This is a genomic window from Bacteroides difficilis (genome assembly GCF_048319815.1).
Taxonomy (GTDB): Bacteria; Bacteroidota; Bacteroidia; order Bacteroidales; family Bacteroidaceae; genus Bacteroides; species Bacteroides zhangwenhongii.
In genome coordinates this window covers 4,147,973-4,205,643 of record NZ_CP182814.1, presented here as the reverse complement: position 1 = coordinate 4,205,643, position 57,671 = coordinate 4,147,973, and the positions used below count along the sequence as shown (strand labels likewise).

At 42.5% G+C, this 57,671-nt stretch carries 54 protein-coding genes, 1 tRNA gene and 1 pseudogene (2 of these 56 running past the window's edge); 30 read left to right on the top strand and 26 right to left on the bottom strand.

Features of this window, described 5'->3' with window-relative positions; all coding sequences use genetic code 11:
* The 10 genes and pseudogenes from nqrE to ACNOGP_RS16530 form a co-directional block, all read left to right on the top strand.
* Positions 1 to 476, top strand: the 3' portion of a protein-coding gene (gene nqrE, locus ACNOGP_RS16575; protein WP_007753211.1) for an NADH:ubiquinone reductase (Na(+)-transporting) subunit E. The gene continues 151 nt to the left of window position 1, outside the view; 476 of the gene's 627 nt are visible here — the last part of the coding sequence; its start codon lies off the left edge, out of view; it ends in the stop codon at positions 474 to 476.
* A 19-nt stretch (positions 477 to 495) separates the two neighbouring features.
* On the top strand, positions 496 to 1,770 hold the full coding sequence (gene nqrF / locus ACNOGP_RS16570) for an NADH:ubiquinone reductase (Na(+)-transporting) subunit F (protein WP_007759870.1): 1,275 nt from the start codon (positions 496 to 498) through the stop codon (positions 1,768 to 1,770).
* Between the two features lie 122 nt (positions 1,771 to 1,892).
* On the top strand, positions 1,893 to 3,227 hold the full coding sequence (locus ACNOGP_RS16565) for a DEAD/DEAH box helicase (RefSeq protein ID WP_418213243.1): 1,335 nt from the start codon (positions 1,893 to 1,895) through the stop codon (positions 3,225 to 3,227).
* A gap of 186 nt (positions 3,228 to 3,413) precedes the next feature.
* Positions 3,414 to 4,481 (top strand): 3-phosphoserine/phosphohydroxythreonine transaminase, encoded by a 1,068-nt coding sequence (gene serC, locus ACNOGP_RS16560; RefSeq protein ID WP_007753195.1) that lies wholly within the window; start codon positions 3,414 to 3,416, stop codon positions 4,479 to 4,481.
* A 109-nt stretch (positions 4,482 to 4,590) separates the two neighbouring features.
* Positions 4,591 to 5,511, top strand: coding sequence for an NAD(P)-dependent oxidoreductase (locus tag ACNOGP_RS16555; protein WP_418213242.1), 921 nt, complete (start codon positions 4,591 to 4,593; stop codon positions 5,509 to 5,511).
* Between the two features lie 162 nt (positions 5,512 to 5,673).
* Positions 5,674 to 6,921, top strand: a complete 1,248-nt coding sequence (locus ACNOGP_RS16550; RefSeq protein WP_418213241.1) for a DUF1015 domain-containing protein — start codon at positions 5,674 to 5,676, stop codon at positions 6,919 to 6,921.
* Positions 6,922 to 7,155: 234 nt separating this feature from the next.
* Complete coding sequence (locus ACNOGP_RS16545; protein ID WP_007753183.1) at positions 7,156 to 7,773, top strand: IMPACT family protein; 618 nt, start codon at positions 7,156 to 7,158, stop codon at positions 7,771 to 7,773.
* Between the two features lie 79 nt (positions 7,774 to 7,852).
* Positions 7,853 to 8,631, top strand: a pseudogene (locus tag ACNOGP_RS16540) (C39 family peptidase).
* 104 nt (positions 8,632 to 8,735) lie between these two features.
* Positions 8,736 to 9,821 (top strand): HpaII family restriction endonuclease, encoded by a 1,086-nt coding sequence (locus ACNOGP_RS16535; RefSeq protein ID WP_418213240.1) that lies wholly within the window; start codon positions 8,736 to 8,738, stop codon positions 9,819 to 9,821.
* A 71-nt stretch (positions 9,822 to 9,892) separates the two neighbouring features.
* Positions 9,893 to 10,462, top strand: coding sequence for a nitroreductase family protein (locus tag ACNOGP_RS16530; protein WP_418213239.1), 570 nt, complete (start codon positions 9,893 to 9,895; stop codon positions 10,460 to 10,462).
* Between the two features lie 150 nt (positions 10,463 to 10,612).
* Here the strand turns inward: ACNOGP_RS16530 and gcvP are convergent, their stop codons facing one another.
* The 6 genes from gcvP to ACNOGP_RS16500 form a co-directional block, all read right to left on the bottom strand.
* On the bottom strand, positions 10,613 to 13,462 hold the full coding sequence (gene gcvP, locus ACNOGP_RS16525) for an aminomethyl-transferring glycine dehydrogenase (RefSeq protein WP_195628522.1): 2,850 nt from the start codon (positions 13,460 to 13,462) through the stop codon (positions 10,613 to 10,615).
* Positions 13,463 to 13,482: 20 nt separating this feature from the next.
* Positions 13,483 to 14,121 carry an MBL fold metallo-hydrolase gene (locus tag ACNOGP_RS16520; protein ID WP_055279521.1) on the bottom strand — a complete coding sequence of 213 codons (639 nt, stop codon included), beginning with the start codon at positions 14,119 to 14,121 and terminating at the stop codon, positions 13,483 to 13,485.
* Positions 14,122 to 14,161: 40 nt separating this feature from the next.
* Entirely contained in the window at positions 14,162 to 14,782 is a 621-nt protein-coding gene (gene rsmG, locus ACNOGP_RS16515) for a 16S rRNA (guanine(527)-N(7))-methyltransferase RsmG (RefSeq protein WP_007753169.1), read from the bottom strand.
* Between the two features lie 23 nt (positions 14,783 to 14,805).
* Positions 14,806 to 15,657: a DUF3298 domain-containing protein gene (locus ACNOGP_RS16510; RefSeq protein ID WP_418213238.1), complete on the bottom strand. Its 852-nt coding sequence runs from the start codon at positions 15,655 to 15,657 to the stop codon at positions 14,806 to 14,808.
* A gap of 152 nt (positions 15,658 to 15,809) precedes the next feature.
* Complete coding sequence (locus ACNOGP_RS16505; RefSeq protein ID WP_143869336.1) at positions 15,810 to 16,043, bottom strand: YecH family metal-binding protein; 234 nt, start codon at positions 16,041 to 16,043, stop codon at positions 15,810 to 15,812.
* Between the two features lie 75 nt (positions 16,044 to 16,118).
* Positions 16,119 to 17,204, bottom strand: coding sequence for a metallophosphoesterase (locus tag ACNOGP_RS16500; RefSeq protein WP_186967525.1), 1,086 nt, complete (start codon positions 17,202 to 17,204; stop codon positions 16,119 to 16,121).
* 197 nt (positions 17,205 to 17,401) lie between these two features.
* On the opposite strand from ACNOGP_RS16500, the gene ACNOGP_RS16495 reads away from it, so the two are divergent.
* From ACNOGP_RS16495 to ACNOGP_RS16480, 4 genes are all read left to right on the top strand, one after another.
* Positions 17,402 to 17,800, top strand: coding sequence for a hypothetical protein (locus tag ACNOGP_RS16495; protein ID WP_143869332.1), 399 nt, complete (start codon positions 17,402 to 17,404; stop codon positions 17,798 to 17,800).
* A 124-nt stretch (positions 17,801 to 17,924) separates the two neighbouring features.
* Positions 17,925 to 20,147, top strand: a complete 2,223-nt coding sequence (locus ACNOGP_RS16490) for a TonB-dependent receptor (RefSeq protein WP_418213237.1) — start codon at positions 17,925 to 17,927, stop codon at positions 20,145 to 20,147.
* Between the two features lie 72 nt (positions 20,148 to 20,219).
* Positions 20,220 to 20,543, top strand: coding sequence for a heavy-metal-associated domain-containing protein (locus ACNOGP_RS16485; RefSeq protein WP_186967528.1), 324 nt, complete (start codon positions 20,220 to 20,222; stop codon positions 20,541 to 20,543).
* A gap of 96 nt (positions 20,544 to 20,639) precedes the next feature.
* Entirely contained in the window at positions 20,640 to 22,850 is a 2,211-nt protein-coding gene (locus ACNOGP_RS16480; protein WP_418213236.1) for a heavy metal translocating P-type ATPase, read from the top strand.
* A gap of 133 nt (positions 22,851 to 22,983) precedes the next feature.
* Here ACNOGP_RS16480 and ACNOGP_RS16475 read toward each other — a convergent pair whose 3' ends face one another.
* Positions 22,984 to 23,823, bottom strand: coding sequence for a helix-turn-helix domain-containing protein (locus tag ACNOGP_RS16475; RefSeq protein WP_143869262.1), 840 nt, complete (start codon positions 23,821 to 23,823; stop codon positions 22,984 to 22,986).
* Positions 23,824 to 23,889: 66 nt separating this feature from the next.
* Here ACNOGP_RS16475 and lipB point away from each other — a divergent pair, with 66 nt between their 5' ends.
* Positions 23,890 to 24,573, top strand: coding sequence for a lipoyl(octanoyl) transferase LipB (lipB, locus tag ACNOGP_RS16470; protein ID WP_418213235.1), 684 nt, complete (start codon positions 23,890 to 23,892; stop codon positions 24,571 to 24,573).
* Here lipB and ACNOGP_RS16465 read toward each other — a convergent pair.
* The 7 genes from ACNOGP_RS16465 to ACNOGP_RS16435 all read right to left on the bottom strand — a co-directional run bounded on the left by ACNOGP_RS16465 (position 24,530) and on the right by ACNOGP_RS16435 (position 31,479).
* The gene (locus ACNOGP_RS16465; protein WP_186967530.1) at positions 24,530 to 25,447 is read right to left on the bottom strand and encodes a PorV/PorQ family protein; all 918 of its coding nucleotides are present in this window, start codon (positions 25,445 to 25,447) and stop codon (positions 24,530 to 24,532) included. The two genes, lipB and ACNOGP_RS16465, sit on opposite strands and share 44 nt — an antisense overlap.
* A gap of 14 nt (positions 25,448 to 25,461) precedes the next feature.
* Entirely contained in the window at positions 25,462 to 26,232 is a 771-nt protein-coding gene (locus ACNOGP_RS16460) for an N-acetylmuramoyl-L-alanine amidase-like domain-containing protein (RefSeq protein WP_418213234.1), read from the bottom strand.
* A 6-nt stretch (positions 26,233 to 26,238) separates the two neighbouring features.
* Positions 26,239 to 28,227: an OPT family oligopeptide transporter gene (locus ACNOGP_RS16455; RefSeq protein ID WP_007759912.1), complete on the bottom strand. Its 1,989-nt coding sequence runs from the start codon at positions 28,225 to 28,227 to the stop codon at positions 26,239 to 26,241.
* 104 nt (positions 28,228 to 28,331) lie between these two features.
* A complete protein-coding gene (locus ACNOGP_RS16450; protein WP_418213233.1) occupies positions 28,332 to 28,727 on the bottom strand; it encodes a DUF1573 domain-containing protein in 396 nt (131 codons plus the stop codon).
* A gap of 99 nt (positions 28,728 to 28,826) precedes the next feature.
* Positions 28,827 to 29,432: a DUF4923 family protein gene (locus tag ACNOGP_RS16445; protein ID WP_418213232.1), complete on the bottom strand. Its 606-nt coding sequence runs from the start codon at positions 29,430 to 29,432 to the stop codon at positions 28,827 to 28,829.
* Complete coding sequence (yihA, locus tag ACNOGP_RS16440; protein WP_418213231.1) at positions 29,429 to 30,034, bottom strand: ribosome biogenesis GTP-binding protein YihA/YsxC; 606 nt, start codon at positions 30,032 to 30,034, stop codon at positions 29,429 to 29,431. Before yihA ends, ACNOGP_RS16445 begins: the two co-directional genes overlap by 4 nt.
* Positions 30,025 to 31,479: a sodium:solute symporter gene (locus tag ACNOGP_RS16435; RefSeq protein WP_418213230.1), complete on the bottom strand. Its 1,455-nt coding sequence runs from the start codon at positions 31,477 to 31,479 to the stop codon at positions 30,025 to 30,027. The genes yihA and ACNOGP_RS16435 overlap by 10 nt, the downstream gene beginning before the upstream one ends.
* 90 nt (positions 31,480 to 31,569) lie before the next feature.
* On the opposite strand from ACNOGP_RS16435, the gene recR reads away from it, so the two are divergent.
* From recR to ACNOGP_RS16420, 3 genes are read left to right on the top strand one after another with little or no spacing between them, the layout of a single operon-like run.
* Entirely contained in the window at positions 31,570 to 32,187 is a 618-nt protein-coding gene (gene recR / locus ACNOGP_RS16430) for a recombination mediator RecR (RefSeq protein WP_007759921.1), read from the top strand.
* A gap of 27 nt (positions 32,188 to 32,214) precedes the next feature.
* Positions 32,215 to 32,664: a hypothetical protein gene (locus tag ACNOGP_RS16425; RefSeq protein WP_418213229.1), complete on the top strand. Its 450-nt coding sequence runs from the start codon at positions 32,215 to 32,217 to the stop codon at positions 32,662 to 32,664.
* Positions 32,665 to 32,669: 5 nt separating this feature from the next.
* Complete coding sequence (locus ACNOGP_RS16420) at positions 32,670 to 33,206, top strand: GNAT family N-acetyltransferase (RefSeq protein ID WP_007759923.1); 537 nt, start codon at positions 32,670 to 32,672, stop codon at positions 33,204 to 33,206.
* A gap of 37 nt (positions 33,207 to 33,243) precedes the next feature.
* Here the strand turns inward: ACNOGP_RS16420 and ACNOGP_RS16415 are convergent, their stop codons facing one another.
* Both ACNOGP_RS16415 and ACNOGP_RS16410 read right to left on the bottom strand, forming a co-directional pair.
* A complete protein-coding gene (locus ACNOGP_RS16415) occupies positions 33,244 to 33,834 on the bottom strand; it encodes a YqgE/AlgH family protein (protein WP_143869273.1) in 591 nt (196 codons plus the stop codon).
* A gap of 94 nt (positions 33,835 to 33,928) precedes the next feature.
* A complete protein-coding gene (locus ACNOGP_RS16410) occupies positions 33,929 to 35,245 on the bottom strand; it encodes an aminotransferase class I/II-fold pyridoxal phosphate-dependent enzyme (protein ID WP_418213228.1) in 1,317 nt (438 codons plus the stop codon).
* 156 nt (positions 35,246 to 35,401) lie between these two features.
* Between ACNOGP_RS16410 and ACNOGP_RS16405 the strand changes: the two genes are divergently transcribed.
* Positions 35,402 to 35,475 (top strand) — tRNA-Asp (locus tag ACNOGP_RS16405).
* Positions 35,476 to 35,601: 126 nt separating this feature from the next.
* On the opposite strand, the gene ACNOGP_RS16400 is transcribed toward ACNOGP_RS16405, so the two are convergent.
* The 10 genes from ACNOGP_RS16400 to ACNOGP_RS16355 form a co-directional block, all read right to left on the bottom strand.
* Entirely contained in the window at positions 35,602 to 36,162 is a 561-nt protein-coding gene (locus ACNOGP_RS16400; RefSeq protein ID WP_234394186.1) for a hypothetical protein, read from the bottom strand.
* A gap of 30 nt (positions 36,163 to 36,192) precedes the next feature.
* Complete coding sequence (locus tag ACNOGP_RS16395) at positions 36,193 to 37,542, bottom strand: tetratricopeptide repeat protein (RefSeq protein WP_117720663.1); 1,350 nt, start codon at positions 37,540 to 37,542, stop codon at positions 36,193 to 36,195.
* 56 nt (positions 37,543 to 37,598) lie between these two features.
* Positions 37,599 to 37,892, bottom strand: coding sequence for a hypothetical protein (locus ACNOGP_RS16390; RefSeq protein ID WP_133303490.1), 294 nt, complete (start codon positions 37,890 to 37,892; stop codon positions 37,599 to 37,601).
* A 335-nt stretch (positions 37,893 to 38,227) separates the two neighbouring features.
* Positions 38,228 to 39,574 carry a MobV family relaxase gene (mobV, locus tag ACNOGP_RS16385; RefSeq protein WP_118023793.1) on the bottom strand — a complete coding sequence of 449 codons (1,347 nt, stop codon included), beginning with the start codon at positions 39,572 to 39,574 and terminating at the stop codon, positions 38,228 to 38,230.
* Positions 39,575 to 39,757: 183 nt separating this feature from the next.
* Entirely contained in the window at positions 39,758 to 40,726 is a 969-nt protein-coding gene (locus ACNOGP_RS16380) for a toprim domain-containing protein (RefSeq protein ID WP_120002701.1), read from the bottom strand.
* A 206-nt stretch (positions 40,727 to 40,932) separates the two neighbouring features.
* A complete protein-coding gene (locus tag ACNOGP_RS16375; protein WP_118023770.1) occupies positions 40,933 to 42,003 on the bottom strand; it encodes an AAA family ATPase in 1,071 nt (356 codons plus the stop codon).
* Between the two features lie 11 nt (positions 42,004 to 42,014).
* Positions 42,015 to 42,323 carry a DUF3853 family protein gene (locus ACNOGP_RS16370; RefSeq protein WP_118023769.1) on the bottom strand — a complete coding sequence of 103 codons (309 nt, stop codon included), beginning with the start codon at positions 42,321 to 42,323 and terminating at the stop codon, positions 42,015 to 42,017.
* A 221-nt stretch (positions 42,324 to 42,544) separates the two neighbouring features.
* The gene (locus ACNOGP_RS16365; RefSeq protein ID WP_118023768.1) at positions 42,545 to 43,573 is read right to left on the bottom strand and encodes a hypothetical protein; all 1,029 of its coding nucleotides are present in this window, start codon (positions 43,571 to 43,573) and stop codon (positions 42,545 to 42,547) included.
* A 13-nt stretch (positions 43,574 to 43,586) separates the two neighbouring features.
* The gene (locus tag ACNOGP_RS16360) at positions 43,587 to 44,873 is read right to left on the bottom strand and encodes a site-specific integrase (protein WP_117720650.1); all 1,287 of its coding nucleotides are present in this window, start codon (positions 44,871 to 44,873) and stop codon (positions 43,587 to 43,589) included.
* A 245-nt stretch (positions 44,874 to 45,118) separates the two neighbouring features.
* The gene (locus ACNOGP_RS16355; RefSeq protein ID WP_418213227.1) at positions 45,119 to 46,123 is read right to left on the bottom strand and encodes a beta-ketoacyl-ACP synthase III; all 1,005 of its coding nucleotides are present in this window, start codon (positions 46,121 to 46,123) and stop codon (positions 45,119 to 45,121) included.
* Positions 46,124 to 46,447: 324 nt separating this feature from the next.
* Between ACNOGP_RS16355 and ACNOGP_RS16350 the strand changes: the two genes are divergently transcribed.
* The 11 genes from ACNOGP_RS16350 to ACNOGP_RS16300 all read left to right on the top strand — a co-directional run.
* Positions 46,448 to 47,023 (top strand): UpxY family transcription antiterminator, encoded by a 576-nt coding sequence (locus ACNOGP_RS16350; protein WP_418213226.1) that lies wholly within the window; start codon positions 46,448 to 46,450, stop codon positions 47,021 to 47,023.
* Positions 47,024 to 47,114: 91 nt separating this feature from the next.
* Positions 47,115 to 48,251, top strand: a complete 1,137-nt coding sequence (locus tag ACNOGP_RS16345) for an MraY family glycosyltransferase (protein ID WP_418213225.1) — start codon at positions 47,115 to 47,117, stop codon at positions 48,249 to 48,251.
* A gap of 34 nt (positions 48,252 to 48,285) precedes the next feature.
* Positions 48,286 to 49,083 (top strand): polysaccharide biosynthesis/export family protein, encoded by a 798-nt coding sequence (locus tag ACNOGP_RS16340; protein WP_418213224.1) that lies wholly within the window; start codon positions 48,286 to 48,288, stop codon positions 49,081 to 49,083.
* A gap of 10 nt (positions 49,084 to 49,093) precedes the next feature.
* Positions 49,094 to 51,481, top strand: coding sequence for a GumC family protein (locus ACNOGP_RS16335; RefSeq protein WP_418213223.1), 2,388 nt, complete (start codon positions 49,094 to 49,096; stop codon positions 51,479 to 51,481).
* Between the two features lie 63 nt (positions 51,482 to 51,544).
* On the top strand, positions 51,545 to 52,609 hold the full coding sequence (locus ACNOGP_RS16330; protein ID WP_186967538.1) for an ATP-binding protein: 1,065 nt from the start codon (positions 51,545 to 51,547) through the stop codon (positions 52,607 to 52,609).
* Positions 52,602 to 53,336 (top strand): hypothetical protein, encoded by a 735-nt coding sequence (locus tag ACNOGP_RS16325; RefSeq protein WP_186967539.1) that lies wholly within the window; start codon positions 52,602 to 52,604, stop codon positions 53,334 to 53,336. The genes ACNOGP_RS16330 and ACNOGP_RS16325 overlap by 8 nt, the downstream gene beginning before the upstream one ends.
* Before the next feature lie 29 nt (positions 53,337 to 53,365).
* Positions 53,366 to 54,880, top strand: coding sequence for a lipopolysaccharide biosynthesis protein (locus ACNOGP_RS16320; RefSeq protein WP_418213222.1), 1,515 nt, complete (start codon positions 53,366 to 53,368; stop codon positions 54,878 to 54,880).
* A gap of 2 nt (positions 54,881 to 54,882) precedes the next feature.
* Complete coding sequence (locus ACNOGP_RS16315; RefSeq protein ID WP_272720837.1) at positions 54,883 to 56,046, top strand: glycosyltransferase family 4 protein; 1,164 nt, start codon at positions 54,883 to 54,885, stop codon at positions 56,044 to 56,046.
* Positions 56,046 to 56,918, top strand: coding sequence for a glycosyltransferase (locus ACNOGP_RS16310; RefSeq protein WP_418213221.1), 873 nt, complete (start codon positions 56,046 to 56,048; stop codon positions 56,916 to 56,918). Before ACNOGP_RS16315 ends, ACNOGP_RS16310 begins: the two co-directional genes overlap by 1 nt.
* Positions 56,888 to 57,598: an acyltransferase gene (locus ACNOGP_RS16305; RefSeq protein ID WP_272720835.1), complete on the top strand. Its 711-nt coding sequence runs from the start codon at positions 56,888 to 56,890 to the stop codon at positions 57,596 to 57,598. The genes ACNOGP_RS16310 and ACNOGP_RS16305 overlap by 31 nt, the downstream gene beginning before the upstream one ends.
* Positions 57,599 to 57,613: 15 nt before the next feature.
* On the top strand, positions 57,614 to 57,671 hold the 5' end (the start) of the coding sequence (locus ACNOGP_RS16300) for an acyltransferase family protein (protein WP_272720834.1). 533 nt of this gene lie beyond the right edge of the window; 58 of the gene's 591 nt are visible here — the first part of the coding sequence; the start codon lies at positions 57,614 to 57,616; its stop codon lies off the right edge, out of view.

The following is a 57,671-nucleotide window of genomic DNA, read 5'->3' as shown; positions in this document are numbered from 1 at the left end:
TGACGCTCCCGGTCAACTATCTGTTGCAGACTAAGGTGCTGGCTGCCAACGCTATCATCGAAGGTGTCGACCTTAGTTTCTTGAGTTTTATTCTTTTCATTGCCGTTATTGCCGGTATCGTGCAATTGGTGGAGATGGTGGTGGAACGTTTCAGCCCTTCGCTGTACGCTTCATTGGGTATCTTCCTTCCGCTGATTGCCGTTAACTGTGCTATCATGGGTGCTTCTCTGTTTATGCAACAACGTATCAACCTAGGTCCGAGCGATCCGAAATATATCGGTGACATCTGGGATGCTATCTCATACGCGTTGGGTTCGGGTATCGGTTGGTTGCTGGCTATCGTTGGTCTGGCTGCTATCCGTGAGAAGATGGCTTACTCTGACGTGCCTGCTCCGTTGAAGGGCTTGGGTATCACATTTATCACAGTAGGTCTGATGGCAATCGCATTTATGTGTTTCTCTGGTTTGAACATCTAATAAAGAAAGGAATAAGACAATGGATATGAATTTAATATTAGCGAGCATTGGGGTATTCCTTGTGGTTATTCTCTTGCTTGTGGTTATCCTGTTGGTTGCCAAGAACTTCCTGGTGCCGTCAGGTGACGTGAAACTGACAATTAATGGCGAAAAGGAACTGGAAGTGGCTTCCGGCTCTACTTTGCTGAATACGCTGTCTGTGAATGGTATATTCCTGTCATCCGCTTGTGGTGGTAAGGGTTCTTGCGGACAGTGCAAATGCCAGGTGCTCGAAGGTGGTGGCGAGATCCTTCCTTCGGAAATTCCTCACTTCAGCCGCAAACAGCAGCAAGATCATTGGCGTCTGGGCTGCCAGGTGAAAGTGAAAGGGGATATGTCTATCAAGATTGATGAGTCTATACTTGGCGTAAAAGAGTGGGAGTGCGAGGTTATCTCCAACAAGAACGTGGCTACATTTATCAAAGAGTTTATCGTTGCTTTGCCTAAGGGCGAACACATGGACTTTATTCCGGGTTCTTACGCGCAGATCAAGATTCCTAAATTCTCAATGGACTATGACAAGGATATTGATAAGAGTCTGATCGGTGACGAATACTTGCCTGCATGGGAGAAATTCGGTCTGATGGGATTGAAATGTAGAAATGACGAAGAGACGATTCGTGCCTATTCTATGGCGAACTATCCTGCCGAAGGTGACCGTATCATGTTGACAGTACGTATCGCTACTCCTCCGTTCAAACCGAAAGATCAGGGACCTGGATTTATGGATGTGATGCCGGGTATCGCTTCTTCTTATATCTTTACCTTGAAACCGGGTGACAAGGTAATCATGAGTGGTCCTTACGGAGACTTCCACCCGATCTTCAATTCCGACAAGGAAATGATGTGGATCGGTGGTGGCGCCGGTATGGCTCCGTTGCGTGCGCAAATCATGCACTTGACGAAGACGTTGCATACTACCGACCGCAAGATGTCTTACTTCTATGGTGCCCGTGCCTTGAACGAAGTGTTCTACTTGGAAGACTTCCTGCAAATCGAAAAGGATTTCCCGAACTTCTCATTCCATCTGGCACTTGACCGTCCGGATCCTGCTGCCGACGCCGCAGGTGTGAAGTATACTCCGGGATTCGTTCATAATGTGATTTATGAAACTTACTTGAAGAATCACGAAGCTCCTGAAGATATTGAATACTATATGTGTGGTCCTGGCCCGATGTCGAAAGCCGTTGAGAAAATGCTCGACGATCTCGGTGTTCCGGCACAGAACTTGATGTTCGATAACTTCGGAGGATAGTATCTGAGAAGTGTCAGACCGGTCGGTAGGACGATCGGCGGATAATATAAGACAGAGCGGGAAATCTGAAAAAGCCGATGTGCTTCTCAGATTTCCCGCTTCTTTTTGTTATCTTTGTCGCCATGTTAGAGAAAAATGAAATTATACAGTCAGCCCTTCACAACCTGAAGATTGAAGAGTTGAATCCGATGCAGGAAGCGTCACTGGAACAGGCTACCGGAAGGAAAGACGTTATCTTGTTGTCGCCGACCGGGTCGGGAAAGACACTTGCCTATTTGTTGCCTTTATTGCTCACACTAAAACCTGACAATGACAATGTACAGGTTTTGATTCTGGTTCCTTCACGTGAGCTGGCTCTGCAGATTGATAGTGTATTTAAGGCAATGGGAACTGCTTGGAAGACCTGTTGTTGCTACGGCGGACATCCTATCGCGGAAGAAAAGAAGAGTATATCAGGCAATCATCCCGCTATTATTATCGGTACTCCGGGACGTATTACCGACCATCTGTCTAAAGGAAATTTCAATCCCGAAACGATTGAAACTTTGATCATCGATGAATTTGATAAATCATTAGAATTCGGTTTCCATGATGAGATGGCGGAGATTATCACACAACTGCCCGGACTGAAAAAGCAGATGTTGCTTTCTGCAACCGACGCAGAAGAGATCCCGGAATTTACAGGGCTGAACCGCACAGTCAGACTGAACTTCTTGCCGGATGCTGCCGACGAACAGAAGTCCCGTTTGAAATTGATGAAAGTACTTTCTCCGGCAAAAGATAAAGTTGATACTTTATACAATCTGCTTTGCACATTGGGAAGCAGTTCGAGCATTGTTTTCTGCAATCATCGGGATGCGGTGGATCGTGTGCAAAAACTGCTGGCGGATAAGAAACTGTTTGCCGAACGTTTTCATGGCGGTATGGAACAGCCGGATCGTGAGCGGGCATTATATAAGTTCCGTAACGGCAGTTGCCACGTGTTGATATCTACCGACTTGGCTGCCCGTGGATTGGATATTCCGGAGATTGAGCACATCATCCACTATCACTTGCCCGTGAATGAGGAAGCCTTTACGCATCGGAACGGGCGTACGGCACGTTGGGACGCTACCGGAACTTCTTATTTGATTCTTCATGCCGAGGAGAAACTCCCTGCCTATATCCCGGAAGATATGGAAACCGTCGCATTGCCGGAAAATCCACCCCGTCCGCCCAAATCTGTTTGGAGTACTATATATATAGGTAAGGGCAAGAAGGAAAAACTAAGCAAAATGGACATTGCCGGATTCTTGTATAAGAAAGGTAATCTGACTCGTGAAGATGTAGGAGCGATAGATGTGAAAGAGCATTATGCTTTTGTCGCTGTCCGGCGTGCAAAGGTCAAACAACTCCTGAATCTGATTCAAGGCGAGAAGATAAAAGGTATGAAAACCATTATTGAGGAGGCAAAGTAGGATAGGTTGACATCTACGGATAACAATATGGTGTATATATCCTGTATAAACCAATAAAAAGAAAGGAAAATCTGCTTTAAAACAGTATTTTTATAAGGAAAGATTTGTGCGGCGGAAATAAATTCGTAAATTCGCAAGGTCAAAAGACAAAAGTAACGAAATTGTTAAACCAAAAACAAACTTCAAATGAAAAAGCATAATTTCAATGCAGGACCTTCCATTCTTCCGCGTGAGGTGATAGAGGATACAGCGAAGGCTATTTTAGATTTCAACGGCTCTGGTCTCTCTTTGATGGAAATCAGCCACCGCGCCAAAGACTTCCAACCTGTGGTTGACGAAGCAGAGGCATTATTCAAGGAATTACTTAATATCCCCGAAGGCTATTCGGTACTGTTCCTGGGTGGAGGTGCTAGTATGGAGTTCTGCATGGTTCCTTATAACTTCCTGGAAAAAAAGGCTGCTTATCTGAACACAGGTGTGTGGGCTAAAAAAGCGATGAAAGAAGCTAAAGGATTTGGTGAAGTTGTAGAAGTTGCTTCCTCTGCTGAAGCTACATATACTTATATCCCCAAAGATTATACAATCCCGGCAGATGCAGATTATTTCCACATTACTACTAACAACACCATTTACGGTACGGAATTAAAGAAAGATCTTGATTCTCCGGTTCCTATGGTTGCCGATATGTCTTCTGACATTTTCTCACGTCCGATCGACGTTTCCAAATATATCTGTATTTATGGTGGTGCACAGAAGAATCTGGCTCCTGCCGGTGTGACATTCGTAATTGTGAAGAATGACGCTGTGGGCAAGGTTTCCCGCTACATCCCGACAATGTTGAATTATCAGACTCACATTGATGGTGGTTCTATGTTCAATACTCCTCCTGTTGTGCCTATCTACGCTGCATTGCTGACTTTGCGCTGGATCAAAGCACAGGGTGGTGTGAAAGAAATGGAACGTCGTGCTATCGAAAAAGCTGATATGTTGTATGCAGAAATCGACCGTAATAAAATGTTCGTGGGTACTGCCGCTAAGGAAGACCGTTCACGCATGAACATCTGTTTCGTAATGGCTCCCGAATACAAAGACCTCGAAGCCGACTTCTTGAAGTTTGCTACTGAAAAAGGTATGGTAGGTATCAAGGGACACCGTTCGGTAGGCGGTTTCCGTGCATCTTGCTATAACGCTATGCCGAAAGAAAGCGTGCAGGCATTGATCGATTGTATGCAGGAATTTGAGAAACTTCATTAATATAATTATTTTCACCACAGATTACACGGATTGGCACAGATTTCTAAGGTTCTATAATCTGTGGAAATCTGCGTAATCTGTGGTGAGCCTTTATAAATAGAATCAGAATATGAAAGTACTTGTAGCTACTGAGAAACCGTTTGCTAAAGTTGCAGTAGACGGTATTCGTAAAGAAATAGAAGCAGCCGGATACGAGCTTGCTTTACTTGAGAAATATACAGATAAAGCCCAGTTGCTGGATGCAGTGAAAGATGTTAATGCCATCATTATCCGTAGTGATATTGTTGATGCAGAGGTGCTTGATGCTGCTAAAGAATTGAAAATCGTAGTTCGTGCTGGTGCAGGATATGACAATGTGGACCTGGCCGCTGCCACTGCCCACAATGTATGTGTGATGAACACTCCGGGACAGAACTCGAATGCTGTTGCCGAACTGGCTTTGGGTATGATGGTATATGCTGTCCGCAACTTCTACAACGGTACTTCCGGTACAGAATTGATGGGTAAGAAACTAGGTATTCATGCTTATGGAAACGTAGGTCGTAACGTAGCCCGCGTTGCCAAAGGTTTTGGAATGGAAGTGTATGCTTACGATGCATTCTGCCCGAAAGAAGTAATCGAGAAAGACGGTGTGAAAGCGTTGGATTCTGCAGAAGAACTCTATAAGACTTGCCAAGTAGTGTCATTGCATATCCCTGCAACTGCCGAAACGAAGAATTCTATCAATTATGCTTTGTTGAAGGACATGCCGAAAGGTGCGATGTTGGTCAATACTGCCCGTAAGGAAGTTATCAATGAGGCTGAGCTGATTAAATTGATGGAAGAACGTGCTGACTTCAAATATATCACAGATATTATGCCTGCCGCTAATGCGGAATTTGCAGAGAAGTTTGCCGGACGTTATTTCTCTACTCCGAAGAAGATGGGAGCGCAGACGGCCGAAGCCAATATCAATGCCGGTATTGCTGCCGCTAAACAGATTGTAGGCTTCCTGAAAGATGGTTGCGAGAAATTTAGAGTAAACAAATAAGATTCTGAATAAGTCTACCGGATTTTTCAGGGTAACTATGGTAGTATCTGAATAAAAACAATCCGTTGCAGAATGTCTTTTTTAGAAATAAGTAGTATATTTGAGCCACAGATTTTAAATAAGTCTGTGGCTTTAATTTTTTACATCTAAAATACTAATATCATGGCAATAATTAAACCTTTTAAGGGCATTCGTCCTCCGCAAGACCTGGTAGAGCAGGTCGCTTCACGTCCTTACGACGTATTGAACTCCGAAGAAGCCCGCGTAGAAGCGGAAGGTAACGAAAAGTCTCTTTATCATATCATTAAACCGGAGATTGATTTCCCGGTAGGTACAGACGAGCATGATGAGCGTGTGTATGCCAAAGCTGCCGAGAATTTCCAACTGTTCCAGGATAAAGGCTGGTTGGTGCAGGATGGCAAGGAAAACTATTATATTTATGCCCAGACCATGAACGGGAAAACCCAATATGGATTGGTGGTCGGTGCATACGTTCCCGATTATATGAATGGTATTATCAAAAAACATGAGCTTACCCGTCGTGACAAGGAAGAGGATCGTATGAAACATGTACGTGTGAATAATGCCAACATCGAGCCTGTTTTCTTTGCTTATCCTGATAATGACAAGTTGGACGCAATCATCAAGAAGTATACGGTAGAAAAACCTGTCTACGACTTCATCGCTCCGGGTGACGGCTTCGGTCATACTTTCTGGATTGTTGACCGGGAGGAAGACATTGCCCGTATTACCGAAGAATTTGCTAAAATGCCGGCTCTTTATATTGCCGACGGCCATCATCGTTCCGCCGCCGCCGCATTGGTAGGTGCAGAAAAGGCGAAACAGAATCCGAACCATCGTGGCGACGAAGAGTACAACTACTTTATGGCTGTCTGTTTCCCTGCCAACCAACTGACCATTATCGATTATAATCGTGTAGTGAAAGATCTTAACGGGTTGACTCCCGGACAATTCCTTGATGCGTTAGGCAAAAACTTTATCGTAGAAGAAAAAGGGACAGATATCTACAAGCCTTCCGGTTTGCACAACTTCTCTCTTTATCTGGATAGCAAATGGTACAGCTTGACAGCTAAAGCAGGCACATATAATGACAATGATCCTATCGGTGTGTTGGACGTTACTATCTCTTCCAATTTGATTTTAGATGAAATTTTGGGAATCAAGGATTTACGCTCGGATAAACGCATCGACTTTGTGGGGGGTATCCGTGGCTTGGGAGAGCTCAAGAAGCGTGTGGATAGCGGTGAAATGAAAGTGGCTTTAGCGCTTTATCCCGTATCCATGAAACAGTTGATGGATATTGCCGATACTGGTAATATCATGCCGCCGAAAACCACTTGGTTTGAACCCAAACTCCGTTCGGGACTTGTGATTCATAAGTTGGATTAATAACTGTCATCTTATAACAAGAGCTGATATCTTATAAAATTGAGCGGTCGATCTGTTGCAATCATACGGTTAATTGCGTCAGAACGACCGCTTGTTTCCATGAAAAAGAGCGGTTGTTTATAGCGAAACGACTGCTCCTTTGTGCCACATCAACCGTATATTTGTGGCAAACGTATCATTTAATATTTCCAAACGACAGATGGTATTTTCCGTGTAAAGCCGTATCTTTGCAACATGACTGCTGAAGATACTTATAAAACCATCTCCGAACCCTCTGAAGGTATTTATACGGAAAAGCGAAGCAAGTTTATCGCTATCGCTCTTCCTGTGCGTAGCCTCGATGAAATAAAGGCGCATCTTGAAACGTATCAGAAGAAATACTATGATGCGCGCCATGTGTGTTATGCCTATATGCTCGGAGCGGCACGCAAGGATTTTCGGGCCAATGATAACGGAGAGCCTTCGGGCACTGCAGGAAAACCGATTCTCGGACAAATCAATTCGAACGAGTTGACAGATATATTGATCATTGTAGTCCGTTATTTCGGTGGAATCAAGTTGGGCACAAGCGGATTGATTGTAGCTTACAAGGCTGCTGCTGCCGAAGCCATTGCTGCCGCTACAATCATAGAAAAAACAGTGGACGAGGAAGTGACTGTTATGTTTGAGTATCCTTTTATGAATGATATAATGCGTATCGTGAAGGAAGAAGAACCGGAAATACTCAATCAGTCGTATGATATGGATTGCAGTATGACATTGCGCATTCGTCGTTCGATGATGGCGAAACTGCGTGCCCGGCTGGAAAAGGTAGAAACGGCTCGGATTTTGGATGAAGAAGAAAATCATTGAATGGAAAAGTGCCAATTAATATACTGAAAGTAAAATAGGAGAGAAAGAGAAATTGAACCGGATGAGAAAGAAATATTACATGATATCGAGGTTACTTTTGGTTTTTCTTGTGTGGAACGGTGTACAAGCCTATGCACAGGAAGCTCAAAAGTTTGCTCCCAACAACATACCTGTTCCTTGGTATTCGCAGAAAATAGCGGGATATCCTTATTCGCATTGTTCTCTGGCTTCCTCGTTAATGGTCTTTGATTATTTTAAAGGGATGACGGCTGATACGCAACGCACAGCTCAGGATGCAGAACAGAAACTGATTGAATATCAGCGGAATTACTTTCTGAAAAAGCGCGCTCCTTTCCGTCATCGCACTTCGATAGGGCAAGGAGGATACTATTCTTTTGAAATTGATTCTTTGGCACGCTATTATGAAAACATGATAAGTGCCGAACATTTCCAGCAGAAAGATTATCGGATATTGAAAGATTATATCGATCGTGGTATACCTGTGCTTGTGAATGTGAGATATACAGGTGCGGTTCGTGGTTTGCGTCCCGGTCCGAGAGGACATTGGATGGTACTTCGCGGTATTGATGACAAATATGTGTGGGTGAATGATCCCGGACGTTCACCGGAGATGCGGAGCAAAGGGGAAAACATCTGTTACCCTATTAAGAAACAGCCGGGCAATCCTTCTTATTTTGATGGTTGCTGGACGGGACGATTTATCGTAGTCACTCCCGGAGAATGGATACGGAACTCCCTGTTTGCACAAGTCGGCAAGATCCCTCCGTGGAAGAGGTGACCCATATCCTTCCTCCGGTTGTGCCGCCTGCAATTTTGCCGCAGGTTATCAATCAGTAGGAGTTGCTTATGGCCTATATATATATAAGGAAGATAGCAGTCGCAGAGATAGGATAAAATTAGATTAAGATAAAAACAGTTGTAGCAAAATAAAGAAAAAATATATGGCATTCGAAGCAACTAAAAAAGAATGGTGTGAACTTTATACTTTCTTCCGTTTGTTGGCGGACGGGAGAGTAGCGTTAGGCACGGCGGAAGCAAAGGCAGGAGATATATTCTGGCCTGTTGCAATGATTCAGAGGGAAGAGCATGATGGGACACGTCGGTATTATATTGAGGAAGAGACGATTCGCATCGAAGGGGAAACAGGAGTTAAAACTATGCTTCGTGAAGATTTCGGTATCGTAGCGGACTTGATACTGAAAGCGGTTAAATCCTCTTCGGAAAACGATGTGACCTCTCCGGATGGAGTAGAGGAGTTTCTGGATGAAGCGGCTACCTTCGACTTGGAGGCAAAAACGGAGGATCGCACCGATTTCTCCATTGCATTCTGGCATTCGGAAGCGCCTTTGAGAGGATTTAATGTCCGTTCGCGGTTGAGTGCCATGAATCCATTGTTGGATGGAGGGCGTGCGGCGAATCTTAAGCTGGAGCAGACCGGGATTAAATTTGCTACTCCGACAGTAAACAAGATCAATGCTTTGCCGGAGAACCCTAATGAAGTTGCCGAGCGTATGATGATGATCGAACGTTTGGGAGGAGTGCTTAAATATTCGGATGTGGCCGACCGTGTATTTCGTAGCAATCTTTTGATGATTGATTTGCATTTCCCGCGTGTACTGACAGAGATGGTTCGTATAATGCACCTTGACGGCATATCACGTGTGAGTGAGTTGACGGAGGTTATCAAACAGATGAATCCGCTGAAGATCAAGGATGAACTGATAAACAAGCATAAGTTCTATGAATTTAAAATAAAGCAATTTCTGATGGCATTGGCATTGGGAATGCGTCCTGCAAAGATTTATACCGGGCTGGATTCGGCAGTGGAGGGTATTCTGCTGGTAGATGGTAATGGAGATGTGCTTTGCTACCATAAATCCGAGAAACAAGTGATGGAAGATTTCTTGTTTCTGAATACTCGTTTCGAAAAAGGATCTTTGGAGAAGGATAAATACGGATTTTTGGAGAGGGAGAATGGAGTCTATTATTTCAAACTAAACGCAAAGATCGGATTGGTCAAACGGTAGAAAAAAGTATAAAGTATTGAGACTGTCAAACTAATAATGATGATATACTTATATAAAACACTTGTGCGCCCATGAAAACAAATGAAATTTTAGAAAACATCAAGGCGCGCCGTAGCGTGCGTGCTTATACGGAGCAACAAGTTCCGGAAGAAGATTTGCAGGCAATCCTGGAGGCTGCAACGTATGCTCCGAGTGGAATGCATTTGGAGACATGGCATTTCACTGCTATTCAGAATGTCAGTAAACTGGCAGAACTAAATGAATGCATAAAAGGAGCTTTTGCTAAAAGTGATGATGTCCGTTTGCAGGAACGTGCCCGCAATAAGGCTTATTGCTGTTACTATCATGCTCCGACTTTGGTAATCGTTTCTAACGAACCTACTCAATGGTGGGCGGGTATGGATTGCGCTTGTGCAATAGAGAATATGTTTTTGGCTGCACAGTCTTTAGGTATCGGCTCTTGTTGGATCAATCAGTTAGGTACGACTTGTGATGATCCCGAAGTACGTGAATTTATCACTGCATTGGGAGTACCGGTTAGTCATAAAGTATACGGCTGTGTTGCGTTAGGATATGGCGATCCGAAGATTCCAATGAAAGAGAAGAAGGTAAAAGCGGATACTGTAACTATTGTTAAGTAGAAATCATACTTTCAGATTTACACTTGGACTTATCTTCTATGTTACGAGGCATAAGCCTTGGGGAAACCAATGTTTCTCCAAGGCTTCAGTTTGTTTGCCCCCTTGGCTTATAGAAATAAGCCCACGCCTCAAGGAATGTGAGCCCCGGGCTTACTCAAAGGTACCATAGCGAGTGGGTAGCAACTTACGGTCTCCCAATGTGTTGTCTACACGTGCTACATTTACCCAGAATTTATTATCGCGTACACTCTCTATCGGATAAGCTGCCTTCTCACGTGTGTAGGAATGCTCCCAACGGTCATTCACAACCTCGTATTCCGGATGCGGCGCGTTAGCCAATACATTATCGTTCTTGTCCGCTTCGCCATTCTTCACTTCCTGAATCTCTTTCCAGATATTCAGCATGACAGCTACGAAGTTATCCAATTCCGCCAAACTCTCGCTTTCCGTAGGTTCAATCATCAATGTGCCGTGAACAGGGAATGAGAGGGTAGGGGCATGATAACCGTAGTCCATCAAACGCTTGGCGATGTCATTTTCGGAGATACCGGTCTCTTCGTACACTTTGCGGCATTCCAGAATCATCTCATGGCCAACAAAACCATTTGCTCCACGATAGACAATGCCGTATGTGTCTTTCAGACAGGCAGCCAGATAGTTGGCGTTCAAGATCGCTATTTTAGTAGCCTGGGTGAGTCCTTCCGTACCCATCATCCGGATATATCCGTATGTAATGGGGAGAATACCCGCACTACCGAACGGAGCGGACGATACCTGATTCTGTGTATTGCCGAAGATACCGTGTCCGGGCAGGAAAGGAACCAGATGTTCTGCTACACAGATAGGGCCTACTCCCGGACCTCCGCCACCGTGTGGCGAGGCGAATGTCTTATGAAGATTCAAGTGGCAGACATCCGCGCCGATGAATCCCGGATTGGTCAATCCCACTTGCGCGTTCATATTGGCTCCATCCATATATACTTGCGCTCCGCAAGCATGGATAATGTCGCAGATCTCTTTTATTTCCGTTTCAAATATACCGTGGGTGGAGGGATAAGTGATCATCAGCGCAGCCAATTCCTCCTTGTTCTCTTCGGCTTTGGTACGTAAGTCATCCATCTTCACATTTCCGTGCTCGTCGCACGCGCAGGTGATTGTTGTAAATCCCGCTTGGATAGCCGATGCAGGATTCGTTCCATGAGCCGATGCGGGTATCAATATCTTGTTCCGGTGTCCTTGACCTATACTTTCCAGATAGGCACGAATAACGCGAAGGCCCGTATATTCTCCCGCAGCCCCCGAATTCGGTTGTAGGCTGACGCCGGCGAAGCCGGTAATAATCTTCAAGTCGTCACTCAAATTCCTTATAAGTTCACGATACCCTTCCGCCTGGTCTTCCGGAACTAACGGATGCATTCCCATAAACTCGGAACGGCTTAAAGGTAACATTTCTGCGGCTGCATTCAGCTTCATGGTGCATGATCCGAGAGAGATCATGGATTGTGCCAATGAGATATCCTTTCGATCCAAGCGTTTGATATAACGCATCATTTCCGTTTCCGTATGATATTTGCTGAACACTTCATGGGTAAGGAAAGGAGTCGTACGTTTCAAGGCTTTGCTGATCGTACTTCTTTCCGGGATGTCGTCTACCTTCTGATAGTCCTTTCCGGAGGCAATGGCGAAAATGGAAAGCAGCACATTAACGGCTGCAATATCCGTTGTTTCGTCAATACTGAAACCTACGTCTCCGTTCTCGTAATACCTCAGATTAACTTCCTTGCTAAGGGCAATCGTGCGAATCTGTTGTGCGGAAACGTGTTCGGGCAGTTCAAAACGCAGTGTGTCGAAATATTGCGCATTTACTTGCGTGTAACCGAATTTCTTCAGTTGCTTGTCGAGAAACACTGTGATACTGTGGATGCGGGAGGCAATGGTCGAAATCCCTTCCTGTCCGTGGTAGACTGCATAGAAGCCTGCCATTGTGGCCAGCAGAGCCTGTGCCGTGCATATGTTTGAGGTCGCTTTTTCACGTTTGATGTGCTGTTCGCGAGTCTGCAATGCCATCCGGTAACAGAGTTTTCCATATTTATCTTTAGACCATCCGATGATTCGTCCCGGCATATTCCGCTTATACTCATCCCGTGTGGCGAAGTAGGCTGCAGACGGACCGCCATAGAACATGGGCGTACCTAAACGTTGCGTCGTTCCAAACACGATGTCCGCTCCCCATTCTCCCGGAGGAGTCAGCAGGGCAAGGCTTAGGATATCGGCAGCAACAGCCACTTTGCATTCTGCCGTATGCGCTTTCTCTGTGAATGCGGCATAGTCTTCCACATTTCCGTTGGAATTGGGATATTGCAAGAGGCAGGCGAATATTTCCGGTGAAGGTTCGAACTCTTTATATTTGCCGACACGCAGTTCGATACCTTGAGGAACGGCACGTGTTGTCATGACAGCCAATGTCTGCGGGAAAATATTTTCGTCCACGAAGACTACATTGGCGCCGGACTTTTGTTGTGCGCGTGAGCGGAGGGCATACATCATACTTACGGCTTCGGCGGCGGCAGTACCTTCGTCGAGCAATGAGCAGTTGGCTAGCGGCATGGCGGTGAGGTCACATACGGCAGTCTGAAAGTTCATCAGTGCTTCCAGACGTCCCTGTGATACTTCCGTCTGATAAGGAGTATAAGAGGTGTACCACACCGGATTCTCGAATACATTCCGTTGAATGACGGCGGGAGTAATCGTATTATACCAACCCAATCCAATATAGGTCGTATAAAGTTTGTTTTTACCAGCCAATGTGGCTATGTGTTTTCCAAATTCGTATTCCGTCAACGGACTAGTCAATGCAAGCGGCTCTTTCAGTCGGATATTGGCAGGAATTGTTTTGTCAATAAGTTCGTCTAATGATTCTACGCCAATCTTGCGAAGCATTACGGCTGTGTCTTGTTCATTGATGCCGATGTGACGGCTAGCTAACAAATCGGTTTTCATAATTTGTGGGGGATTATATTTTATCTAAAAAAAGGGTTTTCTGCTTTTTCCATTCCGATGGTCGTAGGAGCACCGTGTCCCGGATATACGACGGTTTCGTTAGGGAGTACGAACAGACGGCTGCAAATGTGCTCTATCAGTTCGTCGAAATTGCCTCCTGTAAGGTCTGCACGTCCGATACTGCCTTGAAACAGGACATCACCGGAAAACATACAGTTCTCTTCTTTGCAATAGTACACCAGACTGCCGGGAGAATGGCCGGGCACATGGATTGCTTCCAGTTGGGTATGTCCGAAGGTGATAATATCTCCATCATGCAAGTATTTGCCCAATGGCACAGGGGCTTCCTGCAACTGAAAACCGAACATCCTACTTTGCTTCGGTGCTTCGTCGATCCAATATTCATCCGCTTTGTTTGCTTCTGCCGACAGACCGAACTCTTTGAGCATGAACGGGTTTCCGAAAATGTGATCCAAGTGTAGATGAGTATTCAGCAGATGTTTCACGTTCAGTTCATTTGATAGAATGAATTTTTTTAGTACCTGCTTTTCTTCTTCGTAGAAGCAGCCCGGATCGATTACAACCGCTTCCTTTGTTTCATCCCATAAAACATAACAGTTTACGGGAAACATATTAAACTCAAATCTCTTTATTTTCATGGTTCTCTATGATTTATCTTATATATCAAGCATATAGTTTCTAAATCGGAACATATACCACTTTTTTGGTTTCAAAGAACTCTTCCTTAAAATTGTCACTTAGGTTGTGAATGACCGTCTTATGTTTGAAAGGCATTGTTTCGTGTTCCAGCTCACCGCCTTTAAGGCAGATCAATCCGTTTGGCAACGCATTCTGCTGTTTGGAAGAAATGTTTTTCTTGATAATCTTTATCAGATCCGCCAGAGGCATGACTGCACGGCTGACAACGAAATCGAACATTCTCTTCTCTTCTTCGGCACGGGCATGGCGGAAAGTGACATTTTTCAATCCGATGGCATTCGCCACTTCAGTGGCTACGCGCACTTTCTTACCGATACTGTCGACCAGATGAAATTGGGTTTCCGGAAATAATATTGCTAAAGGAATGCCCGGAAAACCTCCGCCCGTACCTAAATCCATGACACTGGTGCCGGGACGGAATTGAATTACTTTTGCAATGCCTAACGAATGGAGCACATGATGTTCATATAAATTCTCGATATCCTTACGTGAGATAACGTTGATTTTTGAATTCCAATCGATGTAGAGGTCATATAGAGCTGCAAATTGTTTACGCTGCTCTTCTGTCAGATCAGGAAAATATTTCAGTATGATTTCCACTGCTGTTTCGTTTTTTATGAAGTTTAATCTTTTAGTTCTCCCAGAATCGGGTTACTGCCTAATAAATGCTCCATCATCGGGAACGGCACGGTCACTTTCACAGGACCCATAGCGTATGGAGTGATATCATAGACATTGTAATAGAAAGTTATCCCTTCTTTGCTTAAATAGAAATTTTCGGTTGGAGTGATGTCTCCGGTAGAAGCATAGCCCATATCTTCCAATGCTTCGTGAGTCGTCACTTTATTATCAGCCATGAGCTGGTTCCATATTAAGTCGGTCAGCGCATCTTTATATTCTCCTACGAAGATGTCATCGAGACGGAGCGGGCGCATCAGTGTGAGGTCCATATTCAGATAGGTAGTCATGTAAATGCCGTGTGCGCCTCCGGTATATTCGTTATAGTCGATGCGATATACAAGCAAGTCCTTTTCATATAGTTGTACATGGCTTTCTATACCTTTATAATATGAATACCAGGCACCGATGGAGGATTCGTCCTCTTTGTCTTTTTCGTCTTCGGCATACATCGGTTCCAGATCACGGCGATACTCGTTGACATAATTCTCTGTATATTGCTTTATAACCTCCTCCGGCTTTTCTCCGATATACTTGTCGCCGAAACAAGCGGATATGAAATAGGCATTCAGACTGTCTTTCAGCATATCATCCGTTGACTTGTCGGAATAGGTGAAATTGATGATGATGTTACATGCCGGTTTGGCTGTATCATTAAAGAGGTGTGCCGTCTCATTTACCCGGATACTGTCGAACTGTAACGCACCTGTGTTTTTGTTCACCTTGTCATGACAAGAAAAGAAAAAGCCGCTTACCGAAAGTATAATAGCAAGCAAACTGACATATTGTTTTTTCATACTCGTTTTTTCTATAAATTCTACATTTGTTCTATCATTCACTATTGACAAATATAGATGAAATTCATGAATCGGACGAATAAAAACAGAAAAATATTCAGGTATTCGCTCTTTCGGTAAGCTGCTTTTCTTGTAGAGTGCGGAAATGAGGCTTAGTGGTTGCAGACTTTACTTATGTCTACTGTAAACCCATTTTCTACCGGCATGAATTTTCCTTTCTTCTTCAGAAATTCGATGAGGGTATCCACATCCATATCTTCTGCCGAACAGGCATAGAAATGTTGTTGTTCACCGAACTGTTGAATGATTGCTTCCCGTAATGATGCTTCCGAGTAGCTATTGCCTTCCATCATGTGGAGGACTTCATGAGCATGTAATTGTTCCATAATCTTTTTTTTCTGCAAAGATAAGGCAGAGATTGCCCGGAGTTTGTAACATATGTGACAATGTTATATTAATATTCATTGAAAATTGAAAATAACCATTTCGCCATGTGTCCCTATTCTGAAAGGTGGTCCCCATAGAGACAGTCCGGAAGATACATATATATGCGTGTTTCCCCATTGGCGATAACCGTGGCTTTGCTCGAATATATAATCAGTCACCCAATTGATAGGCCATATTTGTCCGTGGTGTGTATGCCCGCTGAATTGCAAGTCGATGCCGGCAGCTTCCGTTTCTTTCAGGTTAAAAGGTTGATGATCCAATAATATGGTAGGTTTGCTCTGATCGACACCTGCCATTAACTCTTGCAGGGAACGACGCTTGCGGTTATGACGGTCGTCACGTCCTATCAGTTGTATGCCGTTAGGAAGTGTAACTACCGAATCGCGCAATAACTGTATAGGAGTGTGTTTTATATATCGGATACTTTCATCAATACCACTGATGTATTCGTGATTGCCGGGCACCATGTAGATGCCCATAGGAGCTTTCAAGTCAGCCAGTTCTTCCGCCATATTCTCTGTATAAAGAGGTACGACACTGCTGTCAATCAAGTCACCACTAATCAGTATAAGGTCAGGACGTTGCGCATTGATCATTTCCACATATCCTTTTAATGCTGCTTTCCCTGTACCGTTTCCCAAATGAACATCACTGATAGCGACGATTTTAATTGCTTGGGTAGTATCTTTATATTGTTTCCCGGTTAAAATGCTGACTACATTGGTTTCCGGATGGTGATAGTTGTAGACTCCATATCCCAACAATGCCAATGTGAATAGCAGGGATAAATGAAATCTATATTTACAAACGACTTTAAATAATCTCAAGATGTCAAACACAAGCAGGAGTAAAGCCATGTATAAAGTAAATATCAACCAACTTGTTCCGATGATGTACATTGAATGGGAGATAAATGCAGGCATTGCAAGATTACGAGCCGACATTGTAACGAAAAAGGATAAGGCGCATCCCCAGAATAAAACGGTTAAGAGTATTTTCGCCCCAAGAGATTTAACTTTCAGAGCTTGTCTTGCTCTGATAAATATATAGGCATTGCCTGCCAGATAAAGTGTGACAATAAGGAGTAGATATGTAAGCATAATGTTTACTTGAAAATCAACGAATTTATTCGGGGCAAAGATAGGTCTTATTGTTGAGTAAAAAGAGTTAATTGTGCTGATATGACTCTAAAATACCCAAATAATGACCGAGAGAATCTATTTGTAATGGGGATTGAATCTTAATAACGAAAACATATAGGAAAAGTCTGTTTTTATTTCTATCTTTGCCCCCTGAAATGAAAAGACTAGCCTACATATCCGTACTGTTTCTTTCTCTTCTGATTATCTATTCAGGAGGGGGAGTCTCTATTGTACATTATTGTTGTGCCCGTTGTGAAACGGTGCAGAGCTGTTGTGATACAGGTTGTCCGAAGTGTAAAAAGACTCATACTTGTGATTCAAAAAAAGGTTGTAACGATAAGGGTTGTACAGCTACTATCTATAAGCTCGATTTGATGAAACATACTACTGAACTGACAACATCAGCTTTAGTAGTCGATCTTTTGTGTGAGCATTTTTGCTATCTGTTGACTCCGACTTATGCGGATAAACCGGTAGAATATGATAGTCTGACCTCTCCGCCACCTCTCTGTTCGAGGCAGAAGCTGGCGCTATATTCCACTTATATTATTTAGCCACTATTTCTTTCTTATTTATTCCTTTGCTTTCTATCGAATATGGAAGTAAAGCGAAACTGAATGCAACTAAGTTGCATGAGAAATAAATTAATTTTGTATCTCGAAAGTAACTTTAGAAAGAATGAAATATATGATAATAGGACTGTTCCTGTTATTTGCCGGTAATCTATATGCGCAAGTACGGGGAACAGTGAAAGATAGTACCGGGGAGGCTATTCCGGGTGCAAATGTGTTCTGGATGAATACAGGACAAGGAGTGACAACTAAGGAAGATGGTAGTTTTTCTATTGTAAAACCTTCCAAAAGCCACATGTTAATAATCAGTTTTATTGGTTTCCAGAATGATACCATTCATGTGAGCAGTAAAAATCAGCAGTTGGATATTGTGCTTCGTGATGGAGTGGAATTGAATGAGGTGAATATTGTCACTCGCAAACTGGGAACGATGAAATTACGCAGTAGCGTGATGAATGAAGATATGATAAGCAGTGCTGAATTGAGTAGAGCTGCTTGTTGTAATCTGGGTGAAAGTTTTGTGACCAATCCTTCGGTAGATGTGAGCTATTCTGATGCAGCAACAGGGGCCAAGCAGATTAAATTGTTGGGACTGTCCGGCACTTATGTGCAGATGTTGACGGAAAACATTCCGAATTATCGTGGGGCAGCTTCTCCTTATGGACTAGGTTATGTTCCCGGTCCGTGGATGCAGAGTATACAAGTTTCCAAAGGAACGTCTTCAGTAAAGAATGGTTATGAAGCCATCACCGGACAGATTAACGTGGAATTTAAGAAGCCGCAGTTGCCGGAAGCCGACTGGGTATCTGCCAATCTTTTTGCAAGCACTACCAACCGGTATGAAGCCAATGCAGATGCTACATTAAAAATTTCCAAACGATGGAGTACTTCTTTATTGGCACATTATGAGAATGAGACTAAAGCGCATGATGGCAATGATGACGGATTTGTGGATATTCCTCAAGTAGAGCAGTATAATGTGTGGAACCGATGGGCATATATGGGCGACCATTATGTTTTTCAGGCAGGTATCAAAGCTCTTTCCGAAACACGTACCAGCGGACAGGCCAATCATGGAGGGGCAATGTACTCCGGTGATTTATATAAAGTGGGGATTGATACAGAACGTTATGAATTCTTCACCAAGAATGCTTACATATTTAATAAGGAGAAGAATACGAATCTGGCTTTGATTCTTTCCACCACTTTGCACAATCAGGATGCTACGTATGGACGCAAACTGTATAATGTGGATCAAACCAACGTTTATGCTTCGCTGATGTTTGAAACGGAATTTAATCCGCAGAACAGCTTTTCTGCAGGATTAAGCTTTAATTATGATGCTTACGACCAGCATTATCGTTTGGAGAATAATACGGATAATCCTCTCAAAGCTTTTGAAAAGGAAGCCGTTCCCGGTGCATACGTGCAATATACGTTGAACCTGAATGATAAATGGATGGTGATGGCGGGCTTGCGTGGAGACTACAGTAACGAACATGGTTTCTTTGTGACTCCGCGTGCACATCTTAAATACAATCCGAATGATTATGTGAACTTCCGTCTTTCTGCCGGAAAAGGGTATCGTACCAATCATGTGCTGGCAGAAAACAATTATCTGCTTTCCAGTAGTCGTAAGGTAGAAATAGCTAAGAATCTGGATATGGAAGAAGCATGGAATTATGGTGCCAGTGTATCTACTTATATTCCCATATTCGGCAAAACGCTGAATGTAAATGCAGAATACTATTACACAGATTTCTTGAAACAAGTAATAGTGGATATGGATAGCAACCCTCATGAAGTGGCTTTCTATAATTTGAATGGACGTTCTTACTCGCATGTATTCCAGGTGGAAGCAAGTTATCCTTTCTTCAAAGGATTCACCTTGACAGGAGCTTACCGACTCACGGATGCAAAAACGACTTACAAAGGAGTGCGAATGGAGAAACCTCTAACCAGCAAATACAAAGGCTTGCTCACTGCTTCTTACCAGACTCCGCTGGGGATTTGGCAGTTTGATGCAACACTGCAACTAAATGGTGGAGGTAGGATGCCTGCTCCTTATGAATTGGGAGATGGACAGTTGTCCTGGGAACGTCGTTATGGTAGTTTTGAGCAGTTGAGCTTACAGGTGACACGTTACTTCCGCCGCTGGTCTATCTATGTAGGAGGCGAGAACCTGACCAATTTCAAACAAAAGAATCCGATTGTCGATGCGGCAAATCCTTGGGGAAGCAACTTTGATTCCACTATGATATGGGGACCGGTACACGGGGCAAAAGGATATATCGGAATACGTTTTAATTTAGCTAGGAATAGTGAGTAAAAACTAGGAATAGTGAGTAGTGAAACGATCACATAGAAAATAAAGAATACTAATTTTAAACTGATAGGAAAAATGAAAACAAAAAGATGGATGGCCACTTGCGTGGTGGCTCTTTTGAGTGTAGCAGCTGTATTGGCAAAAGATATTCGTGTAGTTGTATTCAAAGTGTCCCAGATGCATTGTGAGAAATGCGAAAAGAAAGTAAAAGATAATATGCGCTTTGAAAAAGGATTGAAGGATATTGCAACTGAAGTAAAAGCCAGGCTGGTAACTATCACGTATGATGCCGAGAAAACAAATGTAAAGAAGTTACAGGCAGGGTTTAATAAGTTTAAGTATGAAGCTGAATTTGTAAAAGAAACAAAGAAAGGTGATCAAAAGACTGATAAGAAGTAATTGAACAAATACCAGTGTTAGCTTGTTTCTATAAATAAACAATTGTTCTTTCCCGACTCCTTTTAAGGGGTCGGGAAAGGCATAAACTATAATTATATGGGTAACACAATAAAGAAGGCATTTCCTGTACTTAATATGCACTGTGCAGGATGTGCTAATAATGTAGAAAAAACAGTGAAAAAATTGCCGGGAGTTATCGAGGCTTCCGTTAATTTTGCTACCAATACGTTGACCGTTTCTTATGAGAAGGATCAGCTGACTCCCGGAGAAATCCGTGCGGCTGTGCTTGCGGCAGGTTATGATCTGATTGTGGAAGAAGCCCACAAGGAGGAACGCCGGGAAGAGGAGCAGCATAAGCGTTACACTCGTTTGAAGTGGAAAGTGATTGGGGCTTGGATTTTGGTAGTGCCGTTGCTGGTATTTTCCATGATACTGATGCATGTACCCTACTCTAATGAGATTCAGATGGTACTTGCTATCCCTGTCATGGTCTTTTTCGGAGGTGGTTTCTTTACCGGAGCTTGGAAACAGGCTAAACTGGGACGGAGCAATATGGATACACTGGTTGCACTTAGTACTTCCATTGCTTTTCTGTTCAGTCTGTTCAATACGTTCTTCCCCGAATTTTGGTATGCTCGTGGATTGGAACCGCACGTTTATTATGAGGCTTCTGCGGTGATTATCGCTTTCGTTCTTACCGGAAAATTGATGGAGGAACGTGCTAAAGGCAATACCTCGACTGCTATTCGCAAGTTGATGGGAATGCAGCCTAAAGTAGCCCGGGTTCTGCGCAATGGAGTGGAAGAGGAGATCTTGATCGAGAACCTCCAGATAGGTGATATGGTTGTTGTACGTCCGGGAGAACAGATACCGGTGGACGGTCAGCTTTCCGAAGGCGATTCCTATGTTGACGAAAGTATGATTAGTGGTGAACCGGTTCCGGTAGAAAAGAAGAAAGGCGATAAAGTCTTGGCAGGAACGATCAACCAGCGTGGCTCGTTTATCATACATGCCACACAGGTAGGTAGTGAAACGGTGCTTGCCCGCATCATTTCCATGGTGCAGGAAGCACAGGGCAGCAAAGCTCCCGTGCAACGTATCGTCGACCGCATTACCGGAATTTTCGTACCTGTCGTATTGGGGATTGCTATCCTGACATTTGTTTTATGGGTTGCCATCGGTGGCAATGAATATATCTCTTATGGCATTCTGTCGGCTGTTTCTGTCCTTGTAATTGCTTGTCCATGTGCTTTGGGACTTGCTACGCCTACTGCATTGATGGTGGGAATAGGCAAAGCTGCCAGCCAGCATATTCTGATTAAAGACGCGGTAGCTTTGGAACAAATGCGTAAAGTGGATGTCGTTGTACTGGATAAAACCGGAACATTGACTGAAGGACACCCTACTGCTACCGGATGGTTATGGGCACAATCGCAGGAACCTCATTTCAAAGATGTGCTTTTAGCTGCAGAAATGAAATCGGAACATCCGCTTGCCGGTGCTATCGTGTCTGCTCTTCAGAACGAGGAGAAGGTAAAACCCGCTGCATTGGACAGCTTCGAGAGTATTACGGGAAAAGGAATCAAGGTCTCTTATGAGGGACATACCTATTGGGTAGGTAGCCATAAGCTCCTAAAAGATTTCAGTGCGACAGTAAATGATGTGATGGCTGAAATGCTGGTTCGCTATGAATCGGATGGCAATGGTATCATCTACTTTGGACGCGAAAATGAATTATTGGCTATCATTGCCGTTTCTGACCCGATAAAGGCTACTTCTGCCGAAGCGGTAAAAGAACTGAAACGTCAAGGTATTGACATCTGTATGTTGACGGGTGACGGGCAGCGGACGGCATTAGCTGTTTCTTCCCGTTTAGGAATCGAACGTTTTGTCGCTGACGCTCTGCCGGATGATAAGGCCGAGTTTGTGCGTGAGCTTCAAATGCAGGGAAAGAAAGTCGCTATGGTAGGAGATGGCATCAACGATTCGCAGGCTCTGGCATTGGCTGACGTGAGCATTGCCATGGGGAAAGGAACTGATATTGCTATGGACGTAGCTATGGTAACTTTGATGACATCGGATTTATTGCTGCTTCCTAAAGCTTTTCAGTTGTCAAAGCAGACGGTCAAATTGATTCATCAGAATCTTTTCTGGGCGTTTATTTATAATTTGATCGGCATTCCTATTGCTGCCGGTATTTTGTTCCCATTGAACGGTTTGTTATTGAATCCGATGTTGGCAAGTGCTGCAATGGCCTTCTCCAGTGTGAGTGTAGTGCTCAATTCATTGAGCTTGGGAAGAAAATGAGTAAGCGACTGTACAAAGAAAACAAATTGTAAGTAAATAATAAACGGTGAATACTTTGCGGATCATGCGCAACTTGTTCACCGTTCATTTTTGGGGATTCTATAATTTTATCCTCTATCGCTCTTCGTAGGAATTATCTGTTCCTGAATTCCAATGGTGTCATTCCTACGTACCGCCTAAAATACTTACCAAAGAATGAGGCGCTGGGGAAATTTAGAGAATAAGCTATCTCTTGGATAGTCATATTAGTTCCTTTCAGTTTCGCCTTGGCGTCCATGACCACAATATACGCAATGGTATCCAGCACACTTTTGCCTGTCACTTGTTTTACGGTTGTACTTAGATGTTGAAGCGATATTCCTAGTTTATCTGCGTAGAATTGTGCACGACGTTCATCTTTATAATTCTCGGTGATGGCTTGAATCAATTCCCGGCAAATTTCCTTTTTACGGTTCGAACTATTGTTTTCACCCGGAAATTTACGATATATCAATCGTATGCTTGTCAAGATAGTCTGAAGAGATAATTCAACCAATTCAGAATCCATTTCAAAGTTTTCATTACAACTGACACGCGATAATAGAGCAAAATAGTCTTTCAGATAGCTGGCTACTTCTTCATTGAGAGGGATTACCGGCTGTTCTATCAGTTTTGGATATTCATTACCGATGTTTTTCATCAGATTGATTCGTCCGGCACAATAGGCGGAAAAACCGGCAAAGCAGAGACATACTTTTTCTGTTTTCTCCCGAAATTGGATGATTGTTCCCGGTAATAATGTTATCAGGTCATTCGGACGGATTTCATAATCAAGCAGATTGATGGAGGCTTTCATCGAGCCTTCAGTGCAGATGGCAACAATACATGCCTGCAACCGACAAGATTGCTTATAGATATTGAGAATGTCTTCCGTAACATTCGTCCATGCTAATACTTCGGTAGGCAAGTCTACCTGTGGGAAGTCCATTTTCATAGTTGCGTTTGTTATATTTACAGTGCAAAAGTACATATTTTCTTTTTATTTCTTACCTTTGTTTTTATGAAAACAACTTTTATCGATTGGAATTTAATACCGTATGCCGAAGCGTGGCAACGGCAGGCGGAGTGGTTTGACGGTGTAGTTCGGGCAAAAGCCCAGAGTGAAGTCTATGAGAACCTCGTTATTATGTGTGAGCATCCACACGTTTATACATTGGGGCGCAGTGGAAAAGAAAATAATATGTTGCTGAGTGATGAGCAGCTAAAGGCGATTGGCGCTACTCTTTATCATATAGATCGGGGAGGGGACATCACTTATCATGGTCTCGGACAGTTGGTGTGTTATCCGATATTGAATTTGGATGAATTTGCATTAGGACTAAAGGAATATGTTCATTTGTTGGAAGAAGCGGTGATACGTGTATGTGCATCTTATGACATTGAAGCGGGGAGGTTGGAGAAAGCTACAGGCGTATGGTTGGAGGGTGATACCCCTCGTGCCCGTAAGATTTGTGCGATAGGAGTAAGGAGCAGTCATTATGTTACAATGCACGGGTTGGCATTGAATGTAAATACGGATTTACGGTATTTCAGTTATATTCACCCTTGCGGGTTTATTGATAAAGGCGTCACTTCTCTTCGTCAGGAATTGAAACGTGAGATACCTATGGACGAAGTGAAGCAGCGCCTTGAAAATGAACTTAGAAAACTACTCCGAATCCCAGTTGCCAAGTCTGGTGCATAAGGCAATCCTTATCGGCCAGTGCATAAGAGAAATCAACGCGCATTGGCCAGAAATTAATTCCACAACCCAGCGTACCATAGTTGCCTATTCCTTTATCATTGTCTCCGAAATGGTATCCTGCGCGGACTACTCCATATTTCAGGAAGTTATATTCGGCTCCTATTCCTGCTTGCAAATGCCGGATTTCGGAAGGAAGAAGATAGTTGAAGTCAAGTGCTACTTGCAAACGATTCTCCATGCTGAATGGAAGGTCGACACTACCTCCCAATCCCAATCGTGCAGGCAATTTCTGACCATCCAGCTTTTTGCCCAGGTTGGCGGCTTGGAAACCGATAGACCAAGAAGCCATTCCATCCAGAAGATCCGTATTCCGATAATAGGTGGCACCAAAGTCAAGAGCGACACTGCTCTTGCTATCTGCTTCCTTTGCTACTTTTTCTTGCAGATATCTGAATGTCAATGACAGTGATAAGTTCTTGGCTACATTCCTGAAGTAGGCAGCTTCCAAATCCCATATACGGGGACGGTAATCCATTATTTTAGGATCCTTGAAGTGGCGGAATCCCAAAGCAAATCCATGAATACCTTCTCTTCCGATCCGATAGAAAAGAGATGCGCTGTGCAGCGCACAGTCCTTGTTGATATCAGCGTATGAATAACTAGCGCCCATTGCTTCCTGTGAAAAAGCGATTGTAGAGGCGTTATGAAAGATAGCTGTGCTACCGTTATCGGTGATAGCTAATCCTGTACCTGCCATACCTGCCGATTGGGCATCCGGAGTAAGTTCCAGAAAGTTGGCATTTGCCATTTCTTGTGCTCCCAGCAAAGCGGGGAATAAGCACGAGGCTAGAAGGAAATGTTTAACTCGTTTCATAATTCGTTATTTTTTTAGTGAGACATTCGGACAACACGTATACCTGTCCACGATTTATTATTGTTAAGCATATGATTGAGGGGATCATCACTGACAACTACTTTTCCCAGTGTAGAGGAAGCATGTAGCAGATGCAGTTTCCCTTTTATATATTGCGCTATCCCAACGTGAGCAATGTCCAGTCCGGGAAGTTTCGTTGTGATGGCGATAATATCTCCGTCCATAATCCAGGATAATCCATTCTCCGGTAATTCGCTTTTCGGCAGCCAATGTACGATTTTCCCGGATAATGCTTTCTCGTATTCGGTCATTCGGGTTACGTTTTCCGGAGAATTGGCTAGCTTTTTATATAGTGTTGGGTGAGCGGACATATAAGAGAGGTTTAATTGAAGAGTTTGTACGCTGTTCTCTACCGTCACATCCGTAAGGAATCCTTGACGGATACCATTCTCGATCCAATCGGAGGTGTAATGCAAACGGGAAGGATATCCGTCGATAATTCCATCTCTGTAGCGTATCTTTTGCAGGTTCTCAGTAAAAGAAGAGCCGAGAGCTTGCGCCAGTGTGTATTCTACAAAAGTGAGGCAATCCACTGCATCGGTCCGGATAACCAACTCTTCTTCTCCATCCCGGTCTAGCGTATTGGCCACATATTTGGTTCCCAAATAAGACTTTCCGATTTGCAGCATCGTTCGAGAGTCCTGCGGAGTGAGCTCCGCAGGCTGTTGTTGGGCAAAAGTCATTACACTTATAAACGATACTATGACGGATAAAAGTCTCCTCATGTTTGCTTATTTAATTTTCATTGAGGCTTTGATGAAATAGAGAATCAGCAGGGCGTATGCTCCTAATGCCAACACTTCCGACCAAGTATTGTTCAGCCATGCTTCGTTCACCAAGTTGATTCCACCGAAGCGCATCGCGGCACTGATAACCCCCATTAACGCACCACCGGCAATGAAACCGGAAGCCAGCAATGTTCCTTTTTCTCCTCTTTCCGTATTGATAGTCGAATCTTTGCTGCGGCTGGTCACAAACCAATTGACAGCTCCGCCTACAACCAACGGCACATTCAGTTCCAATGGAATAAACATACCTAGTGCGAAAGCTAATGCAGGAATCTTGCAAAGAGTCAGAATAATCGCTAAGACAGCACCGATGCCATATAATAACCAAGGTGCGCCTACACCACTCATCAACGGTTCGATAACAGCAGCCATCGCATTTGCCTGTGGAGCAGCTAATGCTCCGCTCGTAAATCCGTATGTCTTATTCAGGATAATCATTACACCGCCTACTGTTGCAGCCGATACAATTGTTCCCAAGAACTTCCAGGTCTCCTGTTTGGCAGGAGTACTTCCCAGCCAATAACCGATTTTCAAGTCGGTAATGAAACCTCCGGCCATTGAAAGCGCAGTACACACCACACCGCCCATCACTAATGCTGCAACCATGCCTGAAGGGCCTTTCAGTCCTACGGCTACCATCACTACAGAAGCCAGAATCAGTGTCATCAATGTCATACCCGATACGGGATTTGTACCGACAATTGCAATCGCATTGGCGGCTACCGTAGTGAACAGGAAAGAAATACCTGCAACTAGAAGAATCGCTACCAATGTGTGTAGCAGATTTCCTTGCATTACATCAAAGTAGAAGAACAGTACGATGAGTATCAAAGTGATGATAGAACCGATTGCAATAATCTTCATCGAGAGATCCCGTTGTGTACGGATAATGTTTTTCTCTACATTACCTTTACCGCCCATCTCTTTGGCAGCCAGCCCAACTGCACTTTTAATGATTCCCCATGAACGGATGATACCAATGACACCTGCCATAGCAATACCGCCGATACCGATGCTCTTAGCGTAATATTTGAATATTTCTTCCGGACTCATCATTCCTACAGTAGATGTAATCTCCGGATTCCATGCATTCAGCACACTGTCTCCCCAAATAGCGGACATTCCCGGAATGATAATCCACCATACAGCCAATGAACCGGCGCAGATGATGGAAGCATATTTTAATCCGACTATATAACCTAATCCCAATACGGCAGCTCCGGTATTTACCTTGAATACCAGTTTGGCTTTTTCCGCCAGCATTTCTCCGGCACTGCACACACGGGTCGTAAAATTCTCATTCCACCAACCGAATGTGGCTACGATAAAGTCATATAGTCCACCAATCATTCCCGCCATCAGCAAGGGTTTGGCTTGGCTTCCGCCTTTTTCTCCGGAGATCAATACCTGCGTGGTAGCTGTCGCTTCAGGAAAAGGGTATTTGCCATGCATATCACTTACGAAATATTTCCGGAAAGGAATCAGGAACAGGATTCCCAATACACCACCCAGCAGGGAACTGATGAACACCTGCATGAAGGTAACCGTCATCTCTGGATATTTTGCCTGAAGGATATAAAGAGCAGGAAGTGTGAAGATCGCTCCGGCCACAATCACTCCGGAACAAGCTCCGATAGACTGGATAATAACATTTTCTCCTAACGCATTTTTTCTTTTGGCAGCTCCGGAGACTCCTACAGCAATAATGGCGATAGGAATAGCCGCCTCGAATACTTGTCCTACCTTTAATCCCAGATAGGCTGCGGCGGCTGAGAAGAGGATTGCCATAGCAATACCCCATGCTACCGACCAGAAGTTAACTTCCGGATAATTTTTTGAGGGACTCATCAACGGGTTGTATACTTCCCCCGGTTTCAATTCTCTAAACGCATTCTCGGGCAACCCGGTGAATTTGTCTTCTTCTTGTTTCATAGTTTTATAATTTGCTAATGTGTCAATTTACGTTTCCGTCTTCAAAGTAAACAAAAAAAAAGGAGAACCGAAAGATTCTCCTTTATGTAATAGCCTAAAATTTTTTATTTAGCGTCTTTTGCTACCATATCGCCCTCAATATACAATCTTACCATCTCTGTTTTGGCGTTGGTACGCAAAGTGATTGATTTCTTGAAATGTCCCGGATATTTGCCTGTTCCGTTATAAGTCACTTTGATTGTACCTTTTTTGCCCGGCATGATAGGTTCTTTCGTATATTCGGGTACAGTACATCCGCATGAAGCTACCGCCTGGTGGATTACCAAAGGAGCGTCACCGATATTAGTAAAGGTAAATGTACAACTAACTACCGGACTGTTTTCTGAGAACTTGCCGAAGTCGTGAGTTGTTTTGTCAAACTTAATATCTGCATTGGTTTGAGCAGATGCAAAACTTACCCCCATTACTAACAAAGTCATAAAAAAAAGTATCTTTTTCATTTTTCCTTCTCTTTTTTGATTACAAGTGCCAAAGGTAATGCTTTTTCCCTTAAAATATACTTTATAGAGTGCGAAATAGTATTAAACGGCTTGTATTTGCTATTTGGCAAGCTCGAATCCAAGCATCATTCCGTCATAGTTATCGGCCAGAGAGCTAACGGTTTTGAGTGCGGTACTGTTGCTTTTACTACCGATAAACGCCATTAGTTTTAGCAATTTATCCGAGTTGAATAACAATTCCAGTGAATTAGAACTGCAATTCACTTTAGCGTGCAGGTTCAGCAATCGCAAATATTTCAAGTCCACTTGTTTGGTGGAAGCATTGTAGGAGTAAGTTCCTTTCAATGTTTTCTTTCCCACTGTGCTGGTGAAAGTACTGTCTGCATTGAACGTGAAACTCATTTGCCCGTCCTTAATGCCAATCTTGCTCAACTGCTCGTTCAACTTGTTTTCCGCCATTGTCGCTGCGGCTGCACCTCCTGCTTTCATCAGCAGATTATCCGATTCGAACTCGACGGCTGAGCTTTTGTAACTCCATGTTCCGGTCATGTCGATCGTCTCAGTGTTTCCTGTAATGGCGTTCACAACTTTTGAGATGTTGTCCTTATTCAATAAGTCCGCCCATGATTGTGCCCGGCTGTTAGTTGCCGTCAGCATAAATACTACCATCAAGGTAGCAGATAAAAAAATCTTTTTCATTTTCATTTTATATTGAGATCTTTGTTTATGTTTTCTATATAATCAAGTATTTCTGTCCGTCCGGTGTGGTTTTCCGAAGAAGAAATAAAGTAGGGAGGGAGTTCTTCCCATTGTTTGCTCAGTTCACGGAGATAAGCATTGATATTCATCTTCAATCGTCCACCTTTCAGTTTATCGGCTTTGGTGAAAATGATAGAAAAAGGAATGCCGTTTTCCCCCAGCCATTCCATGAATTCGAGATCAATCTTTTGAGGTTCCAAGCGACTGTCTATTAATAGAAAAAGGTTTGTCATCTGCTCCCGTTCAAGAATATAATCCTCGATTATCGTGCGTATCTGGTCTTTCCCTTTCTGACCGCGACGGGCATAGCCATATCCCGGAAGATCGACAAGATACCAGTTTTTATTAATCAGGAAATGGTTGATAAGCATCGTTTTTCCCGGAGTGGCGGAAGTCATAGCCAATCCCTTGCGGGCGGTCAACATATTGATAAGACTCGATTTTCCTACATTAGAACGACCGATGAAAGCATATTCGGGAAAAGTGCCTGCCGGACATTTCTTCACGTCTGTATTGCTAATCACAAATTCTGCGCTTGTTATTTCCATTTTTTAGTCATTTGTTTCTTTGACATCAATATTAGCCCTGCAAAGGTAAGTGTTCCATTTAACATTAGCAATTCATAACCGAATTTATATCCGGTTTCTTTTCCAATCCACCAATCGGCGAGGTAACAGAGTAGGGGTGAAAGGATAGCTATCAACGGAACCCACCGATCGTTGGTTTGTCTGCGGGTAAAAAGTCCGAAAGCGAACATTCCTAACAAGGGACCGTAAGTATAAGAAGCGATGATATAGATCGCGTCAATTACACTTTTATTGTTTAGAATTTCTACGAGGTAGATGAAGAAGGCCAGTAGGACTGAAAGCGATAAATGTACCTTATTCCTTTTACGGCGCGCCGTTTCTTCACTGTCTTTTTCCGTATTCAGCAAATCCACGCATACGCTGGTTGTCATCGCCGTCAGTGCGGAGTCTGAGTTGCTGAAAGCGGCTGCGATAATACCGATTGTAAAAAGTATCAGAACGGGTTGTCCCAGATAACCTTGCGCTGCAAACATGGGTAAAATATCATCATTCATGGCAGGTAATGCCAATTGCATTTGTCCGGCTAATGTAATCAGTAATATTCCCAGACACAAGAATAGAAAGTTTAGCGGAATAAATGAGAATCCGTAACAATACATATTCTTCTGTGCTTCGCGAAGATTACGGCATGACAGATTCTTTTGCATCATGTCTTGATCGAGTCCGGTCATTACAATCACGATGAAGATACCGCTAAAGAACTGTTTAAAGAAATTTTGCCGGGATACCCAATCATCCATGACAAAAATTCTGCTGTGTTCATTGTGCTGAATGGTCTGAATAATGCCGCTAAAATCCAGACCTAACTCTTGAATTGTAAAATAGATAATAAAAATCAGTGCTGCTATCAGACAGAAAGTCTGCAAAGTGTCTGTCCATACAATTGTTTTTATTCCACTTTTGTGGGTATACACCCATACTAAGGCAACCGATCCGACAGCGATTATCCAAAAGGGGATATACATCTCCTGAAATACATAAGTGTGGAGAATGAGACAAACCAGATAGAGTTTGGCTGCCGTTCCCAACATACGCGACAATAAAAAGAAAAACGAGCCAGTACGATAGGCGCACGTTCCGATGCGTGTGCCGAGATAGCCGTATATACTTGTCAAGTTGAGTTTATAATATAAGGGAAGCAATATATGCGCTACCACCATATATCCGAAGAAAAAGCCGAATACCGTCTGCATATATGTCATATCCATGCCGCGCACCATGCCGGGAACAGAAACGAAGGTCACCCCGGAAATAGAGGCGCCGATCATGCCAAAAGAAACCACATACCAAGGAGATTTGTTCTCTCCCTTGAAGAACGCTGCATTCGATCCGCCTTTATATCCGGTGATACGGGCTATTAATAATAATACCGCAAAGTAGCATATTATAGTGACAAGTATCATCATATCGACTGCAAAGGTAGTGTTTTTTGTAGGTATTATAACAATAATCTGTATCTTTGCGCCAAAATATCGATAGAACCGTAATTATTATCTATGAATCAACAATATCCTTCCATATTACTCGAAAAGGCGGTCGGTGAATTTTCCAAGTTGCCGGGTATAGGACGTAAAACGGCCATGAGGCTTGTTTTGCATCTGCTTCGTCAGGATACGGCCACCGTAGAGGCTTTCGGAAATTCCATCATGACATTGAAACGAGAGGTGAAGTACTGTAAGGTATGTCATAACATATCTGATACTGAAATTTGCCAGATCTGCGCCAATCCACAACGGGATGCTTCCACTATTTGCGTAGTAGAGAATATCCGCGACGTGATGGCGGTAGAAGCAACCCAGCAATATCGGGGGCTCTATCATGTTTTAGGAGGAGTCATTTCTCCAATGGACGGAGTGGGACCGAGCGACCTTCAGATTGAAAGTCTGGTGCGGCGGGTATCCGAAGGAGGAATTAAGGAGGTTATTCTGGCTTTGAGCACAACGATGGAAGGAGATACTACCAATTTCTATATCTATCGTAAATTGGATAAACTAGGGGTTAAACTGAGTGTGATTGCGCGTGGCATATCCGTTGGAGATGAATTGGAATATGCCGATGAAGTAACTTTGGGACGTAGTATTGTGAACCGGACTCTTTTCACCGGAACTGTATAATTTAATATTTAGAAATTTAGAACGAACATGGAAGAACAGATAAAACGTGCTGTCAGGAATTTGAATATAGGTTATGTTTTCTTTTGGGTATTTCCGGCTTTTCTGCTTGGAGCAGGGGAGTTCGATCTTTTGCCCGTAGGAAATCTAGTAGATAATGTACAGGCTACTTATTATTTTGAGACTATCGGCATTCTGTTGACGGCACTTTGCGTACCTCTTTCTTTGAAGCTATTCAGCTTGGTGCTCAAAAAGAAAATAGATAATATGACTATTACGCTCGCGCTGAAACATTATGTGCAATGGAGCATTGTCCGATTGGGAATACTTGAAGTCGCCATTGTAGCCAACATCCTATGTTACTATTTGACATTAAGCAGTACCGGCAATCTTTGTATGCTCATTGGCTTGACGGCTTCTCTTTTCTGTCTGCCCAGTGAGAAAAGATTACGTAACGAACTTCACATCACAAAAGACTAAAGCGCATGAAACAATCTTATCTAACAAACGAGCGCATCTATCTTCGTGCAGTAGAGCCGGAAGATATGGATATTATGTACGAGATGGAGAATGATCCTTCTATGTGGGATATCAGCAATTTCACAGTCCCTTATTCCCGTTATGTACTGCGCCAATATATCGAAGGCTCACAATGTGATGTCTTTGCAGACAAGCAATTACGCTTGATGATCGTGAGTAAATCCGATCATGACATACTAGGCACTATTGATATTACTGATTTTGTTCCACTCCATTCGCGTGGAGAGGTCGGTATTGCCGTACATAAAGACTATCGTCGGCAAGGCTATGCAACCGATGCGCTGAAGCTACTTTGCGAATATGCTTTCGGTTTTCTGTCCTTAAAGCAGCTCTATGCACACGTGGCAGTGGACAACGAGGTCTGTCTGAAACTATTTGCATCGTGTGGCTTTACCCAATGCGGACTCTTAAAGAACTGGTTACAGGTAGAGGGATGCTATAAAGACGCCGTACTTCTTCAATGTCTGAATCCCCGAAAATAACTGAATCCTTATAAGATAGGTGATGAAAGCCTAAATGTCAGTTTAACGTAGGCACTTGTGGAAAACGTGACCACGTTTCATACTTGCTGCCTAGCTTTTCCAAAGCCTCTTTCCACATATCTTTGGTGTCGTTTCTCATCAGATATGAGTTCTCTTCTTCGGATACCAGCCATGTGTTTTCCTTTATTTCATTATGTAACTGATTGCTTTCCCAACCGGAATATCCCAAGAAAAAGCGGATACATTCACTCACTTTATTCCCTTGCAATATATATTTCTTTATTTCTTCAAAATCACCGTTTAGGAAAAGCCCCTTACTGACAGGGATAGAACCGGGAATTTTCTCTAGAGTATGGAGGTAGAATAAAGTATCAGTCGCTACAGGACCACCCTTGTAGAGAGGTATTTCATCCAAATACTTAAATTCCATGATAACATCATTGAGAAGCAGTGGCAATTGTTTATTGATGACCAATCCCATAGTTCCTTCCTCCGTATGATCGACCAGTAGAATTACGGATCTGCCAAACGTCGCATCGCGTAAAAAAGGTTCGGATATCAAAATCTTTCCTCTTGACGGCAACACATTATTCGATTGAATCTTAAATATGTCCAGGTCGATATTCATGCCCCTAAGTTAATAAAAAAAACGGAATAACTATCGTTATTTCCGTTTTTTTTGATTTAGCAGGGTGCTTTTATGAATATCTTACCGCAAACGGTCAGGCTACCGGATGATTTTCTGCAAATAATCTCATTCTTTCATCAAGTTGTGCATATTGATGGTCTTTAATAAAAGAGGTACACGCGCGCAAACCTTCCTGATGGCTTCCGGTAGTCACTAATGAGATAGCGCTTACACCGTAGTACATCAGCTCCTTGGCAAGCTCACCGCTAGTCATTCCCGGATATCCGATTGTGAAATAAAATCCGTCTGCAATAGGATCGCCCAAGTCATTGTCATATACCAGATGGAACCCGTGATGCAGGAAGATATCTTTCAACTTCTTCGCTCTTTCACCATATATTTTCACTTCATTGAGGAAATTGTATTGTCCTTCATTAGCAGCTTTCAGCATCGCAGCCATAGCGAACTGTGCAGAATGACTCGTTCCGGAAGAAAGTGCATAGAGCACCCGATGAATGAAGATAGTCCCGAAAGTTCCGCCGCCGTACCGTTTTGTCAGTCCCGGATAACTTCTGTGATATAACTTGTCGGAAATACAACTTACACCGATACGTTGTCCGGCATAGCTGAACGCTTTCGAACCGGAAATCAACAAGACATAATTATCCGTATAATGAGCTACCGACGGCTGGTAAGGAGCCTGATACGGCTTGCTCAAATCCTGACGGAAGTCCATTGCGAAATAGGCCAGATCTTCCAGTACAATCACATCATATTGCGTAGCCAGTTCACCGATAATCCTCAACTCTTCATCTTTCAAGCAGATCCAACTAGGATTATTGGGGTTTGAGTAGATGATTGCGGATATATTGCCTTTCTTCAAATAACTCTCCAATTTTTCTTTCAATTTGTCGCCTCGGTAATCGTATACATCGAATGTCTCGTATTTCTGTCCCATCACACCCAACTGCTGCTTCTGCACCGGAAAACCGGGATCGATAAACAGAATCGTATCTTTCTTTTCATCACATTGGCTGCAAGTAAGGAAAGAAGCGAATGTGCCTTGCATAGAACCGGTAACAGGCACACAGCCTTCCGGGCTTAAATCCACATTAATAAATGCCTTGATAAAGTTAGAAGCCTCCTTTTTCAATTCGGGCAGTCCGTTAATGTCCGGATATAGGCTGGCTATCCCTTTTTGTAGCGCTTCAACCTCTGCTTTCACCCCAACGGCAGAAGGAGGAAGTCCCGGAACACCCATTTCCATCTTAATAAACTCAACCCCTGATGCGGCTTCCGCTTTTGAAGCAATAGCTTTCACTTCACGAATGGTTGCCTTAGAAAAATCGACAATTTGAAACTCATTTATGGTTTCATCAATCAGATGTCGTTCAATTGGTGTATTTTTCATTCTATTTTCTATTTTATGTAATAGCTGCAAATGTACACGATAATTCTTAATAAACCCACTTTTTCAGAAAAAAGATATGAAAGCTATTGTAGGTTTCAAAAAAATATCTACCTTTGCATCCGCAATCAAGAGGATTGTGATTGTCAAATGATATTTGGTGCGTTAGTTCAGTTGGTTAGAATACATGCCTGTCACGCATGGGGTCACGGGTTCGAGTCCCGTACGCACCGCAGTAAATATTGAAAACCAATAAATTACAAATAAAACACCCAATTTTACACCCTATAATGTAAAATTGGGTGTTTTATTTTATTTGATGTTTGAAGTCGCAAGGCTAGTTCATTTTAAACATAATTCTATTTTTCCTTAAAAAGAGAATTAGACATTCGTTCAATTATTCTGAAAAGTATGCCTTTTTTCTTATGAGGTTTTATTTTCCGAAGCTTTACTCCCAATATCGCTTGTATTAAATCTTCCATATTTCGTGCTTCCATACCTGCTTTGTCATCATACAAATGAGTATTGTCTATTTCATATTGATCAACGACAAAGCCTTTTTCAATCTTTATAAAGAGTTCTGTTTCATACAAAGAAGCATATCCTTGATGTATATATTTCATCATTTTGCCATGAGGAATACGTATTTCCCCAGAAAACCATTCTGCAAATACTTTCTTTTTATCAGGAAATAAATAATCTAGACCAACCTCCTGAAAATTCTCAATATAAGCCTTTAAATCCGTTAAATAGAGCTTGTTCTTTTCTATACTCCAATAGCCCACATACCCCCTCCAGCAGTTGGTTGTACAGCACCTGAAAGATATATTGTTATCTTTCAGATATAAATGCAAAGGTTCCGTTGTAAGATAATATTCTTTATTATTATAAACTAAATGTTCTCTTCTTTGTGCAGTCATAAGGTTCTAAATCTGTTTCTTATAAAGGATTTATTTGGTTTTATAATTGCGATATTTGTCAATAAGGGGTTTTACATCCATCCTTCCTAATTCGTAGGCTCTTTCTAAATGGGAGCAAGCATCTGATACTTTATTAACTTTTATTTCTTGAAGTGCTAAATTTACAAGAGTTGACTGTAAATCAAAACCTAATAGCATCGCCTTATTATAAAAGTTGATTGATTGTTCATGATTATCTAGTTGTTCATAAATATATCCAAGATTGTAATATGCTGCTCCAAAATTAGGATTGATTTCTATACACTTTTGGAAAATACTTACTGCATCCTTAAATTGCAACATTTCTATTAATATAGCTCCTTTCATATTATAATATTCAACCTCTTGCGGATTGATTGCAATAGCTTTAGATATTGCATCTATTGCTTCTTTATTCTTCTTCATATCAGATAAAATATGTGCATAATTATATTGAAATTCATCATTGTTAGGTATCAATTCAACAGCTTTTTCTGCATATTGGCATGCTTTTTTAGGGTTTCCAGCTTGATTTTCCATTATTGCTAGATTGATGTAAGCAGATGCGCTTTGAGTTGATTGTGATTCCAACTTAATTGTTCTTTCAAAATACTTCATAGCTGAATCCGGATTATTCAAATGATGAGCATATATTTGACCTATATTAAAATTATTAGATGCATTATATGGATCTATATAGAATGATTTCTTTGAATCGGAAATAGCCTTCTCTATATCCCCCTGTTCTAAATAAATCGTCGCTCTATTTGCTAAAACCAAAGCATTATTTCCATCTATTTTTAAAGCCTTATCCAATAGTTCCAATGCATCTTGCGAATTAGCCGCCAAATTAGAGAGACCTACATATATCAAAACTTTATCTTCGTTAGTAGCATTAAACAATGCCTTAGAATAAAAATATTTGGCTTCATCCTTATTATTTAGTTGATACAAAATTGATGCTTTATTAATATAAGCCCCAGTTAAATCAACATTTAAAACTTTTTGCCGTGAGATAAAGTAATTGATGTCCACTAATGCTTCCTTAAATAATCCTAATTTTGATTTCACTGTTGCTCTTTGATAGTATGCAATCATAACCTCTTCTCTATTTTGGTTAAGTTGTATAATTCTATCTAAATCTTTCAGTTCTTCATCGTATCTTGACATTATTTCGTAGATTCTCATTCGTAAGAAATAGAGGCTACTGCTATCGGGATATAACTCTATCGCATTACAGATTTCATTCAAAGCGAGTTGGAATTGATTATTATCCCAATATTCTAACGCTTTTTCTTTTGACGCTTGATGTTGACACGATACTAATAAAAAAATACCCCAAATAACTAAATATCGTTTCATTACATGTACTCTAATTTGTGATTAATTAATCAAGATGAAATCAATCTAACATGAATTTAATTACGTGCCTTTCCACCACCAGCAACAATGCCTAATAATACCCAAATAAACGTAATCCACCACCAAACATTATAACCCGTAGTGTAGTAATTGGCTTTACAAAGCACATCACTATAAAAAAAGGATCTAATCCAATTGGGTATGCAAAACAAACCATGCCATATCCCTGAATACCAAGTATAGGTTTTATCAGGTTCAATATCACATAGCCACGCCGCTAAAGCACAAGTTATAGCCACAGGAATAGCGAAACAAATAACAATAGATAAGCATCCAAGTAAATTTTTCATAATTAACTGTAGTAACTTTCTAGTTCCTTGAAAGTGATTATAATAAAACATGAAAGCGTGGAACTGCAATGCTCACATCTTCAATCGGAGGCCCTAGGAAAGCCTATACAAACAGATGTACCAATAGCAGCCCACGCTATAGCGTGAGAACCACTATGCTATCATCGTTTGTATGTCTGGGAAATTTCCTAGGTTTCCGACTGAACGATAAGCATAACGCTTCTAAAAATTCTAATATGTTTTGGAGAGAGTTTTGCTCAATCCGATGCAAAAATATGAAAAATAATTAAATAACCCCAACTAAATATATTTGAATTTTCTCATTTTCTTGTGTTTTATAACCTGAATCCCCTTTTTGGGGTGTCCTCTTCTTTTTGGGTGTGGATTACACTCAGTTTTTCTTTGAGTTCCTGAAACTTCATCCTGAACCATTCGAGTATGGGCATACCGTCAATGCACAGCCGGAACTTTCCTTTCTCCTGCGGATTTCTCTCTACGGTTGCCGTCGAGTGGTCTGTCCTGAACTTTTCCCGGTGCTCTTTCGAATAGAGCCTTCCCTTGAACTCTACGGGTTGTAGGGTGACGATTCGCCTTGTCAGTTCCTCGGTAAACCCCACTTCCCGGCATTGTTCGGCTATGGGCAGCAGTTCCGTTACGATAGGGAAATAGGTGTCTATCTGTTTCAGCCTATTGTTGTACCCTGCAATTTTCTGTTGGTAACTTCGGTTTATCTTGTTTATCTCGCTGTTGTGGCGGTGCTCCATTTTTGTTTGCTCCCTCTGTTCGGCTTGTACTTGTCTTTGCAGATTGGCTATATCCTGCTTCAAACCCTCATTCTCCGCTTCCAGCTTCTTGACCTTGCTGCCGCCCAAAAGAGAACTTACCCCGTCCGCTATGGCTGTGGTTGCGTTCACCGCCGCCCCCTTCATCTTCTGCACGTCGATTTCTCCCTTGACCTTTTTCAGTTTCTTCTGTGCTTCCTCTTCCAGCCCCAGCAGGGTTTCTATGTTCTCCTGCAGGCTGTCTTGTTGCTCTACCAGTTCCTTGTAGTATTGCATGGTGGATATGTGTTTTGCCAGCGAACCGTCTATTCCTCTTTGCAAGCCGTATTTGCTCATGGCTTGTGCATAGGTGTCCTGATAGTGTTTCAGCCTGTGCCTTGCCATGACGTCATCAGCACACAGCCGTACATCCTGCGTGTTCTTCTTGCGGTATTTCTTTTTCCCGTTCTGTTCTTCCTTTCTGGCTTTTCTGCGCTCTCCGGTCACTATCGGTACGATAGTGGCGTGTATGTGAGGTGTCTTCTCGTCCATGTGCAGGACTGCCGACACAAGGTTCCGCTCCCCGTATGTTTCCCGGAGCCATTTCAGGTTGTCGTTGCACCAGCCGTCAAGCCTCCCGTCCTCTTCCATTTGCTTCATGTCCTTGTTGCTTCCGGTGAGCAGCACCCGGATTGCCTTCACCTGGTTGGTGCCCACCTTGCGTTTGATGCCCGCCGTCTCTATCCGGTGCGCTATCGCCTGCGTGCGGTTCTTCACTCCTTCGGGGAACCGTACCAGTTCCCGGTTCAGGTGCGTTCGCGTTCTGTCCGCATTCTTCGGGTGTACGGTGCGCTCTATGTGCGTGGACATTGCGCCGTCCGCACCTTTTGCCTTTTCCAAATGCAAAACTGCATATCCCATAACTGTAATACATTTTTCGGTTAATACTTCCCCTGCCTTGCTTCCATGCCGCATGGCTTCGGGGTTTCAAAAGGGGCGGCGTCCCTTTTGCTCATTGGGGCTTTTTTAGCGATGCGTGCATTGCGTGAAGAAAAAGCCCTAATGAGCTATGGCTTTTTTCAAAGCCTTCCGTTGGCTGTACGGTTACATCCTGATACCTTTGCCTTTCCTCTCCGGTTGCTCTGTCTTCTGTTGGCTTTTCTCCGGTTCCGGTTTCTGCTCCTGATGTTCGGATTGTCCGTTCTGTTTATCCCGCAGGAAATCGTTCAGGTCGTTGTAGCCTCCGTATATGTGAGATGCGTCCCGGACGCGCAGCCCGTATTCCTCCCGCAGTTCCTGAACAGCTTCCATTCCCGCCTTGTCGTTGTCGAGGAAACAGTGAATGCGCCCGTAACCGCCCAATGGTCGGATTGCCTTGGAGAGGTTGGAAGTCGAGTTCAGTACGATGTAGTCCTGCCCGTCAAGGTCGGGACGGTCAGGACACCTTTCCAGCCGCAGGGTGAGGAAGGAGAGGTAGTCCATGAAGCCCTCGAAGAGGTAGCAGGTCTCCTTCGGCTGTTCCTGCCGTATGTGGGTGATGTCCTTCGGTGCTATGCAGCCCTTGAAGAGCTTGTTGCGTATCTCGTAGCCTCCCGAACGGTTGGGAAAACCAACGGTAAAGTAGGGTTTGCCGCCGGTCAGATAGCGCACCTCCCTGCATTCTCTTTTTGCCAGTTCCGTATTTATCCCCCTCTGCCGCAGATAGGACAATAGGGCGGGGGAAGAAAGCGGCACCACTTCCAACTGCTGGAAGCTCGGTTTTGAGAGTGGTTGCCCGCCAAAAGAGAAGGAGACCGGGCGCACGCTGGGTGCCTGCTCCGCTATCCGTTCCAAGAGGTAGGGCAGGCTGTCGGATGCGTAGAGTTCCTGCGCCAGTGCGATGATGTTCCCGCCCCTGCCCGCGCCAAAATCGTACCATAGATTGCGTTCCGTGTTGACCTTGAAGGACGGTTCCCGTTCATTCCTGAATGGTGACTTGTACCATAGGCTGTCGCCCTGTTTCCTTACCGGGTCGTAGCCGAGACTGTGCAGATATTCCTCTATGCGTATCTGTTTCGCTTCATTCGTATTCATGTAGGTTTCTGTTTAAGTGGATATTGTTTTTTTCTTTTCGCCCGTACCTTTCCGTATATTACGGGCTGTATCCACTTTACTTTACTTCCGTATATATATGGTACGGGAATAAAGTAAAGTGCTTTTATCAGCAACCGGAACACTTCACTTTACTCTGACATATATATATACCCTGACTAAAGTAAAGTGGTTTCCGGTCTGTGCCGCTAATAGTGGAAGTCAGGGTTGAAGGTGTATTTCCTGCCGTTCTCCTGCACTATCATCCGCTTGCTTTTGAGTACGGTGATGAGTTTTACCACCTTGTTGTCTCCAAGCGTGACACCGACAGAGGCGTATGCTTCCTGCAAGGCTTCCGCAAGTTCCTGATAGCCGTATTCGTCTTTCAGGGTGAACGCCGCTTCCAGTGCGATGCGGTGCTGCCGCTCGGTGATGTCCTTGTACGGGTCGAACTTCTCCCTGTTTCCTTTTGTCTCATCCTTGTCCTTGAACAGGTAGTCTTCCAGCAGCTCGGGCAATGCTTCCTCATTGATGCGGAATGCGAACGGTTCGAAGTCCACCGCCCTGATATGTGCGGTTTTGACCGTACTTATGTCGGGATTCTTGCTGTCCTTCTCCACTTGCAGCACCGTTTCCGCCTTGTTGCTTAGCTCGGTTCCGATGTGCCCCCTTGCGTTCTCGTCCCCCTTGTTCTGGTGCAGTATGGTATGGATGTGGATGTTCCTTTCCCCCGTCCATGTCATCAGCAGGGAGATTACCTTCGTGGATTCGCCGGGGCTGTTGATGTCGTACACCATGTCCCGTATTCCGTCGATGATTACCAGCCCGACGTTTTCAGTCCGGTAGATTGCCTCCCTCACGATTGCTATGCGCTCTTCGGGCGTGTATTTCCGCAGGACGAGGAACTCGAGGTTCTCATGGTTGCTGCCTGTCGGCAGTCCCGCCATGCGCAGGCTGCGCCTTGCCACTTTCGCACAGTGGTAGGAGCTCTGTTCGGTGTCCACATAGAGTATTTTCCGCTTGTTTTCGGGCAGTTCCGCCGTATAGTTCAGTACCGTCCCGTTTTTCAGCGCAGCCGCCACGATTGCGGAGACGTTGAATGTTTTCTTGCTTTTGGCTTTTCCAATTGACGCGCTGAAGTTTCCCAGCGTGCCGATGACGGAGCCCTGCACTTTCAGGATTTCGGGTGCCTGCTCATAGTCTTCCGAAAGGTCAAGCCGCGAGGCATGCCATAGGATTATCGCCTCTTCGGGCGTGATGTTTCTTTCCTTGTTTTCCATATGGCACCTCCCTATCTGCGTCCCCCGCTTTTACGTCCTGCCAGTTCCAGTGCCATGTCCGCATCGACGATGATTTTGCGCCCTATCTGCGTAATGGCTCTGTCTATCCTCCCGCTTTTCTTGATGCGGTTTGCAGTGGGTATGCTGCACCCGAACAGACGGGCTATGCCGCCTATCCCGTACACGTATTTCTTGTCCTTGCCGGCTGTTGGCTGGGCTGGCTTCGTTTCGCTTCCCTGCAAGGCATGGCGGTTCAGGAATATGAACTCTTCGCCCGTCATCTGCCATACGGGCTTTGATAAAAGGTCTCTAATTTCCATATCAGAATGAAATTAACGTTTGTACTGTAAGCCCTGCGCATGGGCTTTTTACCTCGTTCGAACAGTGCAAAGTTAGTTCCGGGTACGGGTGGTAAGGATGTGGATAGCGTGATTGGGGTATCACGCTATCTTATTAAGTATCAGTAAGTAATAAAAGGTGGTAGAAATTATTTTGAGTGGTAAAAGTGGTCGTGTCGTGGAATGTCGGGACATATCACCGGCTATCGGAATACAGACCGCATTTCCCTTGCAAATTCTTGGTTGCTGTCACTGGGGAAATCGGAAACGGGCTCTTTGTATTTTGACTTGTAGTATGTATCGTCTATTCCCAGCAGGTTCATGACGTCCTCTTTCCATTTCTCTCTGTCCGGCTTGGGCAGCGTTTCACCCATAAGGAAAATGAGGTAGCATACACGTGCCTTCTCCCTCGGTCTTATTTTCAGTCTGCCTTCGCATGGTTGCAGGTTTAGGTTGGCGTAGAAGTCCAGTTCGGAAACGGTTTCAAACTGTACACCGTTGCATTTCTCATAAATGGCTGACAGCAGCCGCATGGGAAAATAGGCGGATGGGCTTGCCGGGGTGGTACCGGATGAGGAAATTCCCTTTTCCTCCCTTTCCTTTTTCTTTTGGTCGGTCAGATACTTTTCAAGGATTGCCAATAGTGAGCCGCCCAGCCTGCAAATGTCCCCGCAACGGTTTTGCAGGCATTGCAGGGCTTCCCGCCTTGCCTGCTCCTTCTGCCTGTACAGTTCATCCAGTTTGGCTTTCTCCTTGTCGTATTCCCGTTTGCACCGTTCGTACCTTCTTTCCAGCAGTTCCTCTTCCTGACGGTCGTGTTCCCTGAAACCTACCGCTTCCAAAGAGCCGTTGGCTTCCATGAGTTCCCGGTAATATCCGTTTGTGACTTTCATCTGTCTGTCAATACCCCAGTCAAAACGGCTTTCATGCTGTCGGCAGACATATCCGGTATCAAGACAGTCGAAAAACTCCCTGCAGGTATTGTAAGTCGAGATGTTGCTTTCAATCTCACGTTTCAGGCTGTTCAGCAATATGGAGAAGTGCGCAGCGTCCATTTCAAGCATGAGGCTGATAAGTGCCGTCTCAAAAGTCTGCGTGTCCCTGTACTCTCTGTAAAAATCGGAAATGAACTGCTGCTTCTCAAAAGAGAAACTGTCTCCGGACATTATTCCGGTGTATATCTTGTTGAGTTTCCCGTAGCGGGGTATCATTGACGTTATTCTTTCTTCCATGATATTATTGTGGTTACAGTTGGTTAAACTTGCTCATTGCGTTCGCCTTCACGTCATCGGCTATGTCTATGTAGGGCTTCATCGCCTTGTAGTCGCTGTGCCCCGTCCATTTCATCACCACTTGTGCGGGAATGCCGAGCGCAAGCGCGTTGCAGATGAATGTCCGTCTTCCGGCATGGGTGCCCAGCAGCGCGTATTTGGGTGTAATGGTGTCTATGCGCTCGCTGCCTTTATAGTAGGTTTCGCTTACAGGTTCGCTGATTTCCGCAAGTTCCCCCAGTTCTTTCAGGTAGTCGTTCATCTTTTGGTTGCTGATGACCGGGAGCGCCTTGTGTCCTTCAAACTCCACGTCTTTGTATTTGTCAAGTATCGCCCTGCTGTGATTGTTCAGTTCGATGACAAGGCGGTCAGCAGTCTTTACGGTGGTGATTTCTATATACCCGTCCCGAATGTCGCTCCGTTTGAGGTTGTACACGTCAGAATAGCGCAGCCCGCTGAAACAGCAGAACAGAAAGACGTCCCTTACCCGTTCGAGATATTGCTTGGTCAGGGGTATCTTGTAATCTTTCAGCTTGTTCAGTTCTTCCCATGTGAGGAATATCACCTTCTTTTGGACGCTTTTCAGCTTCGGGTTGAAGCTCTCGTAAGCGTTGTTCATGCAGTACCCTTTCTTGGTGCACCACCGCAGGAACCATTTCAGGTAGGCTATCTGCTTCATGGTGGACGTGTTGCGCAAGCCTTCCACGTCCTTGAGGAAATTCACGTAGCTTGTCAGCTTGGGTTCGTCCAGTGCCTCGAAGGTCAGTTCCTTGTCGAACTTCTCAAGGTGTTTCCTCACTGCGGCGAACTTCTCATAAGTGGCGTCAGACCAGCCGTTCTGTGTCCCGCATTCCTTGATGAACTCCCCGAACACCTCCATAGGTGCGAACGTCAGGGGCTTCTGCTGTTCCTCCTCCCTCTTTTCGCTATGCAGGTTGTTGAAAGCCTCCTTCACTTGTGCGGTGGTAGGCATGGTTCCCTGAACCTCGAACTCCTTGAAGATGTTCTGTATTTCCGTATAGTAGCGCAGCAGGTCGGTGTTGATTTCGGATGCGCTCTGTTTCAGTTTGTTGGTGCAGCCCGGCTTTACACGCTGCTTGTCGGCGTCCCATTTGGCTGCGTCGATGCGGTAGCCCGTTGTAAACTCGATGCGCTGGCTGGCAAATATCACACGCATACGGATAGGCACATTCTCCACGATTGGTACGCCGTTCTTCTTCCGGCTTTCCAAAGAAAAGATGATGTTTCTCTTGATATTCATATTCGGGTGTAATTAAATTAGTACCCAAATATACACCCAATTATTGAGATAGCAAAAGATTTTGAATGATATTTTACGATATAAACCAATCGTAATAAGCTGTTTATTAGTAGATAGTTACGATATTATGATATTTTGCAAAATTATAGGTTAAAGTACCGTACGCACCGCTTCTCAACCAAGGAGTAATAAAAAATCCCTCTGATTCTCAATGAGTCAGAGGGATTTTTTATTACTCCCTTCTATTATTCTTTATTTCCGTTGTACCCCCATTTTACATAAATGGCTCCCCAAGCGAATCCGGCTCCAAATGCTGTAAAAATCAGGTTATCTCCCTTTTTGAACTTATTCTCAAAGTCCCAAAGGCAGAGCGGAAGTGTACCGGCACTTGTGTTGCCATACCGTTCGATGTTCACCATGACTTTCTCCGGTGGTATTCCCAACCGTTGTGTGACTGCCGCGATAATGCGTTGATTGGCTTGATGGGGAATCACCCAATCGATCTCCTCCTTACTAAGATGATTCCTTTCGATCAGAGCCTCGCAAGCATCGGACATATTGGCTACTGCATATTTGAACACGGTGCGTCCTTCCTGATAAATATAATGCATCTTGTTATCCAACGTATAGTAGGAGGGAGGACATACCGAACCGCCTGCTTTTATATGTAAGAAAGGCAACCCTTTACCATCCGTTCTCAATACCGCGTCCATGATCCCCACATTCTCCGTTGTTGCCTCCAGCATGACAGCAGCACCACCGTCACCGAAGATAGCACAAGTAGCACGATCTGTATAATCTATGATGGACGACATCTTCTCGGCTCCTATTACGATCACCTTCTTATAGTTTCCCGAACGGATAAAATTAGCCCCCGTCTCCAATGCATATAAGAACCCGCTGCACACAGCCTGCATATCGAAGGCAAAAGCATTTTTCAATCCCAACCTTTCGCATACGATTGAGGCGGTTGAAGGGAAGCGATAGTCAGGTGTGGTGGTAGCGACGATAACCAGATCGATGTCGTCCGGATTGGTTTTTGTGCGTTGCATCAACTGTTTGGCGGCTTTACGCGCTATGTATGAAGTACCGAGTCCCTCTTCTTTTAAGATACGCCTTTCCTTAATGCCGATACGTCCCATAATCCATTCGTCGGTGGTATCCACCATCTTGGAAATTTCATCATTGGTCAGGATGTAATCGGGCACATATCCCCCGACTCCTGTAATTACTGCGTTTATACTCTCCATTGTTTTAAATTGATTTTGCTGTTTTTTAGAATGAGGTAATTAATCCCAAATGATAAATGCGGGCGCAAATATATAGAAAAGAGAATAAAATCCAATAACTGTCTATGTCACAGCCACCTTTTTAAATAATAAAAAGGAATATTATGCCAAATTTTTCCAAAAGTGATAATCGTTTTCTTGTGTTTGAAGGAAGATGTGCGTGGACGGTTTTTAGTAATAAGTAAAAAGTTTTTTGAATTCTTTATTGAGTCTGTATTTTTTTATCTATCTTTGCGGCAAAATTATCCGGTAGCCCTTTGGGCGACGGGGTAGTCTTTGTAAATAATGAAACTTACTTCTGAACGCGTAACGACTAAGGTTTTACCTGCACATGTGACAGGTAACGGCGTAGCTTTGTCTAAAAAGCGTTGGTTGGTTGCTCAAGTTCGTATTTATCACGAGAAAAAGACAAGCGAGCGGCTAACAAAAATGGGCATAGAAAACTATGTTCCGGTTCAAAGAAAGACCCATCTGTGGAGTGATCGTCGTAAGCAGATCGATCACATCGTAATTCCGATGAAAATATTTGTACGTGTCGATGCCCAAGAACAGAAAGACGTTCTTATGCTATCGGCCGTCAGCCGTTATATGGTGCTTCATGGTGAGAGCGCTCCGGCTGTTATACCCGATACCCAAATGGAGAAGTTCAAATTCATGTTAGACTATTCGGAGGAAGCGGTCAATATGAGTAATGCTCCATTGAGTCCGGGTGAGAAAGTACGTGTCATAAAAGGCCCGTTGAGAGGACTGGAAGGTGAGCTGGTTACTTTGAACGGGAAGACAAAAATTGCCATCCGGCTGGATATGCTTGGATGTGCCAGTGTCGATATGCCTGTGGGATATATCGAACGGGTGATGTAGTAATTTATTAATTGGGGTATATATGAAGAACTTATGTGAGCGCTCTGCTGCATAAGTTTGTAACAATCAATGTAATTTTATTGGGGAAATTATGATTATTGCTTATCTAGCAGGCATATTCTTACTATCCATACTGCTTGCCACTGTAATTATTCCACGCATTTTATTCATCTCCTACAAGAAACGTCTTTTTGATGTTCCTGATAGCCGGAAAGTCCATAAAACTCCGATCCCTCGTCTGGGCGGTCTTTCTTTTCTTCCTGTCATCCTGATAGCCCTATGTTCTGTCACGGGGATCCGTTATTATACCAATCATCCGGTCGATATGCTATGGGCTTCCGAACTGTTCATACAATATTTATTTTTAGTAGTAGGTCTCACTCTTTTATACCTGATAGGAGTTGCCGACGATCTTGTCGGAGTAGGCTATCGTTATAAGTTTGTCATACAGATTTTGGCAGCTCTTCTTTTCCCGTTGTCCGGTTTGTGGATTAACGATTTGGGCGGATTGCTGGGGCTGCATGAGATACCGGCTTATATCGGAATGCCATTGACAGTCTTTCTTACTGTATACATCACGAATGCCATTAACCTGATTGATGGTATCGACGGTCTGGCTTCGGGGTTGAGCTGTATAGCGCTAGGGCTGCTTATTATCGTTTGTGCGATTGTCGGTCAATGGACCCATGCATTCTTGGCGGCAGCTACACTGGGAGTCGTTATTACCTTCTACTATCATAATGTATTCAGCGTTTCCGGCAGAAAACTGTTCATGGGCGATGCAGGAAGCCTGACGTTGGGTTATATCCTTAGTTTCTTAGTCTTGCATTTCTGGCAGAAGACACAGTTGTGGGATCCGTTTACGATGAACCTGAACATGGTAACCGTCTCCACACTGCTGATTCCCCTGCTTGATGTCGTGCGTGTATTCTATTCCCGTGTGAGTGAGGGACGCAATCCTTTTACTCCGGACAAGAATCATATCCACCATCGACTCTTGCGAACGGGTATGCGAGTACGTGCAGTGATGATAACCTTGCTTATGTTATCCCTATTTTTCGTTGTCTCCAACTTCATATTATCGTTCTATATCAATACCACTTTCATGCTTTTGTTGGACTTGGCTTTTTGGTTGACTACCCATTTCATCATCCGTTATTTCATCATGAAACATGAAGCGGTGACAGGTAAGAAATGGTACAAAACATATCGAAATTTTTTCTGGTAACCAAACACTTACTTTATATATACAATCAACAATAATGAAAAAGATAAACCTCGGACTTTTATTATTTATTCTATTGACAGGAACCTCCTGCATCTCTTCCAAGAAGATGATCTACCTGCAAGGAGTTGATTCATTGACAAATCCCGCTCAAGTGATACAGCAGGACTATGAATTACGTATCAAACCGGATGACCAACTCTATATCATGGTGAGCAGTAAAGAGCCGGAATTGCTTACTCCGTTCGCGAATACGCAGATTTTGGGTTCATCCACATCTGGCGGAGGTACGAATATCCAGGAAACCACCGGAGTTCAAGTAGATAAGAATGGAAAAATAGACGTACCTATCTTGGGAGAGATACAGGTAGCGGGACTGACACGTCTTCAATTGGCGGATGAAATCAAAAAGTGTCTGGAAGAAGGACAATATATCAAAGATCCTACCGTGAGTGTCCGTATTAAAGGGTTGAAAATATCGGTAATGGGAGAGGTGGGGAGTCCCGGAGTGCACGAAATGGCAGGCGACCGCATCACATTGCTCGAAGCACTTAGTATGGCAGGCGACCTGACACCCACAGCCAAGCGTACCAATATCCTTGTACTTCGTGAAGAAGAAGGGAAAAGACATACCTATACGGTCGACCTTACTTCCGGTCGGGATGTACTAGAATCTCCCTGCTATTATCTTCAGCAGAATGATGTGGTATATGTAGAGCCCAACAAATCTATTAATGTGAAAGGAAGTTCCGCATTATCATATTTAGGGGCGGGAGCAAGTATCATTTCCGTATTAGCCTCCATTGTTTCCTTAATCGTCGTACTAAGCAAGTAAAAAAGAAAATATGGAATATATTCAGGAAAACGAGAGAACACTCAAGAAAGACGAAGGAGGAATCAACCTTCGTGATGTCGTCGAACTGATCATAGCCAACTGGTACTGGTTTGTCTTGTCCGTTTTAGTATGCGTGGGATCAGCTTATTTTTATGTACTGACCATCCAGCCTGTCTATCAGCGTCAAGCGGTGATGTTGGTGAAAGATAAAGAGAAATCCGCTTCGGATATGTCGGCCATGCTCGAAGTGAGCGGAGGAATAACAGGAACCAGTGTCGATAATGAAATCTACATCCTCCGTTCCCACCAGTTACTTCGTGAAGTTGTCAATCGCCTTCATCTGGATGTAGATTATGCCAAAGACGGCATACTGCGTGATACTCCCCTTTATGCGGAATCGCCGGTAGACGTTCATTTTATCGATCCTTACAATCAGCCTGTGTCATTCAATATTACTCCTCTCAATACGACGAAATTCCGTATATCCGACTGGAAAGTGATGGGAGAAAAGGGAGAAATACAGGAGCAGGAATTAGCGTACAATGATACCATTCGGACAGAGGCGGGAAGAATCGTCGTGCAGTTGCGTCCGGAAAACTTGTCCGCTTATCTTTCCCAACCAATCTCCGTTAGCCGTATCAGTCCGGAGATAGCGACAAACATTTACCAGTCCAAGATAGCGACTTCCTTAGCGGGCGAACGTACCACATTAGTGCAGATAACCTGTTCCGACACCAACATATCCCGTGCTGATGCAATTCTGGCCGCTTTGGTAAAAGTATACAGCGAGACGATCATAGAAGATAAAAACCGCATTGCGGCCAACACTGCTAAATTCATTGATGAACGTATTTCCATTATCAGTCGTGAATTAAGTGATGTGGAAGAAGACTTGACCGATTTTAAACAACGCAATCAGATTGTGGATATGAGTGCCAACGCTACACAATACTTAGCGGAGAGCAGTAAAGTCAAAGAAGAAAGTGCACAATTGGAGACGGAATTGTCTATTGCGCGGTCTATCAAGAGCTATCTGGCGGATGTTACCCGTAAAGACCAACTGATTCCGAACGTGACAGGAGTGGGAGATGTCAGTATGCAGAGTCAGATTACCGCCTATAATGAACTGATGTTACAACGTAATCGCTTAAAGGAGAGTTCGGGCGAGAAGAATCCCGTAGTTCAGGCGGCGGATAAAAATCTGGAAGGAATGCGTGCGACCATTTCGGGCTCTATGGACAATTATATGAAAACCTTACATCTTCGCCTGGATAAGGCAAAAGTTATAGAGAACCGTCTGGCGTCAAGCATTCAGGCAGTACCCAAGCAGGAAAAGATGGCGTTGAGCATTATGCGCCAGCAATCCATTAAGGAGACCCTCTATACTTTTTTGCTCAATAAACGTGAAGAAAATGCCTTGCAACTGGCTATTACTGAGGCTAATATTCGGGTGGTTGAAGAACCTTTCGGCTCTTATTTGCCTGTATCTCCCGCACGCTCTTCCATATTGGCTGCTGCTTTTATTGTAGGCTTGCTGATTCCATTGGGAGTACAGGTTATTATCTTATTATTGAATACATCCGTTCGTGGGCGTAAGGATATTGAGGAATACACCACCATTCCGATTGTCGGTGAGATTCCGGCCCGCAAAGATTCGGAAGGAGATGATGCGATTGTGGTAAGCGATAGTAGAAACGACCGTATCTCTGAGGCTTTCCGTATGCTGCGTGTCGATCTGAACTTCATCGCGAAAGAAGCCCGTGTCCTGATGTTCACCTCTACTTTGTCCGGTGAAGGGAAATCATTTGTCTCCCGTAATCTGGCAGTTGCTTTAGCCATCTCCGGAAAGAAAGTCATATTGCTTGACACAGACTTACGTAAGCATACTCAAAGTAAATTGGCGGGAGTAAACAGGAAAGAGGGATTAAGCACCTATCTATCCGGACTGAATTCAAATATGGATACTCTGATAACAGTCGGAGCTTTTCACCCGCAAGTCGATACTATTTTTGCGGGAATTGTTCCTCCCAACCCGGCAGAACTACTGATGAATGAACGTTTCGATCTTCTGATAGAGGAATTGAAGAAACGGTATGATTACATCATCTTAGATAATGTCCCGGCTTTAGTGGTAGCAGATGCATCCATCGTCAGCCGCGTAACCGATCTGACAATCTACGTCATTCGTGATGGAGTGTTGGACCGCCGTTACTTGCCGGAACTTGAACGCCTGCATCAGGATGGTAAATTCAAGAATATGTGCATCGTATTGAATGATAGCCAGGTTGAAAAGAAGAAGTACGGTTATGGTTACGGGCAAGGGTATGGATGCGGTTACGGTTATGGTTATGGGCGTGTGGATGGGTATTATTCAGAGGAAAATAACGATAAAAAGTAGATAAAGTTAGGAAATCCAAGAAAGAATTAGTTCTTTTGTAAGATGAAACGATAGCTATATAAAATGAGGTTAACACAGTTTACATATAGAGGAGACGATTGGAGATTAGCTTTGCCTATTAATTTGCAGGAAGTCAATTTGCTGGTTGGCAAAAATGCAGTAGGTAAGTCTAAGACTGTTCGTGCTTTGGGGAATGTATTGCTTTATTTGATGCAGCTTTCCGAACGAATTTCTACATCAGATATATTCCGGTGTAAGCTCCTTTTTGAAGACAAAGACGGTTTTATTAGTTATGAGTTTCAGCTAAAAAAGTCAAATGTGGTTTACGAATCACTGATAGCAAATGGTGAAACCCGGTTGTATCGGAATGAAAGTGAGACCCTTTTATGTGGTGAACTCATAAATCCTCCTTCTAACAAACTCACTCTTCATGTTCGTCGTGATGTATTACAATACCCATTCATTGAGAAGATAATGCTATGGGCGGAACATGCATGTGGATTGTGTTTTAATGAAATAGAAATAGGTGGTGACAATGATATGCCTTTTTACATATTGGGTCAGAGGCAGACTTTTTTTGAAATGGTGAAATCCTTGCCTGAAGAATCAATTCAGCAAGTTGTCAATCAGGCGCATAGTCTTGGTTATCCTATTCAGCAAATCGAACTGTTCGAGCATGGGAGTAATCTGAAAATGGTATTGTTCCACGAGGAAAATGTGATGAGTCCGCTTTTTGGTTCGTTGATGTCCAAAGGAATGTATCGTGCTCTCTATCTTCTTATTTACGCGCAATATATGTCTGTTCGTGAATACCCCTCTTTATTGTTGATTGATGATTTATGTGAAGGACTCGATTATGAACGTTCAACAAAGTTGGGTAAATACCTTTTTGATTTCTGTGCAAAGCATGATATACAGTTGATTGCTACATCTAATGATACATTTCTGATGGATGTAGTCGATTTGAAATATTGGAATATACTTCAACGTGAAGGAAGTGAAGTCACTTCTATTGATATCATAAAGAATCCGGAGTTGTTCAACGATTTTGCATTTACAGGTTTGAGCAATTTTGATTTCTTTTCTTCTGATTATATTGCTCGGAAGATGAAAGGACATAATGAATAAGCGTAAGGTTGCTGTATTTGTAGAAGGACAATCAGAATATGTCTTTGTTCGTGATTTCTTGTGCAGGTGGTATGATTATGACTCTTCTGTTTTAGGAATAGAATGTTTCTCCCTTCGTTCCGATCGTTATAATTCAGAACCATACCCATTTGGTAATCGTGAAAGCATTAATTACTATCAGATAGTAAATGTAGGCAATGACAGAAGTGTACTAAGTAAAATGTTGAAAGAAGCTCCTCGTTTGCAAAATGTCGGCTTTCATCAAATCATAGGATTAAGTGATATGTACAGCGATCTTTATCATGTACAAACAAAGGAAAGGTGTATTGATCTATCTGTTAATCAGAAATTTATAGATGAACATCAAAATAGTCTCAATACGTCTTTACAAAGAGATTTGTTAAGCTATCATTTTGCTATTATGGAGGTTGAAGCATGGATTTTAGGGATGTATCAGTTTCTTCAGCAGGTTGATCCAAGTCTGACTCCACAATTTATCATGTCGAAATTACAAATTGATCTTACTGCCGATCCGGAAATATCTTTTTATCATCCGGCTAAAATTTTGGATGAGATATATCATCTGACAGGGAGACAATACGGTAAACATCTATCAGAAGTAACTGCTATAACTTCGCAGTTCAGTAAAGATGACTATGCCCGTTTGCTTGCGTCCGGTCATTGCAAATCATTCAAAGAATTTATAAAAGACCTTGTTGCTGAATAGCGAACTAACTATCAATTATTCTTTTATTTATGTCACAAGAATCTCGCGTAAAGAAATCTTTGCTTAACGCGCGTGTCAATCTTATTTTTTATTTCCTGACTTTAGCCTTATCTTTCTTTTCTCGGAAGATATTCCTTGATACGTTAGGAGCGGATTTTGTCGGGTTAACAGGTACACTGCAAAACTTGTTAGGTTTCCTCAATCTGGCGGAATTGGGTATTGGCAGTGCCATTGGTTACGTACTTTATAAACCGTTATTCGATCATGATGAAACAAAGATTAATGAAATTATTTCTGTATTTGGCTACTTATACCGTTGGATAGGAAAAATTATATTGATAGCCGGATGTATATTGGCTTGCTTTCTTCCGCTTATATTTCCCAATACAGAGTTTGAACTAGGGCTTATTTTCTTTGCCTATTTTTCTTTTCTCGCTTCTTCTTTAATTGGTTATTTTGCTAATTATAAACAAACTTTGTTGGGAGCTGACCAGAAGAATTATGTAGTTACTGCTTATTTTCAAACTGCCACTATTGTAAAAACAATCATTCAAATGGCTTTGGCTTATTATACAGGAAATTACGATTTGTGGGTGATTGTTGAACTCTCTTTTGGTATTATTTATTCCTTTATATTGAATTGGAAAATAAATCAGGTATATCCGTGGTTAAAATCAGAAGTCAGTCAGGGAAGGATTCTTTTTAAGAAGTATCCGGAGGTGATGAAATACACGAAGCAATTGTTCCTTCATAAAATAGGAATGTTTGCTCAATGGCAAACGATTCCATTTTTCATATATACATTTTCAAATTTGCAAATGGTGGCTTTTTATGGAAATTATACAATTATTACTGACAAATTGAATTTATTAGTTAATAATTTGACAGAAAGTACATCTGCTAGTGTAGGTAATTTGATTGCTGAAGGAAATAGAGAGAAAATTATAGATACTTATTGGAGACTTTTTTATATACGATTATATATAGCTGCTGTCATAGTATATGGTATCTTTACTTTTATGGAACCATTTATTTCTCTCTGGATAGGGAAAGAGTATCTTTTACCCAAATCTATTCTTATAGTATTATGTGTGAATATATTTATTAATCAGACAAATGGAACAACAGCTCAATTCTTATTTGGATATGGTATGTTTAAAGACACTTGGGTTCCCATTTGTCAGTTTGCGGCATGTGTCATTTTCTCATCTATTTTAGGATACTACTATGGTTTATTGGGAGTATTGTTAGGAAATACAATTAGCCTGTTTCTTTTTATCTATGTATGGAAGCCTTTCTTTTTATTCATTTATGGATTTAAATGTAATATATTTGATTATGTCTTCAATTTAGTGAAAGGGGGAGTACTATTAATAATACCAATAATTGGGGTTTCCCATTTTTTATGTTTGTTGTCTTTCCATGCAATTATTAATACAATTATAGGAATTGTCGTTTACTCAATAGTGACTCTCATTCTTATGCTTTGTTTTTGCCGATCTATGCGCACCTTTTTTACTCGTATTATAAAAGTATTTTTCTAACTATGACTATTACTTTTTATACTAATTTTATTAACCATCATCAAGTTCCACTGGCAGACTGCTTTTTTAAGTTAATAGGGGATAATTATAAAATGGTTACTTTTACTCCGTTACCAGATGAATTTAGAAAGCGTGGATATGAAGATTATTCATATAAAGAATATTTAATAAAAGCTTATGAGTCTGAGCAGCAAATGGAATACGCTTTGGAATTGAGTTTATCTTCTGATATAGTTATATTGGGAGCAGCTCCTGAATATCTGATTTCAGAACGTATAAAAAGAAACAAGGTTACTTTTCGGTATGAAGAGAGAATTTTTAAGAAAATAGACAGGCGATTGTGTCATTTGACTTATTGGAAAGAATTATATGAGAAACATACGTGCTATCGATCTAAGAAATTATATATGCTTGCTGCTAGTGCTTATAATAGGTTAGATACTTCTCTTTTATATTCGTATCCGGATAAATGTTATAAATGGGGCTATTTTATAGATGTACCTCCTATTGATATTTTTTCTTTATTAGAAAAGAAGGATAATTCTTGTATTAAAGTACTTTGGTGTGGCACAATATCACAAGTTAAACGTCCGGATTTAGTGGTAAAATTGGCCTCTATTTTGAAAGAAAAACAAATTAATGTTCATATAAATATGATTGGTAGTGGTGCTTGGGAAGACCTAATCTGCAATTTGATGAATAGACTTGATGTTTCTGATTATATCACTTTATTAGGAAATCAACATAATAAAGATGTTCTGAGATTAATGCAAGAACATCATATCTTTATATTTACAAGCGATAGAGGGGAAGGATGGGGAGTAGTTCTTAATGAAGCTATGGCTAATGGTTGTACCGTCATTGCATCAAATAAAATAGGTTCGGCTCCTTTTTTAATTAAGAATAGAGTAAATGGACTCCTTTTTAGATCTGGAGATGTTAGAAGCTTATATAGAGCTGTAAAGTTGTTAGCAGAACAAAAGGCGTTGCGTGAAAGGCTTGCGGTTGCTGCTTATAATACAATGCAAAATGAATGGAGTCCTATGTGTGCAGCGGAGAATTTTATTCAGTTGGCGACAGCTTTGCTGCATAATGAAGTTCCAAAGATAATTGATGGTCCTTGTAGTAAAGCATATATTATTAATTCCAAAAAGATTCTTGAATAATGATTTCTATTATTATATGTAATCGTAAGAAAGTATTAGACCCTAAATTAGAGAATAATATTAAAAGTACTATAGGTATTGAATATGAAATTATAAACATTGACAATAGTGATAACCGTTATAATATATTTCAAGCATATAATAAGGGAATTCAAAAATCCAAATATCCATATATTTGCTTTATGCATGATGATATTTTATACCATACTGTAAATTGGGGTAAAAATATTATTGATTACTTTAATGATCCTGCTGTAGGAATGATTGGAGTAGCTGGACCTACTTATATTAGCCAACTACCAGGTATATGGTGGGGTGTTGAAAATGAAAAATGTAGAACAGGTTCTATCCGCCAATGTAATTTAGATACAGACAGATTTGATTTGACAAGACAACATTATACCTTATACAATCCTTATAATGAAAAAGCTACAGAAGTCGTAGCGTTAGATGGCCTGTTTTTCTGTATTAAAAAAGAAATATTTGGAGACGTTTCGTTTGATGAATCTTATAATGGCTTTCATTTTTATGATATTGATATTTCCCTGCAAATAAAAAGTAAAGGATATAAATTGTTATGCGTTTATGACGTGTTAATTGAGCACATATCTGTATCTAATCTATCTTTGGAATGGGTCAAAGCTTCACGTGTTTTTTTTAATAAATGGAAAAAGCTGCTTCCTATAACTACCTGTGTTTATACAGAAAAGCAAGTGAAACAGATTGAGGAAAATAATCTTCAAACTATGCTGAATTTGTTATCCGGTAATCATGTTTCATTGATCAAGTATTATACCTTAAAAGAACTGCTACATCTTCTTTTTCATTTTAAGCAATTCGTATGGAAAAAAATAAAAAAACGGATATTCTGAAAATAATTTATTTTATTCGGCTTAATTGGAAATATTTGATTTCAATTCCACGAAGTATATATTTAAATTTCAGACTTCTGCCATTAAATCAGGCGATAAAAGTACCAATATTTTTCTCTAATTATACGCGAGTCCGTATATGCAGGAATTCACGTTTGATTATTAATTCTCATGAGATTCATGCAGGGATGATAAAAATAGGTTATACTCATTGTGATTTTTTTCTGGCTAGAGATTATAAATCTAATATTCATCTTGAAGCGGGTATTATTTTGTTCAACGGCTATGCTAATATTGGTGCAGGTTGCCGTATTTCTATAAAACAGAATGCTAAAATCGAGTTTGGGGAACAGTTTTGGTCAACAGGACCTATATTAATAATAGCTAGAAAATCCGTTCTTTTTGAGAATAATTGTGTGCTTTCTTGGAATATAACTATTATGGATCATGATGCCCACGATATATATGTTGATAATACTTTAATTAACAAGTCAAAACCTGTAGTTTTTAAGAATCATTGTTGGGTTGGGTGCAATTCAACAATTTTAAAAGGAGCTATTATACCACGTGATGGAATTATTGCAGCAAATTCTGTTATAACAAGAGAACATCATATGTCAAACACAATCATTGCAGGTGCTCCAGGAAAAGAAATATGTAAAAATGTATGTTGGAAATAAAATATATGATTGGCTATGAATAAAGAGATACGCTTAAATGATATAGTAATTTTGAGAGCTATCTCAATAATTT

What these genes read in the sequence shown, in the direction of transcription:
- ACNOGP_RS16535 (WP_418213240.1), top strand. Translation starts at nt 8,736, where the DNA reads ATGGCATTCGAAGCAACTAAAAAAGAATGGTGTGAACTTTATACTTTC.
- ACNOGP_RS16455 (WP_007759912.1), bottom strand. Translation starts at nt 28,227, where the DNA reads ATGAAACAAGAAGAAGACAAATTCACCGGGTTGCCCGAGAATGCGTTT.
- ACNOGP_RS16450 (WP_418213233.1), bottom strand. Translation starts at nt 28,727, where the DNA reads ATGAAAAAGATACTTTTTTTTATGACTTTGTTAGTAATGGGGGTAAGT.
- ACNOGP_RS16365 (WP_118023768.1), bottom strand. Translation starts at nt 43,573, where the DNA reads ATGGAAGAAAGAATAACGTCAATGATACCCCGCTACGGGAAACTCAAC.
- ACNOGP_RS16360 (WP_117720650.1), bottom strand. Translation starts at nt 44,873, where the DNA reads ATGAATATCAAGAGAAACATCATCTTTTCTTTGGAAAGCCGGAAGAAG.
- ACNOGP_RS16465 (WP_186967530.1), bottom strand. Translation starts at nt 25,447, where the DNA reads ATGAAACGAGTTAAACATTTCCTTCTAGCCTCGTGCTTATTCCCCGCT.
- ACNOGP_RS16545 (WP_007753183.1), top strand. Translation starts at nt 7,156, where the DNA reads ATGACTGCTGAAGATACTTATAAAACCATCTCCGAACCCTCTGAAGGT.
- ACNOGP_RS16350 (WP_418213226.1), top strand. Translation starts at nt 46,448, where the DNA reads ATGAAACTTACTTCTGAACGCGTAACGACTAAGGTTTTACCTGCACAT.
- ACNOGP_RS16420 (WP_007759923.1), top strand. Translation starts at nt 32,670, where the DNA reads ATGAAACAATCTTATCTAACAAACGAGCGCATCTATCTTCGTGCAGTA.
- serC (WP_007753195.1), top strand. Translation starts at nt 3,414, where the DNA reads ATGAAAAAGCATAATTTCAATGCAGGACCTTCCATTCTTCCGCGTGAG.
- ACNOGP_RS16380 (WP_120002701.1), bottom strand. Translation starts at nt 40,726, where the DNA reads ATGAATACGAATGAAGCGAAACAGATACGCATAGAGGAATATCTGCAC.
- yihA (WP_418213231.1), bottom strand. Translation starts at nt 30,034, where the DNA reads ATGGAAATAACAAGCGCAGAATTTGTGATTAGCAATACAGACGTGAAG.
- ACNOGP_RS16445 (WP_418213232.1), bottom strand. Translation starts at nt 29,432, where the DNA reads ATGAAAATGAAAAAGATTTTTTTATCTGCTACCTTGATGGTAGTATTT.
- ACNOGP_RS16510 (WP_418213238.1), bottom strand. Translation starts at nt 15,657, where the DNA reads ATGAAAAAACAATATGTCAGTTTGCTTGCTATTATACTTTCGGTAAGC.
- gcvP (WP_195628522.1), bottom strand. Translation starts at nt 13,462, where the DNA reads ATGAAAACCGATTTGTTAGCTAGCCGTCACATCGGCATCAATGAACAA.
- ACNOGP_RS16555 (WP_418213242.1), top strand. Translation starts at nt 4,591, where the DNA reads ATGAAAGTACTTGTAGCTACTGAGAAACCGTTTGCTAAAGTTGCAGTA.
- ACNOGP_RS16485 (WP_186967528.1), top strand. Translation starts at nt 20,220, where the DNA reads ATGAAAACAAAAAGATGGATGGCCACTTGCGTGGTGGCTCTTTTGAGT.
- ACNOGP_RS16310 (WP_418213221.1), top strand. Translation starts at nt 56,046, where the DNA reads ATGATTTCTATTATTATATGTAATCGTAAGAAAGTATTAGACCCTAAA.
- ACNOGP_RS16480 (WP_418213236.1), top strand. Translation starts at nt 20,640, where the DNA reads ATGGGTAACACAATAAAGAAGGCATTTCCTGTACTTAATATGCACTGT.
- nqrF (WP_007759870.1), top strand. Translation starts at nt 496, where the DNA reads ATGGATATGAATTTAATATTAGCGAGCATTGGGGTATTCCTTGTGGTT.
- ACNOGP_RS16315 (WP_272720837.1), top strand. Translation starts at nt 54,883, where the DNA reads ATGACTATTACTTTTTATACTAATTTTATTAACCATCATCAAGTTCCA.
- ACNOGP_RS16505 (WP_143869336.1), bottom strand. Translation starts at nt 16,043, where the DNA reads ATGGAACAATTACATGCTCATGAAGTCCTCCACATGATGGAAGGCAAT.
- mobV (WP_118023793.1), bottom strand. Translation starts at nt 39,574, where the DNA reads ATGGGATATGCAGTTTTGCATTTGGAAAAGGCAAAAGGTGCGGACGGC.
- ACNOGP_RS16305 (WP_272720835.1), top strand. Translation starts at nt 56,888, where the DNA reads ATGGAAAAAAATAAAAAAACGGATATTCTGAAAATAATTTATTTTATT.
- ACNOGP_RS16530 (WP_418213239.1), top strand. Translation starts at nt 9,893, where the DNA reads ATGAAAACAAATGAAATTTTAGAAAACATCAAGGCGCGCCGTAGCGTG.
- ACNOGP_RS16460 (WP_418213234.1), bottom strand. Translation starts at nt 26,232, where the DNA reads ATGAGGAGACTTTTATCCGTCATAGTATCGTTTATAAGTGTAATGACT.
- ACNOGP_RS16425 (WP_418213229.1), top strand. Translation starts at nt 32,215, where the DNA reads ATGGAAGAACAGATAAAACGTGCTGTCAGGAATTTGAATATAGGTTAT.
- recR (WP_007759921.1), top strand. Translation starts at nt 31,570, where the DNA reads ATGAATCAACAATATCCTTCCATATTACTCGAAAAGGCGGTCGGTGAA.
- ACNOGP_RS16340 (WP_418213224.1), top strand. Translation starts at nt 48,286, where the DNA reads ATGAAAAAGATAAACCTCGGACTTTTATTATTTATTCTATTGACAGGA.
- ACNOGP_RS16390 (WP_133303490.1), bottom strand. Translation starts at nt 37,892, where the DNA reads ATGAAAAATTTACTTGGATGCTTATCTATTGTTATTTGTTTCGCTATT.
- ACNOGP_RS16550 (WP_418213241.1), top strand. Translation starts at nt 5,674, where the DNA reads ATGGCAATAATTAAACCTTTTAAGGGCATTCGTCCTCCGCAAGACCTG.
- ACNOGP_RS16400 (WP_234394186.1), bottom strand. Translation starts at nt 36,162, where the DNA reads ATGACTGCACAAAGAAGAGAACATTTAGTTTATAATAATAAAGAATAT.
- ACNOGP_RS16415 (WP_143869273.1), bottom strand. Translation starts at nt 33,834, where the DNA reads ATGAATATCGACCTGGACATATTTAAGATTCAATCGAATAATGTGTTG.
- ACNOGP_RS16325 (WP_186967539.1), top strand. Translation starts at nt 52,602, where the DNA reads ATGAATAAGCGTAAGGTTGCTGTATTTGTAGAAGGACAATCAGAATAT.
- ACNOGP_RS16375 (WP_118023770.1), bottom strand. Translation starts at nt 42,003, where the DNA reads ATGGAAAACAAGGAAAGAAACATCACGCCCGAAGAGGCGATAATCCTA.
- lipB (WP_418213235.1), top strand. Translation starts at nt 23,890, where the DNA reads ATGAAAACAACTTTTATCGATTGGAATTTAATACCGTATGCCGAAGCG.
- ACNOGP_RS16495 (WP_143869332.1), top strand. Translation starts at nt 17,402, where the DNA reads ATGAAAAGACTAGCCTACATATCCGTACTGTTTCTTTCTCTTCTGATT.
- ACNOGP_RS16330 (WP_186967538.1), top strand. Translation starts at nt 51,545, where the DNA reads ATGAGGTTAACACAGTTTACATATAGAGGAGACGATTGGAGATTAGCT.
- ACNOGP_RS16435 (WP_418213230.1), bottom strand. Translation starts at nt 31,479, where the DNA reads ATGATGATACTTGTCACTATAATATGCTACTTTGCGGTATTATTATTA.
- ACNOGP_RS16500 (WP_186967525.1), bottom strand. Translation starts at nt 17,204, where the DNA reads ATGCTTACATATCTACTCCTTATTGTCACACTTTATCTGGCAGGCAAT.
- ACNOGP_RS16345 (WP_418213225.1), top strand. Translation starts at nt 47,115, where the DNA reads ATGATTATTGCTTATCTAGCAGGCATATTCTTACTATCCATACTGCTT.
- ACNOGP_RS16320 (WP_418213222.1), top strand. Translation starts at nt 53,366, where the DNA reads ATGTCACAAGAATCTCGCGTAAAGAAATCTTTGCTTAACGCGCGTGTC.
- ACNOGP_RS16395 (WP_117720663.1), bottom strand. Translation starts at nt 37,542, where the DNA reads ATGAAACGATATTTAGTTATTTGGGGTATTTTTTTATTAGTATCGTGT.
- ACNOGP_RS16475 (WP_143869262.1), bottom strand. Translation starts at nt 23,823, where the DNA reads ATGAAAATGGACTTCCCACAGGTAGACTTGCCTACCGAAGTATTAGCA.
- ACNOGP_RS16355 (WP_418213227.1), bottom strand. Translation starts at nt 46,123, where the DNA reads ATGGAGAGTATAAACGCAGTAATTACAGGAGTCGGGGGATATGTGCCC.
- ACNOGP_RS16370 (WP_118023769.1), bottom strand. Translation starts at nt 42,323, where the DNA reads ATGGAAATTAGAGACCTTTTATCAAAGCCCGTATGGCAGATGACGGGC.
- ACNOGP_RS16490 (WP_418213237.1), top strand. Translation starts at nt 17,925, where the DNA reads ATGAAATATATGATAATAGGACTGTTCCTGTTATTTGCCGGTAATCTA.
- ACNOGP_RS16335 (WP_418213223.1), top strand. Translation starts at nt 49,094, where the DNA reads ATGGAATATATTCAGGAAAACGAGAGAACACTCAAGAAAGACGAAGGA.
- ACNOGP_RS16565 (WP_418213243.1), top strand. Translation starts at nt 1,893, where the DNA reads ATGTTAGAGAAAAATGAAATTATACAGTCAGCCCTTCACAACCTGAAG.
- ACNOGP_RS16520 (WP_055279521.1), bottom strand. Translation starts at nt 14,121, where the DNA reads ATGAAAATAAAGAGATTTGAGTTTAATATGTTTCCCGTAAACTGTTAT.
- ACNOGP_RS16410 (WP_418213228.1), bottom strand. Translation starts at nt 35,245, where the DNA reads ATGAAAAATACACCAATTGAACGACATCTGATTGATGAAACCATAAAT.